Origin of the sequence: Haemophilus sp. HMSC071C11 (assembly GCF_001837655.1) — a bacterium.
Classification (GTDB): Bacteria; Pseudomonadota; Gammaproteobacteria; order Enterobacterales; family Pasteurellaceae; genus Haemophilus; species Haemophilus influenzae.
Map to the genome: position 1 here is coordinate 74109 of NZ_KV833450.1, position 55183 is coordinate 129291.

54 protein-coding genes, 1 pseudogene and 1 other annotated feature are annotated in these 55183 nt (G+C 38.3%); of the genes and pseudogenes, 31 read left to right on the plus strand and 24 right to left on the minus strand.

Features of this window, described 5'->3' with window-relative positions; translation table 11 throughout:
- Positions 1-173: 173 nt before the first annotated feature.
- From tmk to pyrR, 4 genes are all read right to left on the minus strand, one after another.
- Positions 174-806 carry a dTMP kinase gene (tmk, locus tag HMPREF2644_RS08475; protein WP_038441426.1) on the minus strand — a complete coding sequence of 211 codons (633 nt, stop codon included), beginning with the start codon at positions 804-806 and terminating at the stop codon, positions 174-176.
- Between the two features lie 16 nt (positions 807-822).
- Positions 823-1866 carry an endolytic transglycosylase MltG gene (gene mltG, locus HMPREF2644_RS08480; RefSeq protein WP_011272066.1) on the minus strand — a complete coding sequence of 348 codons (1044 nt, stop codon included), beginning with the start codon at positions 1864-1866 and terminating at the stop codon, positions 823-825.
- A gap of 69 nt (positions 1867-1935) precedes the next feature.
- Entirely contained in the window at positions 1936-2871 is a 936-nt protein-coding gene (locus tag HMPREF2644_RS08485) for a peptidylprolyl isomerase (protein WP_038440577.1), read from the minus strand.
- Positions 2872-2946: 75 nt separating this feature from the next.
- Positions 2947-3486: a bifunctional pyr operon transcriptional regulator/uracil phosphoribosyltransferase PyrR gene (gene pyrR / locus HMPREF2644_RS08490; protein ID WP_005626142.1), complete on the minus strand. Its 540-nt coding sequence runs from the start codon at positions 3484-3486 to the stop codon at positions 2947-2949.
- A gap of 131 nt (positions 3487-3617) precedes the next feature.
- Here pyrR and mazG point away from each other — a divergent pair, with 131 nt between their 5' ends.
- Positions 3618-4409 (plus strand): nucleoside triphosphate pyrophosphohydrolase, encoded by a 792-nt coding sequence (gene mazG, locus HMPREF2644_RS08495; RefSeq protein WP_011272068.1) that lies wholly within the window; start codon positions 3618-3620, stop codon positions 4407-4409.
- Positions 4410-4458: 49 nt separating this feature from the next.
- On the opposite strand, the gene HMPREF2644_RS08500 is transcribed toward mazG, so the two are convergent.
- Entirely contained in the window at positions 4459-5334 is an 876-nt protein-coding gene (locus HMPREF2644_RS08500) for a VirK/YbjX family protein (protein WP_011272069.1), read from the minus strand.
- Between the two features lie 192 nt (positions 5335-5526).
- On the opposite strand from HMPREF2644_RS08500, the gene lon reads away from it, so the two are divergent.
- The 4 genes from lon (at position 5527) to serA (ending at position 11261) form a co-directional block, all read left to right on the plus strand.
- A complete protein-coding gene (lon, locus tag HMPREF2644_RS08505) occupies positions 5527-7938 on the plus strand; it encodes an endopeptidase La (RefSeq protein WP_042593312.1) in 2412 nt (803 codons plus the stop codon).
- A 116-nt stretch (positions 7939-8054) separates the two neighbouring features.
- The gene (gene hemW, locus HMPREF2644_RS08510) at positions 8055-9206 is read left to right on the plus strand and encodes a radical SAM family heme chaperone HemW (protein ID WP_011272071.1); all 1152 of its coding nucleotides are present in this window, start codon (positions 8055-8057) and stop codon (positions 9204-9206) included.
- Between the two features lie 133 nt (positions 9207-9339).
- The gene (gene rpiA, locus HMPREF2644_RS08515) at positions 9340-9999 is read left to right on the plus strand and encodes a ribose-5-phosphate isomerase RpiA (protein WP_038440569.1); all 660 of its coding nucleotides are present in this window, start codon (positions 9340-9342) and stop codon (positions 9997-9999) included.
- A gap of 29 nt (positions 10000-10028) precedes the next feature.
- Complete coding sequence (serA, locus tag HMPREF2644_RS08520) at positions 10029-11261, plus strand: phosphoglycerate dehydrogenase (protein ID WP_070828396.1); 1233 nt, start codon at positions 10029-10031, stop codon at positions 11259-11261.
- A gap of 42 nt (positions 11262-11303) precedes the next feature.
- Here serA and HMPREF2644_RS08525 read toward each other — a convergent pair whose 3' ends face one another.
- Together HMPREF2644_RS08525 and HMPREF2644_RS08530 are read right to left on the minus strand one after the other, a co-directional pair.
- Complete coding sequence (locus tag HMPREF2644_RS08525; protein ID WP_011272074.1) at positions 11304-12146, minus strand: CAF17-like 4Fe-4S cluster assembly/insertion protein YgfZ; 843 nt, start codon at positions 12144-12146, stop codon at positions 11304-11306.
- 9 nt (positions 12147-12155) lie between these two features.
- Positions 12156-13019: a YicC/YloC family endoribonuclease gene (locus HMPREF2644_RS08530; RefSeq protein WP_011272075.1), complete on the minus strand. Its 864-nt coding sequence runs from the start codon at positions 13017-13019 to the stop codon at positions 12156-12158.
- Between the two features lie 281 nt (positions 13020-13300).
- Positions 13301-13438: a sequence feature (His leader region), on the plus strand.
- A 29-nt stretch (positions 13439-13467) separates the two neighbouring features.
- Here HMPREF2644_RS08530 and hisG point away from each other — a divergent pair.
- From hisG to HMPREF2644_RS08580, 9 genes are all read left to right on the plus strand, one after another.
- A complete protein-coding gene (hisG, locus tag HMPREF2644_RS08540; RefSeq protein WP_005656529.1) occupies positions 13468-14379 on the plus strand; it encodes an ATP phosphoribosyltransferase in 912 nt (303 codons plus the stop codon).
- Between the two features lie 92 nt (positions 14380-14471).
- Positions 14472-15755, plus strand: a complete 1284-nt coding sequence (hisD, locus tag HMPREF2644_RS08545) for a histidinol dehydrogenase (protein WP_011272076.1) — start codon at positions 14472-14474, stop codon at positions 15753-15755.
- Between the two features lie 113 nt (positions 15756-15868).
- The gene (gene hisC, locus HMPREF2644_RS08550; protein ID WP_005686956.1) at positions 15869-16927 is read left to right on the plus strand and encodes a histidinol-phosphate transaminase; all 1059 of its coding nucleotides are present in this window, start codon (positions 15869-15871) and stop codon (positions 16925-16927) included.
- A 111-nt stretch (positions 16928-17038) separates the two neighbouring features.
- Complete coding sequence (gene hisB, locus HMPREF2644_RS08555) at positions 17039-18127, plus strand: bifunctional histidinol-phosphatase/imidazoleglycerol-phosphate dehydratase HisB (protein ID WP_011272078.1); 1089 nt, start codon at positions 17039-17041, stop codon at positions 18125-18127.
- Positions 18128-18192: 65 nt separating this feature from the next.
- On the plus strand, positions 18193-18792 hold the full coding sequence (hisH, locus tag HMPREF2644_RS08560; RefSeq protein WP_005649382.1) for an imidazole glycerol phosphate synthase subunit HisH: 600 nt from the start codon (positions 18193-18195) through the stop codon (positions 18790-18792).
- Positions 18793-18827: 35 nt separating this feature from the next.
- Positions 18828-19577 carry a 1-(5-phosphoribosyl)-5-[(5-phosphoribosylamino)methylideneamino]imidazole-4-carboxamide isomerase gene (gene hisA, locus HMPREF2644_RS08565; protein WP_005649383.1) on the plus strand — a complete coding sequence of 250 codons (750 nt, stop codon included), beginning with the start codon at positions 18828-18830 and terminating at the stop codon, positions 19575-19577.
- Positions 19559-20335 carry an imidazole glycerol phosphate synthase subunit HisF gene (gene hisF / locus HMPREF2644_RS08570; protein ID WP_005693688.1) on the plus strand — a complete coding sequence of 259 codons (777 nt, stop codon included), beginning with the start codon at positions 19559-19561 and terminating at the stop codon, positions 20333-20335. Before hisA ends, hisF begins: the two co-directional genes overlap by 19 nt.
- The gene (gene hisIE / locus HMPREF2644_RS08575; RefSeq protein ID WP_005649391.1) at positions 20335-21000 is read left to right on the plus strand and encodes a bifunctional phosphoribosyl-AMP cyclohydrolase/phosphoribosyl-ATP diphosphatase HisIE; all 666 of its coding nucleotides are present in this window, start codon (positions 20335-20337) and stop codon (positions 20998-21000) included. The genes hisF and hisIE overlap by 1 nt, the downstream gene beginning before the upstream one ends.
- Positions 21001-21263: 263 nt before the next feature.
- Positions 21264-22466, plus strand: a complete 1203-nt coding sequence (locus HMPREF2644_RS08580; RefSeq protein ID WP_011272079.1) for an aromatic amino acid transporter — start codon at positions 21264-21266, stop codon at positions 22464-22466.
- Between the two features lie 185 nt (positions 22467-22651).
- Here HMPREF2644_RS08580 and HMPREF2644_RS08585 read toward each other — a convergent pair whose 3' ends face one another.
- The 11 genes from HMPREF2644_RS08585 to HMPREF2644_RS08635 all read right to left on the minus strand — a co-directional run bounded on the left by HMPREF2644_RS08585 (position 22652) and on the right by HMPREF2644_RS08635 (position 30768).
- Positions 22652-23080, minus strand: a complete 429-nt coding sequence (locus HMPREF2644_RS08585; RefSeq protein WP_005649396.1) for a F0F1 ATP synthase subunit epsilon — start codon at positions 23078-23080, stop codon at positions 22652-22654.
- 29 nt (positions 23081-23109) lie between these two features.
- Complete coding sequence (gene atpD, locus HMPREF2644_RS08590) at positions 23110-24483, minus strand: F0F1 ATP synthase subunit beta (protein WP_005649402.1); 1374 nt, start codon at positions 24481-24483, stop codon at positions 23110-23112.
- Positions 24484-24499: 16 nt separating this feature from the next.
- The gene (gene atpG, locus HMPREF2644_RS08595; protein WP_032824011.1) at positions 24500-25369 is read right to left on the minus strand and encodes a F0F1 ATP synthase subunit gamma; all 870 of its coding nucleotides are present in this window, start codon (positions 25367-25369) and stop codon (positions 24500-24502) included.
- Between the two features lie 15 nt (positions 25370-25384).
- Complete coding sequence (gene atpA, locus HMPREF2644_RS08600; protein ID WP_038440564.1) at positions 25385-26926, minus strand: F0F1 ATP synthase subunit alpha; 1542 nt, start codon at positions 26924-26926, stop codon at positions 25385-25387.
- A 12-nt stretch (positions 26927-26938) separates the two neighbouring features.
- Positions 26939-27472, minus strand: coding sequence for a F0F1 ATP synthase subunit delta (gene atpH, locus HMPREF2644_RS08605; RefSeq protein WP_005642563.1), 534 nt, complete (start codon positions 27470-27472; stop codon positions 26939-26941).
- 12 nt (positions 27473-27484) lie between these two features.
- Positions 27485-27955, minus strand: a complete 471-nt coding sequence (atpF, locus tag HMPREF2644_RS08610) for a F0F1 ATP synthase subunit B (protein WP_005666460.1) — start codon at positions 27953-27955, stop codon at positions 27485-27487.
- A gap of 49 nt (positions 27956-28004) precedes the next feature.
- The gene (atpE, locus tag HMPREF2644_RS08615) at positions 28005-28259 is read right to left on the minus strand and encodes a F0F1 ATP synthase subunit C (protein ID WP_005652035.1); all 255 of its coding nucleotides are present in this window, start codon (positions 28257-28259) and stop codon (positions 28005-28007) included.
- Between the two features lie 55 nt (positions 28260-28314).
- Positions 28315-29103 carry a F0F1 ATP synthase subunit A gene (gene atpB, locus HMPREF2644_RS08620; protein WP_005629251.1) on the minus strand — a complete coding sequence of 263 codons (789 nt, stop codon included), beginning with the start codon at positions 29101-29103 and terminating at the stop codon, positions 28315-28317.
- A 36-nt stretch (positions 29104-29139) separates the two neighbouring features.
- Positions 29140-29514 (minus strand): ATP synthase subunit I, encoded by a 375-nt coding sequence (locus tag HMPREF2644_RS08625; RefSeq protein ID WP_005659757.1) that lies wholly within the window; start codon positions 29512-29514, stop codon positions 29140-29142.
- A 125-nt stretch (positions 29515-29639) separates the two neighbouring features.
- Complete coding sequence (rsmG, locus tag HMPREF2644_RS08630; protein WP_005652031.1) at positions 29640-30251, minus strand: 16S rRNA (guanine(527)-N(7))-methyltransferase RsmG; 612 nt, start codon at positions 30249-30251, stop codon at positions 29640-29642.
- Between the two features lie 139 nt (positions 30252-30390).
- Complete coding sequence (locus tag HMPREF2644_RS08635) at positions 30391-30768, minus strand: PRD domain-containing protein (RefSeq protein WP_005652029.1); 378 nt, start codon at positions 30766-30768, stop codon at positions 30391-30393.
- Between the two features lie 115 nt (positions 30769-30883).
- Between HMPREF2644_RS08635 and HMPREF2644_RS08640 the strand changes: the two genes are divergently transcribed.
- The 5 genes and pseudogenes from HMPREF2644_RS08640 to HMPREF2644_RS09540 all read left to right on the plus strand — a co-directional run.
- Positions 30884-31486: a beta-phosphoglucomutase family hydrolase gene (locus HMPREF2644_RS08640; RefSeq protein WP_005652027.1), complete on the plus strand. Its 603-nt coding sequence runs from the start codon at positions 30884-30886 to the stop codon at positions 31484-31486.
- Positions 31486-31959 (plus strand): YqaA family protein, encoded by a 474-nt coding sequence (locus HMPREF2644_RS08645; RefSeq protein WP_011272084.1) that lies wholly within the window; start codon positions 31486-31488, stop codon positions 31957-31959. The genes HMPREF2644_RS08640 and HMPREF2644_RS08645 overlap by 1 nt, the downstream gene beginning before the upstream one ends.
- 184 nt (positions 31960-32143) lie before the next feature.
- Complete coding sequence (gene luxS / locus HMPREF2644_RS08650; RefSeq protein WP_011272085.1) at positions 32144-32647, plus strand: S-ribosylhomocysteine lyase; 504 nt, start codon at positions 32144-32146, stop codon at positions 32645-32647.
- Between the two features lie 307 nt (positions 32648-32954).
- The gene (locus HMPREF2644_RS09535) at positions 32955-33149 is read left to right on the plus strand and encodes a helix-turn-helix domain containing protein (protein WP_239498732.1); all 195 of its coding nucleotides are present in this window, start codon (positions 32955-32957) and stop codon (positions 33147-33149) included.
- A gap of 94 nt (positions 33150-33243) precedes the next feature.
- Positions 33244-33544 (plus strand): annotated as a pseudogene (locus HMPREF2644_RS09540) (IS3 family transposase); the annotation flags it as partial.
- A gap of 46 nt (positions 33545-33590) precedes the next feature.
- Here HMPREF2644_RS09540 and aphA read toward each other — a convergent pair.
- Positions 33591-34298, minus strand: coding sequence for an acid phosphatase AphA (gene aphA, locus HMPREF2644_RS08665; RefSeq protein ID WP_005652021.1), 708 nt, complete (start codon positions 34296-34298; stop codon positions 33591-33593).
- A 219-nt stretch (positions 34299-34517) separates the two neighbouring features.
- Here aphA and hslV point away from each other — a divergent pair, with 219 nt between their 5' ends.
- Both hslV and hslU read left to right on the plus strand, forming a co-directional pair.
- Complete coding sequence (gene hslV, locus HMPREF2644_RS08670) at positions 34518-35045, plus strand: ATP-dependent protease subunit HslV (RefSeq protein ID WP_011272086.1); 528 nt, start codon at positions 34518-34520, stop codon at positions 35043-35045.
- A gap of 10 nt (positions 35046-35055) precedes the next feature.
- Positions 35056-36390 carry an HslU--HslV peptidase ATPase subunit gene (hslU, locus tag HMPREF2644_RS08675; protein WP_005666443.1) on the plus strand — a complete coding sequence of 445 codons (1335 nt, stop codon included), beginning with the start codon at positions 35056-35058 and terminating at the stop codon, positions 36388-36390.
- 69 nt (positions 36391-36459) lie between these two features.
- Here hslU and HMPREF2644_RS08680 read toward each other — a convergent pair whose 3' ends face one another.
- Positions 36460-37512 carry an extracellular solute-binding protein gene (locus HMPREF2644_RS08680; protein WP_005691316.1) on the minus strand — a complete coding sequence of 351 codons (1053 nt, stop codon included), beginning with the start codon at positions 37510-37512 and terminating at the stop codon, positions 36460-36462.
- A 139-nt stretch (positions 37513-37651) separates the two neighbouring features.
- On the opposite strand from HMPREF2644_RS08680, the gene HMPREF2644_RS08685 reads away from it, so the two are divergent.
- From HMPREF2644_RS08685 to HMPREF2644_RS08725, 9 genes are all read left to right on the plus strand, one after another.
- Entirely contained in the window at positions 37652-38947 is a 1296-nt protein-coding gene (locus HMPREF2644_RS08685; RefSeq protein ID WP_011272087.1) for an NAD(P)/FAD-dependent oxidoreductase, read from the plus strand.
- A 163-nt stretch (positions 38948-39110) separates the two neighbouring features.
- Entirely contained in the window at positions 39111-40553 is a 1443-nt protein-coding gene (gene rmuC / locus HMPREF2644_RS08690; RefSeq protein WP_038440556.1) for a DNA recombination protein RmuC, read from the plus strand.
- A 163-nt stretch (positions 40554-40716) separates the two neighbouring features.
- The gene (rbsD, locus tag HMPREF2644_RS08695; RefSeq protein ID WP_005664526.1) at positions 40717-41136 is read left to right on the plus strand and encodes a D-ribose pyranase; all 420 of its coding nucleotides are present in this window, start codon (positions 40717-40719) and stop codon (positions 41134-41136) included.
- Positions 41137-41149: 13 nt separating this feature from the next.
- The gene (gene rbsA, locus HMPREF2644_RS08700) at positions 41150-42631 is read left to right on the plus strand and encodes a ribose ABC transporter ATP-binding protein RbsA (protein WP_011272089.1); all 1482 of its coding nucleotides are present in this window, start codon (positions 41150-41152) and stop codon (positions 42629-42631) included.
- A 15-nt stretch (positions 42632-42646) separates the two neighbouring features.
- Entirely contained in the window at positions 42647-43615 is a 969-nt protein-coding gene (rbsC, locus tag HMPREF2644_RS08705) for a ribose ABC transporter permease (RefSeq protein WP_005664522.1), read from the plus strand.
- A gap of 19 nt (positions 43616-43634) precedes the next feature.
- Complete coding sequence (gene rbsB / locus HMPREF2644_RS08710; RefSeq protein ID WP_005639843.1) at positions 43635-44513, plus strand: ribose ABC transporter substrate-binding protein RbsB; 879 nt, start codon at positions 43635-43637, stop codon at positions 44511-44513.
- Positions 44514-44610: 97 nt separating this feature from the next.
- Positions 44611-45531, plus strand: a complete 921-nt coding sequence (gene rbsK / locus HMPREF2644_RS08715) for a ribokinase (protein ID WP_011272090.1) — start codon at positions 44611-44613, stop codon at positions 45529-45531.
- 27 nt (positions 45532-45558) lie between these two features.
- Entirely contained in the window at positions 45559-46557 is a 999-nt protein-coding gene (locus HMPREF2644_RS08720) for a substrate-binding domain-containing protein (protein WP_005659739.1), read from the plus strand.
- A 105-nt stretch (positions 46558-46662) separates the two neighbouring features.
- Complete coding sequence (locus HMPREF2644_RS08725; protein WP_005649445.1) at positions 46663-47214, plus strand: TIGR00645 family protein; 552 nt, start codon at positions 46663-46665, stop codon at positions 47212-47214.
- 139 nt (positions 47215-47353) lie between these two features.
- Here HMPREF2644_RS08725 and rraA read toward each other — a convergent pair whose 3' ends face one another.
- Both rraA and menA read right to left on the minus strand, forming a co-directional pair.
- Positions 47354-47842 (minus strand): ribonuclease E activity regulator RraA, encoded by a 489-nt coding sequence (rraA, locus tag HMPREF2644_RS08730; protein WP_005649446.1) that lies wholly within the window; start codon positions 47840-47842, stop codon positions 47354-47356.
- A gap of 51 nt (positions 47843-47893) precedes the next feature.
- A complete protein-coding gene (gene menA, locus HMPREF2644_RS08735; protein ID WP_032827535.1) occupies positions 47894-48811 on the minus strand; it encodes a 1,4-dihydroxy-2-naphthoate octaprenyltransferase in 918 nt (305 codons plus the stop codon).
- 61 nt (positions 48812-48872) lie between these two features.
- Here menA and tsaA point away from each other — a divergent pair, with 61 nt between their 5' ends.
- Positions 48873-49592 carry a tRNA (N6-threonylcarbamoyladenosine(37)-N6)-methyltransferase TrmO gene (gene tsaA / locus HMPREF2644_RS08740; protein WP_011272092.1) on the plus strand — a complete coding sequence of 240 codons (720 nt, stop codon included), beginning with the start codon at positions 48873-48875 and terminating at the stop codon, positions 49590-49592.
- 52 nt (positions 49593-49644) lie between these two features.
- On the opposite strand, the gene tehA is transcribed toward tsaA, so the two are convergent.
- Together tehA and rpoC are read right to left on the minus strand one after the other, a co-directional pair.
- Entirely contained in the window at positions 49645-50589 is a 945-nt protein-coding gene (tehA, locus tag HMPREF2644_RS08745) for a dicarboxylate transporter/tellurite-resistance protein TehA (RefSeq protein ID WP_005659732.1), read from the minus strand.
- Between the two features lie 193 nt (positions 50590-50782).
- Positions 50783-55033 (minus strand): DNA-directed RNA polymerase subunit beta', encoded by a 4251-nt coding sequence (gene rpoC, locus HMPREF2644_RS08750; protein ID WP_005659731.1) that lies wholly within the window; start codon positions 55031-55033, stop codon positions 50783-50785.
- Positions 55034-55183: the final 150 nt, after the last annotated feature.

Sequence of the window (55183 nt, forward strand, 5' to 3'; positions counted from 1 at the left end):
GGGCTTACGCCCACCCTACGAGCTTAACCTTACAAGCTACATTCAATCGCCAAACAGGCAAACATCATCACGCTAAACAAGGTGCGCTGAATTTACAGTGGACGTTTTAAGTTAAGTTGTAACAAAAAAATCGGCAGGAAATTTTCTGCCGATTTTTTATTTTAAAAGTGCGGTCATTTTTCGTTTGATTTCCACCAATTTTTTACCGCTCTTTCGATATCAGCTTGAACAAGTTCAATACTCTGCTCAGCATTAATTACGACTGCTTTTGGATTCTCTTTTACTAACGCTAAATAGCGTGCTCGAGTGCGATGGAAAAAATCTAAATCCATTTGCTCAATACGATCTAATTCACCACGTCCACGAGCTCGCGCTAAACCGACAATTGGATCTATATCCAAATAAATTGTGAGATCTGGCTCAAAATCACCTAATACGGTTTCTTTCAAAGTAAGCATAAAATGCGGATCTAATTGACGTCCGCCACCTTGATACGCCTGAGATGACATATCGTGACGATCGCCCACCACCCATTTCCCTTGCATTAACGCAGGTTTAATTATGTTATCCACCAACTGAATACGAGCCGCATAAAGCATTAATAACTCTGCTTTATCTGTCACGGGTTCTTCGGTTTCATGTTTGATGAGATGACGTAATTTCTCAGCCAGTGGCGTTCCACCCGGTTCGCGTGTAAACACGACATCTTGAATACCAAGTTCATGCAAGACTTGCACAACAGACTGATGAGCGGAGCTTTTCCCCGCACCTTCTAAGCCCTCAATGACAATAAACTTTCCTTTCATATTTTCTTCCGCACTTTTATTTGGCATTTTTCTGGCTGCGATACCAGCGTAAATATTCTTGCACCGCTTTGTTATGTTCATTCAAATTTCGGGTAAATTTATGCCCACCAGAACCATCTGCCACAAAATAATAGAAATCTGTTTTTTCAGGTTTTGCAACAGCCTGTAACGAACTTTCACTTGGCATAGCAATAGGCGTTGGCGGCAATCCATCAATCACATAAGTATTATAAGGCGTTGGGGTTTCTAAATCTTTTTTACGAATATTACCGCTGTAATTCTCACCCATACCATAAATTACCGTTGGATCCGTTTGTAATTTCATTTTTGCTTTTAAGCGGTTGATAAATACAGAGGCTACTTTTGCCCTCTCATTAGCAATACCCGTTTCTTTTTCCACGATAGAAGCCAAAATCAACATTTCATAAGGGTTCGCCAAAGGTAAATCCTCGTCGCGCTCGTTCCAAGCCTTATTTAACGCCTTTTTCATTCGCTCAGCCGATCGCTTAAGTAGCTCTAAGTCTGTGGATTTAGGCGTATAATTATAAGTATCAGGATAAAGCCAACCTTCCACATTTTTTAGTTCAAGATTTTGACCAATATCAGGCAAGTCAAGTAATGTGAAAATTTCTTCGTTACTCTTATCTTTCAAGGTTTGCACCAAGTGCGGTGCATTTTCAAGATCTTTTCGCCAATCTTTAAAGGTTTTTCCTTCAATCCATTTTACATTGAACTGCACTTCTTTACCGGAATTGAGCAAATCCAGTAAATCTTGCACAGTTTTAACATTCTCAAGAGAATAAGTCCCTGCTTTTATTTTATTTAGCTCAGGTTTCAACTTAAGCAAATAAGGCAATAATTTCCCATCATCAATTAACTTTTCTTGCTCAAAAAGTGCGGCTAATTTTAAACCTGTTGTGCCACGTTCAATAGTTAAAAGTTGATCTGCCTGCACATTTACTGGTGTTTTTACAAATTCAGTCATTTTGTAATAAGCAAAACTCGCCACGCCCGCTAAAATAAAAATTAAAAGTAAAATCGCAATTAAAAATTTCTTCATAAGCTATAAGAAAGAGAAAATAAAAAACAACAAAAGGGGCAATTAAGCCCCTTTATTTTTGATACTTTGTTATTTATTAAAATACTGAATATTCGCTCTTTTACGCAATGCTTTAACCCAATCGTTCGTCGCATCTTGTAATTGAGTATTTACTAAACGTTCATATGCTTTTTGTGTGTAGGCTTCTGCTGTAAGATCGCCATCACGTACGCCAGTTACTTCCAAAATATGCCAACCAAACTCAGTTTTAAATGGTGCAGAAATCACACCTTGTTTACTTTTCATGACGGTTTGCGCAAACTGTGGTGCATAAGTTTCTGGGAACGCATAACCTAAACTACCGCCATTCGCACCCGATAAATAATCTTTAGAATATTTTAAAGCCGCATCAGCAAAAGTTGTTTTACCTGCAATAATATCAGAACGAATTTTAGCTAATTGTTTTTTTGCTTGAGCATCATTTAACAATGGATTAAGTTTTAACAAAATGTGACGCACTTCGTATTCTTTACCTGTAACTTTTTGTGCAGTGCCTTGTGATTTTGCCTCATCCAACATTTTTTGACCAAGTGCAACCACTTCTTCACGCGTTACATCAATACTTTCTTGAATAGCTTTGTTACGTACAGCCCCCATCACCATTTGATTGGCAATTTGCTGACGGAATGTATTTAATGAAATGCCTTGATAATCTAACGCATCCAAAAATTGACCATAAGTTAAGCCATTTCTAGCTGCAGTGTCTTCCACAACACGATCGATTTCACGAGGATCAATTTTCACACCAGATTCTTGAATCGCTTTTTGCACTAAAAGATCATCAATAATTTTATCAAGTGCACTTTGGCGATCGCCTTTTTTACCCATATTGGCACGAACTTGGCTTTCTAAAATAGGAATACCATCTACTGTCGCGACAACACGTTCCTCCGCTTGTGCCATAGAAGTAAAAGCAACACAACCTAAAGTAGCCAATAAAAAAGATTTTAGAATAAATTTTTTCATTTTCATCTCATCAAAAAAGAGTCCATAACGTTGGTTAGAGTAACAATTCTATTGAAGGTTCACAATAGATAAGATTTATTTCCCTAGAATAGCAACTTCGTAACAGCCATCTTGTTTTTCAGTACGAACTTGTACAAGTTCATCACGGCTTGTTGGCACATTTTTACCTACGTAATCAGCACGAATGGGTAATTCACGATGGCCACGATCAACAAAAATCACTAATTCAATTTTTGCAGCACGACCAAAATCAGTAAGCGCATCCATTGCCGCTCGAATGGTTCGACCAGTAAACAACACATCATCAACCAAAATGACGGTTTTATCTTGAATATTCAAATATTGTGATGAACCACTATAAACTGGCATTTTATCTTCCTGATCAACCAAAGTTAAATCATCTCGATAAAAGGTAATATCCAGTTCCATTGAAGGTAAATTTATACCACTTAACTCTTCAACTCGACGTTGTAATAATTCTGCAATTTCCGCGCCACGGCGTTTAATTCCAACAATAACAAGATCATCTAAGGTTTGATGTTTTTCAATAATTTCGTGAGAAATACGCGAAATTGTGCGAAGAAAACGATCATGATCAATAATAATTTTTTCCATTTTTCCCAGCTTTATCAATAGTATTTCAATGCACAAAGTATAAAGAAAATACGCCTAAAAAGCGACGGCATTTGCACCATGTTTCTTGTTCGTTATACTATCCAAAACATTCCATCAAAGGAAATAAAATTATGCACTACTCTATTCAAGATTTTATTCAACTCATCGCCCAACTTCGCAATCCAAATGGCGGATGCCCTTGGGATTTAAAACAAAATTATGAATCCATGATTCCTTGTTTAACGGAAGAAACTTACGAAGTAATCGAAGCCATTGAGAAAAAAGACATACCAAATTTACGTGAAGAATTAGGGGATTTATTGTTGCAAGTCGTTTTCTTCAGCCAGCTTGCAACGGAAGATAAATACTTTACTTTTGACGATGTGTTACAAGATATCGCTGAAAAAATTGTACGCCGTCATCCTCACGTGTTTGGTGATGCAAAAGCGGGGGACGAAACAGAAGCCCTTTCCCGTTGGAACGAAATGAAAGCCAAAGAAAAACAAGGTAAAAGTGAAGAAACCTCTATTTTAGATAATGTGCCTCGTGCTTTGCCTTCTCTTACGCGAGCGGCAAAATTACAAAAACGTTGTTCAAAAGTAGGGTTTGATTGGGAAGAAATTTCACCCGTATTTGACAAAGTGCGGGAAGAATTAGAAGAAGTTCAAGCTGAAATTAACCGCACTTCGATTGAACAAAATAAAGTGGAAGAGGAAATCGGCGATTTATTGTTCGCAACCGTCAATCTTGCTCGCCACTTAAAATGTGATCCTGAAGATGCATTGCGGAAAGCAAATTTAAAATTTGAACGTCGTTTTCGAGCAGTAGAGCAAGCGGTTCAACAACAAGGTAAGCAAGTGAATAATGTGCCACTTATTGAATTAGATTTGTTATGGGATGAAGTGAAAAAACAAGAAAACTAATTGAGAAGTGCGGTAAAAATTTCTCTCATTTTTTACCGCACTTTCTTCGTTAAAGTTGCTGAATATCCAGTGCCATTTGGTCTAGCATTTCATAACGTTTACGATACATAGAACGTTTTTTACTTGCGATATCTTCTAATTGTTTGCGTTCAATATGCAAAGGTAATTGCCAATAGTTATGGCGATATTCTCCTTGGTTTTCTTGCCAAAATTCATCGTAATTAAACAAAATCTTACTGCGAGCAGAAAGACGGTATTTTCCTTGTGCTTTGTGCGGAATGCCCACTAACTCACATTGCCATTTTTCAGCAAGCATTTTGAACGCATTAACCAACATAAACATTGGTCGCATACCGTGTAATGCTTTCGTAGCCTGTTTCACAAGTTCTTGTGCATTGTCGCTTGAGGGGCCTTGAATTGAGGCGATAAGCAATTTATTCGGGCTTAAAAAAGTGAAAGACGCATCATATACTCGTTCGTTATTTTGATTGCGAATATTAATAGAAAAATATCCTTCAAAGGGATCGATATGATTAATACTCAACGATAAACGCAAATCCTCAGTTAATTGGGTTAGCACGATATGTTGTTGATCTAATAATTGTTGGCAAAGCGAACGTCCCATTTTTTCTTCTGCCAAACGTAAATTCTCCGTAATCGCCGTTAAACGTTCTGAAGCAGAAAAACGTTTATCGCAAAAGGTCGTCAGAATTGTATTAGTACGATAATAATCTTGTGTAAATAAAGACTGCCATTGCGTTTCTGTATTAAGGAAATCCACTAATTGATGACATTGCTTTTGATATAACCATTTATAGCCATAATAGCGTAATTTTTCCCGCACTTGTTTAAGAAAAGGGCGATCCTTAGAATAAGGATACATTTGAACGTAAGTGGGGAAAATAAAATGATTTTTCGTGGACATAACTCAATATTTTGTGAAATTTAATAAAATTTTTCGTTATTTTAGCCATTATCACTTCATTTGCCAAAATTCTTTTTTGTTTAAAACCCACTTTATAACTCAGATTTTGTTATAATCTTTTCCTTGAATTCCTTTTTCCCTACCCCAATATTTACCCAAATTATCGGAACGAAATTATAAGAGAGACCAATTATGGCGAAGAATACCCAACGTACAATGCCCGTATTGCCATTACGCGATGTTGTCGTTTTTCCTTATATGGTGATGCCACTTTTTGTAGGGCGCGTAAAATCAATTAATGCCCTTGAAGAAGCGATGAACGATGACAAACAGATTCTTTTGGTATCCCAAAGAGAAGCTGATTTGGAAGAACCTACCCCTGAAGATTTATTTGATGTGGGTACCATTGCTAACATTATTCAGTTATTAAAATTACCTGATGGCACAGTAAAAGTGCTAGTTGAAGGTCAAAATCGCGCGAAAATTAACAGTCTTGAAGACGGCGAAAAGTGCTTTTCCGCCCAAATTACCCCTATCGAAACCACTTATGGCGATGAACAAGAGTTAGTGGTGGCAAAAAGTGCGGTACTTTCTGAGTTTGAAAATTATCTTACCCTCAACAAAAAAGTGCCTACAGATATTCTCAATGCCCTTCAACGTATTGATGATGTTGATCGCTTAGCTGACACAATGGCTGCCCATCTCCCTGTAAGCATTCGCCATAAACAAAATGCGTTAGAACTCGCTAATGTGCAAGAACGTTTAGAATATTTGCTTGGTATGATGGAATCAGAGGCTGATATTCTCCAAGTGGAAAAACGGATTCGCGGTCGTGTAAAAAAACAAATGGAGAAAAGCCAGCGTAACTATTATTTGAACGAGCAAATTAAAGCCATTCGTAAAGAAATGGATGGTGGCGAAAATGAAGATACCATTGATGAAGTTGAACAACTGCATCAAAAGGTGGAAGCGGCAGGCATGCCAGCTGATGTGCGTGACAAAGTAGAAAATGAATTACAAAAACTTAAAATGATGTCTGCCATGTCTTCTGAAGCAACGGTAATACGCAGTTATATTGAATGGATGATCCAAGTGCCTTGGCATCAACGTTCTAAAGTGAAAAAAGACATTGTTAAAGCACAGCAAGTTTTAGATACCGATCACTATGGTTTAGATCGCGTAAAAGAACGCATTCTTGAATATTTAGCAGTACAAGCGCGTTTAAACAAAGTGAAAGGCCCGATTCTTTGTTTAGTTGGCCCTCCAGGTGTAGGTAAAACTTCTCTTGGTCAGTCTATTGCCAATGCTACTGGTCGTAAATATGTACGTATGGCATTAGGCGGCGTGCGTGATGAAGCAGAAATCCGTGGTCACCGTAAAACCTATATTGGTGCATTGCCAGGTAAATTAATTCAAAAGATGGCAAAAGTGGGCGTAAAAAATCCATTATTCTTGCTTGATGAAATCGACAAAATGGCATCCGATATGCGAGGTGATCCTGCATCAGCGTTGCTTGAAGTATTAGATCCCGAGCAAAACACCACGTTTAACGATCACTATTTAGAAGTGGATTATGATCTTTCTGATGTGATGTTTGTGGCAACATCAAACTCTATGAATATTCCAGGCCCATTATTGGATCGTATGGAAGTTATTCGTCTTTCTGGTTATACAGAAGATGAAAAACTTAATATCGCAATGCGCCATTTATTAGCAAAACAAATTGAACGTAATGGTTTGAAGAAAGGCGAACTTACCGTAGAAGAAAGTGCAATTTTAGATATTATCCGCTATTACACACGTGAAGCGGGCGTACGTGGATTAGAACGTGAAATTTCAAAAATCTGCCGTAAAGCCGTGAAAAATTTATTAGTAAATCCAAAACTTAAATCTATCACGGTAAATTCAGATAATCTGCACGATTATCTTGGCGTAAAACGTTTTGAATTTGGTAAAGCTGACACGCAAAACCGTATTGGCGAAGTAACTGGTTTAGCTTGGACAGAAGTGGGCGGCGATTTACTCACTATTGAAACTGCCTCTGTTGTGGGCAAAGGAAAACTTTCTTTCACTGGTTCATTAGGCGATGTGATGAAAGAATCCATTCAAGCGGCAATGACCGTTGTGCGTGCTCGTGCGGATAAACTGGGTATCAATGCTGAATTCCACGAAAAACGTGACATTCACATTCACGTGCCAGATGGTGCAACACCAAAAGATGGCCCAAGTGCAGGTATTGCAATGTGTACTGCATTAATTTCTTGTTTAACAGGTAATCCTGTGCGTGCTGATGTGGCAATGACAGGAGAAATCAGTTTACGTGGTAAAGTATTACCAATCGGTGGATTAAAAGAAAAACTTCTTGCGGCACATCGTGGCGGAATTAAAACCGTATTAATTCCAAAAGAGAACGTTAAAGATCTTGAAGAAATTCCAGAAAACGTAAAACAAAATCTTGCAATTCATGCGGTAGAAACCATTGATGAAGTGCTTGGTTTTGCATTGGAAAATCCACCAGAGGGCATTGAGTTTGTTAAAGTGAAGGCTAAACCTAAAGCACCACGCCGTAAAGTGACGAGTAAATCAGAAAGAGCGGTCAATTAATTGAATGTTTTAGGGCTTGTGAAAACAAGCCCTTTTATTGATTTTAGAGATGATAATTTCATCTTTACACAAGGTTAATTTATACTTTTCCAAATTGAAAACTTGTTAATAACACAATGCTAAAACTTCCCCCACTTTCCCTTTATATACACATTCCTTGGTGCGTTCAAAAATGCCCTTATTGTGATTTTAATTCGCACGCACAAAAAGGCGATATACCAGAACAAGACTATATTTATCATCTTCTGCAAGATTTGCAGGCTGATTTGCAACGCTTTAAAGATTCTATTCAACAACGAAAACTCCATTCAATTTTTATTGGTGGCGGTACACCAAGTTTGTTCTCGGCAGAAAGCATTGCGTATCTCTTAAAAGAAATAAAAAAACAGATTGATTTTGAAGATAATATTGAAATCACATTAGAAGCTAATCCTGGCACGGTAGAAGCTGAACGTTTTAAAGGTTATGTATCCGCAGGCATTATGCGAATTTCTATGGGAATTCAAAGTTTCAATGATGATAAATTACAACGTCTTGGGCGGATTCATAATGCAGCAGAGGCAAAAAGTGCGGTCAATTTAGCGAAAGTTTCTGGGCTAAAAAGTTTCAATTTAGATTTAATGCACGGTTTGCCTAACCAAACGTTGGAAGAAGCCTTAGATGATCTTCGTCAAGCAATTGAGCTATCTCCTCCCCATATTTCTTGGTATCAGCTGACTATTGAACCAAATACGATGTTTGCTTATCGCCCACCTAAATTACCAGATGATGACGCACTTTGGGACATTTTTGAGCAAGGTCACCAACTTTTAACGATGGCAGGCTACCAGCAATATGAAACGTCTGCTTACGCAAAAGCGGGTTTTCAATGTAAACATAATTTGAATTATTGGCGATTTGGGGATTATTTAGCCATTGGCTGTGGCGCACACGGGAAATTGACGTTTCCGACTGGCGAGATTACTCGCTTTTCTAAAACCAAGCACCCGAAAGGTTATTTGCGTGGCGAATATCTTTACGAAGAAAAAAACGTGCCAGAAATTGACCGCCCTTTTGAGTTTTTTATGAATCGCTTTCGTTTGTTAGAAGCGGTTCCCAAACAAGAATTTGAAGATTACACAGGCTTGTCGCAAAGTGCGGTGAAAAATCAAATTGATTTTGCCATTCAACAAAACTATATTGTGGAAAACGCTGATTCTTGGCAAATCACTGAGCACGGCAAGTTATTTCTCAATGAACTATTGGAATTATTTTTAACTGAAGAATAGCCTAATCGTGAAATAGTCTAGTCGTGAAAGAACATTGCTTGAGAAAAACGCCCGCTAAAAAATTATACTTGTTTATTAGATAGGCTCGTAATAAAGTAACGCAATCGTTTACTTATTGAAATAAGGAAAAGAAATGAATCAATTAGAAATGAAAAAACTCGCCGCACAAGCTGCATTAGAATATGTAACAGCTGACACAATTGTTGGCGTGGGCAGTGGCTCCACAGTGAACTGCTTTATTGAAGCTTTGGGTACAATCAAAAATAAAATTCAAGGCGCAGTTGCGGCTTCAAAAGCATCAGAAGAATTATTACGTAAACAAGGGATCGAAGTATTTAATGCAAATGATGTCTCTAGCTTAGATATTTATGTGGATGGTGCAGATGAAATCAATCCACAAAAAATGATGATTAAAGGCGGCGGTGCGGCACTTACTCGTGAAAAAATCGTTGCGGCATTAGCGAAAAAATTTATTTGTATTGTAGATTCTAGTAAACAAGTAGATGTGTTAGGTTCGACTTTCCCATTGCCAGTTGAAGTTATTCCAATGGCTCGTTCACAAGTGGGCAGAAAATTAGTCGCACTTGGTGGCGCACCTGAGTATCGTGAAGGCGTGGTTACAGATAATGGCAATGTGATTTTAGATGTACACAACTTCAGTATTTTAAATCCAGTTGAAATGGAAAAAGAATTAAACAATGTTGCAGGTGTCGTCACTAATGGGATATTCGCATTGCGTGGCGCAGATGTTGTAATCGTCGGCACGCCTGAAGGTGCCAAAATTATTGACTAATTCATAATAAAAATCATAAGGAAGCAAATATGACAAACAAAGTTTCACTCGACAAATCAAAAATTAAATTTGTATTGTTTGAAGGTGTGCATCAAAGCGCACTTGATACGCTCCACGCGGCAGGCTATAGCAATATTGATTACTATAAAAAAGCACTGGATGGTGATGAATTAAAAGAAGCCATTAAAGATGCACATTTTATCGGATTACGTTCTCGCACCCATTTAACCGCAGAAATGATTGAAGCCGCACCCAAATTAATCGCAGTAGGCTGTTTCTGTATTGGCACCAACCAAGTGGATTTAAATGCAGCAAAAGCACGTGGTATTCCTGTATTTAATGCGCCATTCTCAAACACTCGTTCCGTCGCAGAACTTGTATTAGGCGAGATTTTATTACTTATGCGTAATGTGCCACAGGCTAATGCCGAAGTACATCGTGGTGTTTGGAATAAATCCGCGACTGGCTCTTATGAAGTGCGGGGTAAAAAATTAGGCATTATTGGTTACGGCCACATTGGTTCACAATTAAGTATTATTGCCGAATCATTAGGCATGGATGTGTATTTCTATGATATTGAAAATAAACTTCCGCTCGGTAATGCAAAACAGGTTCGTAGCCTTGAAGAATTACTCAGTTCTTGCGATGTGGTTTCATTACATGTGCCAGAACTGCCCTCCACCAAAAACGTAATGAACGCAACGCGTATCGCACAATTAAAACAAGGGGCAATTTTGATCAATGCTGCGCGTGGCACTGTGGTAGATATTGATGCTCTCGCTCAAGCCTTAAAAGACGGGAAACTTCAGGGTGCCGCAATTGATGTATTCCCCGTTGAACCTGCTTCAATTAATGAAGAATTTGTCTCGCCATTACGCGAATTTGATAATGTGATTTTAACGCCACATATTGGCGGCTCAACAGCGGAAGCACAAGAAAATATCGGTTTTGAAGTGGCAGGCAAATTTGTTAAATATTCAGATAATGGCTCAACCCTTTCTTCGGTAAACTTCCCAGAAGTCTCTTTACCAGAGCACGAGGGAACAAAACGCTTATTGCATATTCATGAAAATCGCCCTGGTATATTGAACAAACTGAACCAAATTTTCGTCGAAGCCAACCTCAATATTGCCGCACAATATTTACAAACTGACCCGAAAATTGGTTACGTTGTCGTTGATGTAGAAACGAATGATGCATCACCATTACTGACAAAATTGAAGGAAATTGATGGCACAATTCGTGCTAGAGTACTTTACTAAATAGAAAAAAGATCAGGGTAATGCCTGATCTTTTTTGCTTTCTTATTCAGTAATCGAATAAGGTAACTGCACTCGCTCTAACAGTATTTCATTACTCGGCAATCTAAATTGTTGCTCTGAATCCATGTCATTATTCATCACAACTTGCAACCATAAAATACCGTCTAAATTGACCGCACTTGTAATCGTGCCAGTCTTACGCCAATTGGCTTCAAGCTGCATTTCGATTTCACTGCCAATTTCCACTTCCTGCTGAGTTTGCGCTTTAAAAATAAACATTGCACGTTTGTTTGCCCCACGATATTTCGCACGTGCCACGGTTTCTTGCCCAATATAACAGCCTTTGGTAAAAGAAATTGCTTGCTCAACGGCCTGTAAATTTAGTGCTTGTGGGATAAATTCATTTTGTGTTTGCGGACTTAAATTTGGCAATCCTGCTTGAATATCGGCTACTTCCCAAATTTTTTCATCGCCATTAAAATTCACGGGTAATTCAGTTTCATTTAATAAAATTGAACGCTGTCCATCAATTTCCAATGAAAAGTGCGGTGTAATTTTTCCACATTTTTCACCTATTACGCCGATGATTTGCCAATCACGTAAATCAAAACTAACTTTGGAAAATACCGCATATTTTTTCAAAGCATCCAGAGCGCTTGGCAAAATATCTTTCTTAACGAGCAAAAAGACTTGTTCACTACTTACTTTAAACAAACGGTAAATTGCATTCATTTTACCTTTTGGGTCGCAGTGAGCTGTAAGCGTCGTTGCGCCACTCGCTAATCGCACAACATCAGAAGTTAATTGCCCTTGCAAATATTTTTCTACATCCGCACCCTGTACTTCAATCAGTTGATATTGAGTAAGAGAAATAAATTGAGACATTCTGCTTTCCTATTCTAAATTCTGAATTTGCTCACGCATTTGTTCGATAAGCACTTTTAATTCCACCGCAGAAGCCGTGATATCCGCATTAATGGATTTAGACGCAAGGGTATTGGATTCACGATTCAATTCTTGCATCATAAAATCTAATTTACGACCAACTGCACCGCCTTTTTTCAAAATATTCGTGGTTTCTTTCACGTGCATTTGTAAACGATCGAGTTCTTCCGCCACATCAACACGTTGAGCGAGTAAAATCATTTCTTGTTCCACACGCTGTGGATCAAGATTAAGTTGAGCATCTTCAAAACGTTGCAATAACCGTTCACGCTGCCATTGTAAAACTGCTGGCATTTGTGATCGCACTTTATCCGCTTCTACTGCAATGGCATCTAAGCGTTGTTGAATAATATCGTTCAGTTTTTCCCCTTCACGACCACGCATTGCAATAAAATCGGTCAGTAAATCATCAAAGGCTGTCAATAAATCTTGACTAATCGCATCTAAATCTTGCTCTTGCGCTTCCACCACCCCCGGATAACGCAACACGTCTGTCAAATTAATTTCACCTTCTCCAGCTTGAGTTTTAATCCATTGCAAAGATTGAATGACTTGATTCGCAAGTTCTTTATTTAAATTCAATTCAGCATTTGTTTGTTTTTTTGTTTCAATACGCAAAGAACATTCAATTTTCCCGCGAGTAAGACTTTGACGAAGTTTCTCACGCAACGTGTTTTCTAATCCGCGAAATTGCTCGGGTAAACGGAAAAAGTTTTCTAAATAACGTTGATTGACGGAACGAATTTCCCATACCGCATCGCCCCAATCTTTTTTCACTTCAAGGCGTGCAAAAGCGGTCATACTGTAAATCATAAGCTCTCCTATTTTGTCTTAGCTTTGTCTTAGTTGATTCGCTAAGTATTGTAACGAGATGAACACAGAAAGGGAAAAGAAAATTAACACAATAAAAATCTAGAAAATTATACCTCTTAAGTAAACATTTTTGATAAATTTTAACGATAGTAAAAATGTACTAAAAACACAATTTTTTTCAAAAAAATTGCTTTTTTTAATTTTAAAGTGTATTTTTAAGGCAATATAAAATCTAATAACATTTGAGCGAGCATATACAATATGAATTTTATCTGCACTTACCATCATCACCACACCTGATTATCTTTCAGGCGTGATTGTATGTTTGGAAGATAATAAAATATCTTCCGAGTGTAATAAAAATCAGTGTAAAAGCAATAAATACCCCCTCGGAAGGCAATTTTCGAGGGGTTTTCTTTTATCTCAACTTTAAAATAGGAAAAACATTATGACAAACACAACAATGCAACCAAACCGCCTTCGTATTGCTTTGCAAAAAAAAGGGCGTTTAAGCCAGGATTGTGCCATATTACTTAAACAATGTGGCGTGAAAATTAATTGGAATGAACAACGTTTAATCGCTTATGCGGAAAATTTGCCGATTGAAATTCTTCGCGTACGTGATGATGATATTCCTGGATTGATTTTTGATGGCGTAGTGGATCTTGGGATTATTGGCGAAAATGTGTTAGAAGAGGAAGAGCTTGGTCGCCGTGCAGCAAATGAAACAGTTACATACAAAAAACTTCGCCAACTTGATTTTGGTGATTGTCGTCTATCACTTGCGGTTGATCGCGATTGTCATTATGAGAATGTGAAAGATCTTGCTAATAGGCGTATTGCAACTTCTTACCCGCATTTGCTCAAACGTTATATGAATGAGAATGGGGTGTCGTTTAAAAGTTGTTTATTAAATGGTTCAGTAGAAGTCGCACCTAGTGCGGGTATTGCTTATGCGATTTGCGATTTAGTATCATCAGGGGCAACGCTTGAAGCAAATGGCTTAAAAGAAGTGGACGTGATTTATCGTTCTAAAGCTTGTTTAATTCAGCGTGCTGAACCGCTTGAATCAACTAAACAAGCTCTTGTGGATAAACTACTCACTCGTATTCAAGGTGTACAGCAGGCAGCAGAAAGTAAATATATTATGCTCCACGCTCCGAAAGAAAAACTTGAAAAAATCACTGCGCTTTTACCTGGCGTTGAAAATCCGACCATTTTACCATTAGCCAGTGATACAACTCGGGTAGCAATGCACGTAGTGAGCCAAGAAAATTTATTTTGGGAAACAATGGAACAGTTAAAAGAGGCAGGAGCTAGTTCAATTTTAGTGTTACCAATTGAGAAGATGATGGAGTAAATGTAGTGCGAGCTTTGACTCGCCATTTAAATAATCAATATCTCAAAATGGTGGGTTATCATCCATTTTACGGATACAAAGGAAAATAAACAATGCAAACAATTATTTGGAATCATTTATCAGAAACTGAAAAACGCAAAGTCATTATGCGTCCAGTCCAACAAAATGGGGAAAACATTCAGCAGGCAGTTAATGCCATTCGTGAAAATGTGGCATACAATGGCGATCGGGCGTTATTTGAACTCTGTGAAAAATTTGATGGCGTGAAGTTAGATAAACTCATTGTTTCGGCAGATGAAATTCAAGCGGCAAGCAGTCGGATTTCTGTAAAACTTCGCAATGCGATTGAGCAAGCCAAAACGAACATTGAAGCCTTTCACAAAGCACAGCAAAATCAGGAAATTGACCTAGAGATCCAAGAAGGCGTGCGTTGCCAAGTTGTGACTCGTCCAATTTCTTGTGTAGGGCTTTATATTCCGGGTGGTTCAGCACCGCTGTTTTCCACCGTATTGATGTTAGCTATTCCTGCTAAAATTGCAGGTTGTAAAAAAATCGTGCTTTGTTCACCGCCACCGATCTCAGATGAAATTCTCTACACTGCTCATCTTTGCGGTGTGGAAACTATCTACGCTATAGGTGGTGCTCAAGCAGTTTTTGCGATGGCTCAAGGCACGGAAAGTGTGGCGAAAGTAGATAAAATTTTCGGACCTGGAAACGCATTTGTGACAGAAGCAAAACGTCAGGTAGCACAAAATAGTACGGCGATTGATATGCCAGCGGGACCTTCAGAAGTGTTAGTAATTGCAGATGAATCGGCAGATCCTGAATTTGTGGCAAGCGATTTACTCTCTCAAGCGGAACATGGGGCAGATAGCCAAGTGATTTTGGTGGCGACCTGTGAAACTCTGGCAAAAGAGACCGCACTTGCGATTGAACGCCAACTTGCTCTATTACCTCGTGCTGAAACCGCTCGAAAAGCGTTAAACCACAGCCGTATTTTTATAGCAGAAAGCCTTGAACAAGCGGTAGAAATTAGCAATGAATATGCCCCTGAACATTTAATTGTGCAAACAAAAAACGCCCGTAAATTATTACCATATTTAGATAACGCAGGCTCAATTTTCTTAGGTGCATATTCGCCTGAAAGTATGGGCGATTATGCCAGTGGCACAAACCACGTTTTGCCTACTTATGGTTACACCAAAACTTATTCTAGTCTAGGATTAGCTGATTTTAGTAAGCGAATGACAGTACAAGAACTCACACCAAAAGGTTTTAAAAACCTTGCTGAAACGGTGGAAGTGATGGCAGAAGCTGAGCAATTGGCAGCACATAAAATGGCAGTAAGTGTAAGATTGGCGAAACTCAATATCTAAGATATTAATTGTAGATCTAAGCACGACACGTAAGCAGTCAAATTTTCATACAACAATACGAAATATGTATGAATGATTACAATTCGCACATTTTACAATGGAAGAAAACAATAATGACAATCACAACTTTATCCCGACAAAATATACAAGCCTTAACGCCATATCAATCCGCTCGAAAACTCGGCGGCAATGGTACGATTTGGCTGAATGCAAATGAATATCCAACCTCGCCTGAATTTCAGCTTTCGGGTAAGGATTTAAACCGCTACCCCGAACCTCAGCCTCAAAGAGTGGTACAGGCTTATGCGAATTATGCGGGCGTTTCAACTGAAAATGTACTCGTTACTCGTGGCGGTGATGAAGGCATTGAATTGATAATCCACACTTTTTGCGAACCCAAACAAGATGCCATTTTATTCTGTCCTCCGACTTACGGAATGTATGCAGTGAGTGCTGAAACGGCAGGTGTGCTAAGTAAGACCGTGCCTTTAACTGACGATTTTCAGCTTAATTTGCCAGAAATCAAAAATCATCTTAATGATGTAAAAGTAGTCTTTGTATGCAGCCCAAATAATCCGACAGGTAATTTGCTCAAGCAATCAGATATACTCGATCTTTTGCAAATCACGGCAGGCAAAGCGATTGTGGTGGTGGACGAAGCCTATATTGAGTTCTGTCCTGAAGCAAGCGTTATTAATTTGCTTAAAAATTACCCGCACTTAGCAATTATCCGCACGCTCTCTAAAGCCTTTGCTTTAGCTGGATTGCGTTGTGGTTTTGTGTTAGCAAACCCTGAGCTAATTGACATCTTAAGTAAGGTAATCGCTCCATATCCTATCCCTGTGCCGAGTGCTGATCTTGCGGAACAAGCGTTAAGACCTGCGAACATCGCCACTGTTCAAGCTCTCACACAAGAACTTCTTTCCAATCGTCAATGGCTTGCTAAAGCTCTTTTAGTTTTACATCAAGTGGAAAAAGTGTATGAAAGTGAAGCTAATTATCTGTTGATCAAATGTCAAAACGGGCAAGCTGTGTTTAAGGCATTGTGGGAACAAGGAATTATTTTAAGAGACCAGAATAAGACATTGCATTTACAAAATTGTATTCGCATTACTGTGGGAACAAGGAATGAGTGTGAGAAAGTTGTTGAAGCAATTAAGGAGGTAAAATGAACCACCTCCTATTTAAGTCACAGAGCGATTCGAGATTATTTAGTTTTATACTGTTTGTATAAAGCAAATGATAAACCTCATACCATTCATATAACATACACGGAGAAAAATATGCAACCTACTCTTTTTATCGACCGAGACGGCACATTAATTGATGAACCAAAAACTGATTTCCAAATTGACAGTTTAGAGAAACTAAAATTAGAACCGAAAGTGATTCCCGCACTCCTCAGACTGAAAGCGAAATACCGTTTTGTGATAGTTTCTAATCAAGATGGGCTTGGTACGGATGCTTTTCCGCAAACAAATTTTGATAAGCCCCACAATGTAATGATGGCATTATTTGAATCTCAGGGCATTACCTTTGATGAAGTACTCATTTGCCCGCATAAGCCCGAAGAAAATTGTCTATGTCGCAAACCAAAAATTAAGTTGCTTGATCACTATATTCGTAAAAATTTATTCGATATTGACCGCTCTTTTGTCATTGGTGACCGAGAGACCGATGTGCAATTAGCAGAAAATCTAGGTATTCGAGCTATTCAATACGATCCACAGAAAATGAATTGGGATCTGATTGCAGAAAAATTGTTGGGGGAAACGGTCACAAACTGTGGCAAACGTCCGCCACGTTTTGCAGAAGTAATTCGTCAAACTAAAGAGACCGATATTAAAGTGCAGATTTGGCTAGATGAAGCTGGTGTAAATGAAATCAAAACTGGCGTTGGTTTTTTTGACCATATGCTCGATCAAATCGCCACACACGGTGGGTTTAGAATGAACGTGCAGTGTAAAGGCGATTTATGGATTGACGAACATCACACGGTGGAGGACACCGCTCTCGCCCTTGGACAAGCACTGAAACAAGCCATTGGTGACAAACGTGGTATTGCCCGTTTCGGCTTTGTGCTTCCAATGGACGAATGTAAAGCAGAATGTGCTTTAGATTTATCGGGCAGACCTTGGATCAAATTCAATGCCTGCTTTAAACGCGATAAAGTGGGCGATTTTAGTACGGAACTCACTGAACATTTCTTTCAATCTTTGGCATTTTCAATGCTTGCCACGATTCATTTAAATGTCACGGGTAATAACGATCATCATAAAATAGAGAGCTTATTTAAAGCCTTTGGGAGAACATTAAGACAGGCGATTCGGATTGAAGGAAATGAAATGCCAAGTTCAAAAGGAGTTTTATAGTTGAAAGAGCGGTTAATTTTTGTCGTATTTTTGCAAAATTCGACCGATTGTAAAAGGATAAAAAAATGACAAACATCACGATTATAGACACAGGTTGTGCCAACCTTTCTTCTGTAAAATTCGCCTTTGACCGATTAGGTTACAATACCGAGATCACTTTTGATCTCAATAAAATCAAATCTGCCGATAAGCTGATTTTACCTGGCGTAGGCACTGCAAATGCAGCAATGTATAATTTACAAGAACGTCAATTGATCGAAACCATTCAAAATCTAACTCAACCAGTGCTAGGAATTTGTTTGGGTATGCAGTTAATGACCGAATTTTCCGAAGAGGGTAATGTGCCGACCTTAAACCTAATAAGCGGAAAAACTAATCGAATTCCCGATACGGGTTTACCGTTACCTCAAATGGGATGGAATCGCGTGCAATTTGTAAAAAACTGTCCGTTATTTGATGGTATTGTGCAAAATAGTCACTTCTATTTTGTGCATAGTTATGCAGTTAGCCCGAATGAACATTCGGTGGCAATAAGCAATTATGGTGTGAATTTTTCTGCTGCGATAGCGAAAGAGAATTTTTACGGTGTACAATTTCATCCCGAACGTTCGGGTAAAAATGGTGCGTTGTTGCTAAAAAATTTTGTGGAAAAAGTACCGTTTTAATCACTAGATCATATAGTCATACAGGATCAAACACAATGAAACAATCTATTATTATCCCTGCTCTTGATCTTATCAATGGTCAAGTTGTGCGGTTACACCAAGGCGATTATGCCAAGCAAACTACCTATTCTGACAATCCAATTAAGCAATTTGATAATTATGTACGTCAAGGAGCAAAACAACTACATCTAGTCGATTTAACGGGAGCGAAAAATCCCCAGTCAAGACAAACCGCACTTATTGGAAAAATCGTTGAAGCAACACAATGTAAAGTACAAGTGGGAGGAGGCATTCGTACAGAGCAAGATGTGGCAGATTTATTGGCTGTGGGTGCGAATCGCGTGGTGATTGGTTCAACCGCCGTAACTCATCGTTCAATGGTGAAAAACTGGTTCATCAAATATGGTGCGGAAAAATTTGTTCTAGCATTAGACGTGAATATTAATGCAAGCGGTCAGAAAATCGTTGCGATTAGCGGTTGGCAGGAAGAAAGTGGTGTACTATTAGAAACGTTGATCGAAGATTTCCAAACCGTTGGCTTACAACAAGTTTTATGTACCGATATTTCACGCGATGGCACCTTGACAGGTTCAAATATTGGACTTTATCAAGAAATTTGTGAGAAATATCCACCTATTCAGTTTCAATCTTCTGGAGGGATTGGTTCACTGGCTGATATTGAGGCTCTAAAAGGCACAGGTGTGTCAGGTGTAATTGTAGGTCGCGCTTTATTAGAAGGAAAATTTACGCTTTCGGAGGCAATCAAATGTTGGCAAAACGGATAATTCCTTGTTTGGATGTACGTGATGGACAGGTGGTAAAAGGGGTACAATTCCGTAACCACGAAATTATTGGCGATATTGTGCCACTTGCTCAACGCTATGCGCAAGAAGGAGCTGATGAATTGGTATTTTATGATATTACGGCTTCATCAGACGGTCGTACCGTGGATAAAAGTTGGGTAGAACGAATCGCTCAGGTAATTGATATTCCGTTTTGCGTAGCAGGTGGGATTAAAACCATTGAAGATGCGGAAAAATTGTTTGCATTTGGGGCGGATAAAATTTCGATTAATTCCCCTGCTCTCGCTGATCCAACGCTCATTTCTCGCTTAGCAGATCGTTTTGGCGTACAAGCGATTGTAGTAGGTATTGATAGTTGGTTTGAACAGGAAACAGGTAAGTATTGGGTAAACCAATATACAGGCGATGAAACACGTACCCGACAAACTCATTGGCAGTTGTTAGATTGGGTAAAAGAAGTACAACAATGCGGTGCAGGAGAAATCGTGCTAAATATGATGAATCAAGATGGTTTACGAAACGGGTACGATTTAGCCCAGCTCAAGCTGGTGCGAGGAGTATGTAGAGTACCTCTAATTGCATCTGGCGGTGCGGGTAAAATGGTACATTTTCGTGATGCTTTTATTGAAGCAAAAGTAGATGGGGCATTAGCTGCCAGCGTATTCCATAAACAGATTATTGAAATTGGCGAGTTAAAATCCTACCTTGTGCAATCAGCCATCGAGATTCGGAGTGAATAATGAATATTACTAAAATAGACTGGCAAAAAGTTAATGGTCTTCTTCCTGTTATTATTCAAAATATAAGTACTCGTGAGGTACTAATGCTTGGCTATATGAATGAAGAAGCCCTTACAAAAACCATCAAAGAACGTAAAGTAACTTTCTTCTCTCGTACCAAACAACGATTATGGACAAAAGGAGAAATCTCGGGCAATTTTTTAAATGTGGAAGAAATGAGCTTAGATTGCGATAACGACACTTTGCTCATTTTAGTTGATCCCATTGGGGCAACTTGCCACACAGGTGAATACAGCTGCTTCCATCAATTTACCTCTCCACAATCAGAGAACAAGAAGCAACAATTTGCAAATTGGGCGTGGTTTATAAAATTAGAACAACATTTAAAAGAAAAGAAAAATGCAGATCCTTCTAATTCTTATACTGCAACATTACACGCAAAAGGTACCAAAAAAATCGCCCAAAAAGTGGGGGAAGAAGGTGTGGAAACTGCCTTGGCTGCGGTCGCACAAGATAAAGCGGAAGTCATTTCTGAAGCTACAGATTTGGTCTATCACTTAACCGTATTATTACACAATCAAGATCTTCAGTGGTACGAAATTATCGCAAAACTACAAGAACGCCATCAAGGGATTGGATTACATCCAGAAGGAGGAAATAAATAAGAAAATTGTCAGGCAATATTAAGTGAGCAATTAGAAGATTTGTTTGGGCAATTCAATATCATCGTAAAATACAGTGAAACTATGGTAATTAAATGTATTGATAAACAACAAAATTTAGGAAATATCATTTTATTCCTTCTTCTTAAGCAACAATATAGCAAGGAAGATAGTAAAAAATTCACAATTTATAAATTTTATTTACAGACTGTAAATTATACAATACAATTATCGTAAATTTTTTATTACATCATAAGGAAACAAAAATGAACAAAACTGTAGGCAGCACACTTCTTGTTGCTGGTACGATGATTGGCGCGGGAATGTTGGCTATGCCACTCACTTCCGCTGGCATTGGCTTCGGCTTTACTTTAGTCTTGTTATTGGGGCTTTGGGCATTATTAACTTTTAGCGCACTTTTATTCGTTGAACTCTATCAAACTGCGGAAAGTGATGCAGGTATCGGCACACTTGCAGAACAATATTTTGGTAAAACAGGACGCATTATTGCCACAGCCGTGCTAATTATTTTCTTATACGCATTAATTGCCGCTTATATCAGCGGTGGCGGTTCACTACTAAAAGATTTATTACCAGAAAGTTTTGGCGATAAAGTTAGCGTCTTATTATTTACCGTGATTTTCGGTTCATTTATTGTCATCGGCACACATAGCGTAGATAAAATTAATCGCGTGTTATTTTTCGTTATGCTTGCTGCCTTTGCCGTGGTGTTAAGCTTAATGTTGCCAGAAATCAAATTTGATAACTTAATGGCGACGCCAATTGATAAGGCTTTAATTATCTCTGCAAGCCCTGTATTTTTCACGGCGTTTGGTTTCCACGGTTCCATTCCAAGTTTAAATAAATACTTAGATGGCAATGTAAAAGCATTGCGCTTCTCTATTTTGGTCGGCTCTGCCATAACACTTTGTGCTTATATTCTATGGCAACTATCCACGCACGGCTTGCTTACACAAAATGAATTTTTACAAATCTTAAAAGAAGATGCGACTTTAAATGGCTTAGTAAAAGCAACCTTCGCCATCACTGGAAGCAATGTGATCGCAAGTGCGGTAAAATTATTTTCTACATTAGCACTTATCACTTCTTTCTTAGGTGTGGGATTAGGATTGTTAGAATGTATTGAAGATTTACTAAAACGTTCATTTAACGTTACAGCAGGCAGAATTTCACTTGGTTTACTGACTTTTATTCCACCACTTGTTTTTGCATTATTTTACCCAGAAGGTTTTATTTTAGCACTAGGCTACGCAGGTCAAATGTTTGCATTCTACGCCGTAGTATTGCCAGTTAGCCTTGTTTGGAAAGCTCGTCGTGCCCACGCTAATTTGCCATACAAAGTGTGGGGAGGAAATCTGACTTTAATTATCGTATTGGTATTAGGCGTGATCATTACATCCATTCCATTTGCGATTCGTGCGGGTTATTTACCCTTTGTTGTAGGTTAAAAACAAACTAAAAATTTACCGCACTTTTTATCTAAAAAAGAGTAAATATTATCCTAATTAATTTAGATAAAAATTTCAGACAAAACTTATCATTAATCTCATACAACAAAAAGGCTAAGTTCTAAAATTATAGAACTTAGCCCTTAAACTAAATGAAGTTCACTTCATCTATATTATACTTTCAATTATCGTCTTGTTTTCAATAGTTTTTCAGTGAGTTCATAAGCTCGAAGTTTTGCTAACTCTTTAGAAAGTTTTGCAACAAGTAAGTCGTGATCTGCATCAGATCCGCGAGATACTATATTTTCTTCTGCTTTACGTTTTGCTTCGTGAATACGATCTGCATCTAATTCACTACCTCGAATAGCAATATCTGCTAATACTGTCACAATATTTGGTTGAACTTCTAAAAAACCACCAGAAACATAGATAACTTCTTCATTCCCATCTTTAAGAGTAAATTTAACAATCCCAGGCTTAATTGCTGTTAGCAATGGCGTATGTCCGGGCAAAATACCAAGCTCCCCTTCCACACCAGTTACCTGAATTTGTTTTACTTCACCTTCAAAGATTTTCTGCTCTGCGCTTACTATTGTTAAATTAAATGTCGCCATTTTGTTCTCCTTCAAATGACTTGAAGTGATTACATATTTTTGGCTTTTTCTAACACTTCATCGATTGAACCAACCATATAGAACGCTTGTTCAGGAATATGGTCATATTCGCCATCTAAGATACCTTTGAAGCCACGGATGGTGTCTTTTAATGTCACGTATTTACCTGGTGAACCTGTGAAGACTTCTGCAACAAAGAATGGTTGTGATAAGAAACGTTCAATTTTACGTGCACGTGCTACCACTAGTTTATCTTCTTCAGATAATTCATCCATACCAAGAATTGCGATAATATCTTTCAATTCTTTATAACGTTGTAAAATACCTTGTACACCACGAGCAACATCATAATGTTCTTGACCAACAACAAGCGGGTCTAACTGACGTGAAGTTGAATCTAATGGATCAACTGCAGGGTAAATACCTAAAGATGCGATTTGACGACTTAATACAACAGTTGAGTCTAAATGTGCGAAAGTTGTTGCTGGAGATGGGTCAGTTAAGTCATCCGCTGGTACGTACACCGCTTGCACAGAAGTGATAGAACCTGTTTTGGTTGAAGTGATACGTTCTTGTAACACACCCATTTCTTCTGCCAATGTCGGTTGGTAACCTACCGCGGATGGCATACGACCTAATAACGCAGATACTTCCGTACCAGCAAGGGTATAACGATAGATATTATCCACAAAGAATAATACATCTCGACCTTCATCACGGAATTTTTCAGCCATAGTTAAACCAGTCAATGCAACACGTAAACGGTTACCTGGTGGCTCGTTCATTTGACCATAAACCAAAGATACTTTATCTAATACGTTAGAATCTTTCATTTCATGATAGAAGTCATTACCTTCACGAGTACGTTCGCCTACACCCGCAAATACAGAGTAACCTGAATGCTCAATCGCAATATTACGAATCAACTCCATCATATTTACGGTTTTACCTACACCTGCACCGCCGAATAAACCAACTTTACCACCTTTTGCGAATGGACAAATTAAGTCGATCACTTTGATACCAGTTTCTAATAATTCCGTACTGTTTGATTGTTCTTCATAGCTCGGTGCCGAACGGTGGATAGCCCAACGCTCTTCTTCACCAATTGCTCCTTGTTCGTCAATTGGTTCGCCCAACACATTCATAATACGACCAAGTGTTTTTGTGCCTACTGGTACTTGAATTGGGTTATTTGTGTTTTCTACTTTTAAGCCACGTTTTAAACCATCAGATGTACCCAATGCAATACAACGAACTACTCCGCCACCTAATTGTTGTTGCACCTCAAGTGTTAAACCTGATTCAACTTTTAATGCATCGTAAACTTTTGGCACCGCATCTTGTGGAAATTCAACATCAATCACCGCACCGATGATTTGTACAATTTTTCCTGCTGACATTACCGTTCCTCTTTTCTTAAATCGCCGCCGCACCGGCTACGATTTCATTCAATTCATTTGTGATACTTGCTTGACGAGCTTTGTTGTACACCAACCGCAGATCATTAATTAAATTACCTGCATTATCCGTTGCTGCTTTCATTGCTACCATTCGAGCCGCTTGTTCTGAAGCTAAATTATCTACAACCGCTTGATAAATTTGGGACTCTAAATAACGAACTAAAAGGCTATCTAAAAGTGCCTTTGGTTCTGGCTCATAAAGATAATCCCAAGTCTGTTGTCTTTCATTTAAATGATCGTCTTTAGATTCTGGTAAAGGAACTAACTGTTGCACAACAGGTTTTTGCGACATCGTATTAACAAATTTATTGTATGCAATATAAACTGCATCAATTTCACCATTACGATAAGCATCAAACATTGTATTTGCCACACCAATTAACTCTTCTAGAGCGGGCGTATCGCCTAAACCAGAAAGCTGACCTTTGATATTAAATCCAAAGGAACGGAAAAAACTAATCCCTTTTGAACCTATTAAGCCCAAATCTGTAGAAATATTTTGTTCTTTCCAATTTTTTATTTGGTTAAGTGTGGTTTTGAATAAATTAACATTTAACCCACCACACATCCCACGATCTGTTGAAATAACCAAGATACCGATTTTCTTCACTTCGCGCTCAACTAAGAACGGATGTTTATAACCGATACTTGCCTTAGACACATGACTAATAACGTTACGGATAGTTTCAGAATACGGACGAGATGCAGCCATACGATCCTGCGTTTTACGCATTTTCGAGGTTGCCACCATTTCCATTGCCTTAGTGATTTTTTGTGTACTTTGTACACTGGCAATTTTGGTTTTTATCTCTTTTGCACCTGCCATCTTATCTCTCCGTTACTACCAAGCACTATTCGCTTTAAAACCATCTAAAATACTTTTTAACGTATCTTTGATTTCATCATTATAGTTACCGGTTTTATTAAGCTCTTGCATAAATTCAGCGTGATTACGGTTAGAATAATCTAAAAGTGCGGTCTCAAAACTTGCAATTTTTGATAATTCCACGTCATCCAAATAACCAAATTCAACAGCAAACAATATAACCGCTTGTTCTGCAACAGATAATGGCGCGAATTGTTTTTGTTTTAATAATTCAGTTACTTTTTCACCGTGAGAAAGTTGCTTACGAGTCGCATCATCTAGATCTGATGCAAACTGTGCAAACGCTGCTAATTCACGATATTGAGCTAGTGCAGTACGAATACCACCCGCTAATTTCTTAATAACTTTAGTTTGCGCTGAACCACCAACACGAGATACCGAAATACCTGGGTTTACCGCAGGACGAATACCTGAGTTAAACAAGTTAGATTCTAAGAAAATCTGACCATCGGTAATAGAAATTACGTTGGTTGGAACAAACGCAGATACGTCACCAGCTTGGGTTTCAATAATCGGAAGTGCGGTTAAAGAACCTGTTTTCCCTTTTACTTCGCCTTTAGTGAATTTTTCTACATAATCTTCATTTACACGAGAAGCACGTTCTAGTAAACGAGAATGTAAATAGAACACATCACCTGGATAGGCTTCACGACCTGGTGGACGACGTAATAATAATGAAATTTGACGATAAGCTACGGCTTGTTTTGATAAATCATCATAAACAATTAACGCATCTTCGCCGCGATCACGGAAATATTCCCCCATCGCACAACCAGCATAAGGGGCTAAATATTGTAACGCTGCTGATTCAGATGCAGATGCAGCTACCACGATAGTATTTGCAAGCGCACCATGTTCTTCTAATTTACGCACGACGTTTGCAATAGTAGAGGCTTTTTGACCAATCGCAACATAGATACATTTAATACCTGAATTACGTTGATTAATAATAGCGTCAATTGCTAACGCAGTTTTACCCGTTTGACGGTCACCGATGATTAACTCACGCTGACCACGACCAATCGGTACCATGGAATCGACAGCTTTATAACCAGTTTGAACAGGTTGATCAACAGAACGACGATCGATAACACCTGGCGCAATCACTTCTACTGGTGAGAAATCATCATTTTCAATTTCGCCTTTACCATCGATTGGCTGACCAAGCGTATTAACTACACGACCTAATAAACCACGACCAACTGGTACTTCAAGAATACGACCTGTACATTGAACTTCCATACCTTCCGCTAAATCTGCGTAAGGCCCCATAACTACAGCACCAACAGAATCGCGTTCAAGGTTAAGTGCCATCGCATAACGATTACCTGGTAAGGCGATCATTTCACCTTGCATCACATCGCTTAAACCGTGGATGCGAATAATACCATCGCTTACAGAAACAATTGTCCCTGTATTACGCGCTTCACTGACCACGTCGAATTGAGCGATGCGTTTTTTAATCAATTCACTAATTTCAGTTGAATTTAGTTGCATCTTGTATTCCTCTTATAATTGCAACTCGTTTGCGAGACGAGTAAGTTGCCCACGGCTACTTCCGTCAATCACAAAGTCTTCAGTACGAACAATCACACCAGCAATAAGTGCGTTATCCACGTTGCAATTTAATTTCACTTTGCGAGCTAATCTTTTTTCCATTGCAGCTGCAATTTTTTCGATTTGTGTTGCATTCAATGGTTGCGCAGATGTTACTTCAACTTCTGCAATAGCTTGGTGTTCCTCTACGTGATGTTTAAATTCTTCAAACACCGCAGGAATAGCACTCAAACGCTTATTTTCAGCCATTAACCGAATAAGATTTTGCCCATATTGATCCAATTGTTCGCCACAAATAGAAATTACTGTATCAGCTAATTTCTGTGCAGAAAGAGAACTACTTAAGTAAGCTTTTACCGTTTCATCTTCAGCTACGGCAGCAGCAAAACCTAACATTTCAGTCCATTTTTCGACCGCACTTTGTTCAATGGCAAAGTCGAATGCAGCTTTTGCATAAGGGCGAGCTATTGTAGTTAATTCTGACATAAGCTAAGCCTCTTATAACTCTGCAACTAATTTATCAATAATGTCATTGTTTGCCGCTTCATCAATAGAACGACCCACAATTTTCTCAGCACCAGCCACAGCCAATGAAGCCACTTTAAGACGTAATTCTTCTTGAACACGTTTACGTTCTGATTCTACTTCTGCATAACCTTGAGCAATAATTTTTGCTTTTAGTTCTTCGGCTTCTGCCTTCACTTCGTCTAATACTTCATTGCGACGTTTATTCGCAGCATCTAAAATGTCTTGAGCTTGTAATTTTGCAGCTGAAAGTTCTTGTTCAACAAGATTTTTCGTATCTGCTTGCTCTTTTTTAGCTGCTTCAGCTGACGCTAAAGCGTTCGCAATTTGGCTTTGACGCGTTTCAATCGCATTAATAATTGGTGGCCAAACAAACTTCATGCAAAACCACACGAAAAGTGCGAATGCGATAAGTTGACCAATCAATGTTGCATTTAAATTCACAACGTCCTCCTTACTATGCTTGTTTTACGTTGATAAGCAAATAAGGTGATTAGTTTAATAAACCGATGAATGGGTTTGCGAAAATGAAAAGTAATGAAATACCAACAGCAATCATTGCAATCGCATCTAAAAGACCAGCTACGATAAACATTTTAGTTTGTAAGCTAGATGCTAATTCTGGTTGGCGAGCTGATGATTCTAAGAATTTACCACCTAGAATAGCAAAGCCAATTGCAGTACCTAATGCAGCAAATGCAAGAAGAATTGATGCACCGATGATTGTCGCTGTAATTACAGTTTCCATAATTTTCTCCAATAGAAGTTAAGTTTTAGCCCTAGAGCCGGTTAATAAAAAACGATTAATGATCTGCTTTGTTATAAGCAATACTTAAATAAACAACCGTCAACATCATAAAGATGAAAGCCTGCAAGGTAATAACCAAAATATGGAAAATAGCCCAAGCAAGATGTAACGGAATCCCTAATGCTGCAATGGCCATATTAGCGGAATACATTACAGCGATAAGAATAAAGATCAACTCCCCTGCATACATGTTACCGAACAAACGGAAAGCAAGTGAAATTGGTTTAGCCAATAAAGTCACCGTTTCAAGAATAAAATTAACAGGAATAAACGCCCAATGATTGAATGGATGAAGCGTATATTCTTTAACTAAACCTTTGAATCCTTTAGATTTTATTGTATAAAAAAGAATTAAAAAGAAAACACAAATGGACATACCCAAAGTTGCGCTAATATCTGCTGTCGGCACTGCACGAAGATAATGAATACCGAACAAACCTGCAAATTGAGGTAAGAAATCAACAGGAATTAAGTCGATAGCATTCATGATGAATACCCAACAGAAAATTGTTAATGCAAGTGGCGCAACTACGTTACGTGGACCATGAAAATTTTCTTTCACGATTCCATTAACCCATTCCACAACAATTTCAACTAAGCATTGCATTTTTCCTGGAACGCCAGTTGTTGCTTTTTTCCCTACTCGAGAAAAAACAAATAGGAAAATAACCGCAGCAAGAATAGAAAAGAACAACGTATCTATATGAACATTCCAAAATCCATCCCCTGTTTTGAGAAAGGATAAATGGTGGCTAATGTATTCCGATGTTGTTTGTCCAGACATAATCGATCCTTTGTTCTGAAGAAGAATAACCCAAAGTTAAATTTTATTGAGAATAAGTGGAATAATATTATTCAGCACTAATGCCAATAAAAAACCAACAAAAAACGCAATAAAATTGATAACGAATAACCATTTGATGGCAATAATGATAAAAACCATCGTTAAAATAAACTTTATTGCTTCAGCACGATAAAGTGCGGTCAGTTTTGTTGAAAAATTTTGTTTTCTGTAAAAAATGATAAATATAAATGTACAAAAAGGCAAAAAGGCACTTAAAAAACCGTAGCTAAAATCTACCGCACTTTGGCGTTGCCATCCATAAATAAGCAAATAAAAAACTACAAGCAAAAGACTCTCAATAACAATAGCTTTTCTGTAGTTTTTTTTAGCGTGAGATAAAATGCGCGACATCACTTTTACAAAATAATTTTAGCCCGCCGATTATACCTTTGCTGGCTTTAGATTCAACTTAAAAACACATAAAAAGTGTTATATAAATCACACTTTTAGAAAATAATTTATCTATTTGTTACTTTTTAACGTAAAACGATTAAATGTCGTTCGCCTATAAGTTCAGGAACAGATAATTCAATCACTTTTTGAATAGTATATTTTTTATTCAATTCATTAATTTCATCTTCCTGATAAATCCCTTTTAATGCATAAAAATATCCATTTTCTTTTGGTAAATGATGACACCAATCTGTCATATCTTTTAACGAAGCAAAAGCACGGCTTAATACACCATCAAATTTATCTTCAGGTTGATATTCTTCTACTCGACTTAAAACGGGGGTTACATTAGTTAGTCTAAGCTCACGTATAGCATTTCGAATAAAACTAATACGCTTACCTAAGCTATCAAGGAGGACAAATTGTTTGGAAGGATTAATAATTGCCAAAGGTAAACCAGGCAAACCAGGCCCTGTACCGACATCAATAAAACGATCACCTTGTAAATAAGGACTTACAACAAGACTATCTAAAATATGTTTAACTAACATTTCTTGTGGATCACGAACTGACGTCAAATTATAAGCTTTATTCCATTTATTGAGTAAATTGACCAGATTAATCAACTGCTGAATTTGTTGATCACTTATTTTTATATTTGCTTGCGCAAGTAAACTGACTAATTTGGCTTTCATATTTATTATCTCTTTGAAAAATTACGCTATTTTACTTAAAAGTGCGGTAAATTTCCTTAATGTTTTTAGTAATTTGATGAATTATTTACCGAATCAATGTCCAGTTTTACACCATAAATTGAATGCACCTCCGCATAATTCATTTCAAAGGCTTTAATTGCTTCTGTTCAAGAACCAAAGAATGAATGTTCGCTAAAAAATAAGTTTGTTCTGCTTCAGGAATGGAAAATGGCATTAACTTGAGTAAATCTTGATGAATAGCTAAAACTTGTGGAAAAATGACCGCACTTTGCATTTCTTCGAGCATTTCTGAATAAAGCGGAGAAACACAACCTCCTCGTTCTATTCGACCTAAGCTGCAAGCAATGTGTAGCAGCATAAAATCCACTTGAGGCGTATTCACATCAGCTTGCCAGTAATGAGCTAATCGATTTCGTAAACGAAATATCACATCAATAATAGATTGATTTATTTGCTTGCGAATTTTCCAACGTTCTAGTTGCTTAAATAACCGCATTTGTTTTTGTTAGTTCAAAATTTGTTCGCTAATTTACCGCACTTTACTGAAATAAAACAGTGCATAGATCACAGTTTTGTAGGAAAATGGTAAAAAAATTTGTAAGGATGTAAAAATGTTAGATTACGAGATCTTCAATCCATATGAAGGATTGATTTTTGATATGGATGGAACTTTAATTGATACCATGCCCGTGCATGCGCAGGCTTGGACAATGGTGGGAAAGAAATTTGGCTATGAATTTGATTTTCAAATTATGTATAACTTCGGCGGGGCGACGGTTCGAACTATCGCGGGGGAAATGATGAAAGCGGCGAATATGCCACTAGATCGAATTGAGGATGTGCTGGCTGCAAAACGTGAGTTGTCTTATCAACTTATTCCGACTCAATCAAAGTTATTGCCAACCTTTGAAATTGTTAAATCCTTCCATCAGAAAAAGCCGATTGCTTTAGGTTCTGGCTCACACCGTAAAATTATTGATATGTTGATGGATAAACTGGCTATCGCACCTTACTTTAATGCCATTGTCAGTGCAGATGATGTAAAAGAACATAAACCACATCCAGAAACTTTTTTACGCTGTGCGGAGTTAATTCAAGCAAATCCAAGTCGTTGTATCGTATTTGAAGATGCGGATTTAGGCGTGCAAGCAGGATTAAGTGCGGGAATGGATGTGTTTGATGTTCGCACACGAGAAATTATTTCGCCAAGATAATGGATATTTTTTCATTTTTTAGTGCTGATTTTTGGCAGGCTAATAGCTTATGCTTTATGTTTATCAGCGCGTTTTTGAGTGCAACAGTATTACCAGGTAATTCAGAAGTTATATTTGTTGCGCTTGCTGTACCTAAATTAATGTTAGGTTCTTTATTTAACGCAGATATATTAGCTCTAATATTGATTGCAACCGCTGGAAATAGCTTAGGAAGTTTAACCACTTACGGAATTGGACGATGGATGCCAAAATTCGATCCCAAAAATTACCGCACTTTATGGGCAATAAATCAGCTACGGCGTTATGGGGCGATTGTTTTACTTTTGAGCTGGCTGCCTGTAGTTGGCGATTTATTTTGTGCCATAGCTGGTTGGTTAAGATTAAATTTTGTAACGAGTAGTCTCTTTATCTTTCTGGGAAAAATGGTTCGTTATGTTGCGTTATTGTTTTTGAGTACACCATTCTTATTATAAAATGAGCAAGAAAAAACCCCACAATAAATGTGGGGCAAATAACCTAAGGAACCAATTTTATTAAAACAACTGCAAGTTGCTTGTTCTATAAGACAATGAACCTTACTATAAAGTTCATTAAAATTTGTAAAAAATAAATATTTATTCAATTATTTCTTAACCAACTGATTTATAAGGAAAATTTATGCCATTACTTGATAGTTTTAAAGTGGATCACACAAAAATGAACGCACCTGCAGTACGCATTGCAAAAACGATGTGCACGCCAAAAGGCGATAATATTACTGTTTTTGATTTACGTTTTTGTATTCCAAACAAAGAAATTCTTTCCCCAAAAGGCATTCATACACTTGAACATTTATTTGCTGGATTTATGCGCGATCATTTAAATGGCGATAGCATAGAAATTATTGATATTTCTCCGATGGGATGTCGCACGGGATTTTATATGTCTTTGATTGGCACACCAAATGAACAGGAAGTGTCTGAGGCTTGGTTAGCTTCAATGCAAGATGTTTTAGGTGTACAAGATCAAGCTTCTATTCCCGAATTAAATATCTATCAATGCGGAAGCTATACGGAACATTCCTTAGAAGATGCACACGAAATTGCCAAAAATGTTATCGCACGCGGTATAGGTGTAAATAAAAATGAAGATTTGTCACTCGATAATTCCTTATTAAAATAGGAAGACGCTTGATTAACCTAAAAAAGTTAGTAGTAAAAAACGCATTTTATGATCTACACCCCAAAAATTGACTAAATAACCAACTAAGGTGTAGATTTTTTATGACCAAATACAACACTCTTTTCAAACAACAAGTCATCGAATTTGATCTTCAAAATGGTAAAAATCGTTCACTTACCCGCAGGTATTTTCAACTTGCCTAAATAACACTAAAACGTTGGATTAACCAATTAATCATAGTTAAATCAATAGATTATCCGTACTTAGTAAGAAGCAAAATTACTTACCTGAATTTAAACTTAACATAATACAAGCGGTTAAAAATGGGCAATTTTCTGCAGAAGCCGCATATTTACATTTTGGCATTACCAATTCAGGCGTTGTTAATCAATGGCTGCAAGCCTTTGAAAAACAAGGTATAAACGGCTTAATCCTCAAACCTAAAAGTCGTCCAATCATGAAACCGAAATACCCTAAGATGCCACCTAAACCGAAAACATGAGGGGAAGAACTAGAATTGGAAAATTTACTACGTGCGGAGAACGCAATTCTAAAAAAGTTGCAAGAACTCAACCAACAAAAAAGACTTGAAGACGCAAAACCCAATTTTACATTCCGACCAAGGTTGGCTGTATCAAATGGTCGGTTATCAGGCGATTTTACGAGAGAATAGCATTCAGCAGAATATGTCAAGGAAAGGAAATTATTTAGATAACAATGCGATGGAAAACTTCTTTGGACGATTAAAAACTGAATGTTATTACGACAAACGATTTGAGACGTTCAAACAACTGAAAAAACAACTCATGAGTATATTCATTATTACAACCATGATCACATTCAGGGAAACTAAAAGGGCTGAGCCCTGTGAATGACAGAACTCAGTCCTTGAACTAAATCAATCTAACTTTTTGGGGGAAGATAAATCCCAACTTGCGGTCAATTAATAGCTTGAATTGATTAACACTTCTTCGCCATAGCCGCCTAAAGTTGGCATTGGTTGATAAGTAGAGTTTGCGGCACGCATTAAACGAATACCACGAACACCTGCTTCTTTAGCTGCTAGTACATCATCATCGCTGTCGCCATAGTGAATACTCACTTTATGTGAAATGATTGCAGGCGTTTTGTTATATTTTGTTGTACGTTCACGGCTGCCCATAAATTCAACTGGGTGCATATTCTTAATATTGAACGTTTTTTCTAAAATTGGGGTTACACCATCCACTTTGCCAGCAGTACGGCCAGTGAAAAAGTAAACTTGGTCGCCACGTGCTTGGTGCATATTAATTAAATCTATGGCAATTTGTTTAGGAATAGAATATTTATCGCAACCTGCATTTACTTCATTCCAGAAATCTTGGTTTTTCAAATAATCGTGTTTACCTGGTGAGAATTTTTGTTGTCCGTGGTAAAAGCAAGGGCTACTGAAAAGCACGGTATCATCAATATCAAAGCTTACATTAATTGGTGCTTTACCTTCTAAACTTTGTTTGATTTGATCAACACTAATCCAATGAATTGCTTGCTCTTGTAACATTTCACGAGCATTAGTGCCAGATTGAGTATAAGGTTCTGTTTTGCCTGCCATCGCTGGAACTGCAGCTGCAGTTAAAAGTGCGATGACAGATAATTTTATGCCGTTTTTCATTGCCTTTCCTCACAAACGTTGATTTAAAAACCGCTCAGATCATACATTTTTTTAGCTTATATTCAATAATTGGCAATCGTTTGCCATCTCAAAATATGATCAACTTCACATTTTTTATTTATGAGTGAAGAATAAATCTACAATATAAATTTCCCTCTTGAATTTAATCAATTTGTCGCCATATAACGAACAACTTTTCACTTTATAAAGGACAGAACAATGACAACGATTGTAAGCGTACGTCGCAATGGGCAAGTCGTCGTAGGCGGTGATGGACAAGTTTCTTTAGGCAATACCGTAATGAAAGGTAATGCTCGTAAAGTACGCCGTTTATATAATGGTAAGGTACTTGCTGGTTTTGCGGGTGGAACGGCAGATGCATTTACACTTTTTGAATTATTTGAACGTAAACTTGAAATGCATCAAGGGCATTTGCTAAAAAGTGCGGTGGAATTAGCGAAAGATTGGCGTACAGATCGTGCACTTCGTAAGTTAGAAGCGATGTTAATTGTGGCGGATGAAAAAGAAAGTTTAATCATCACGGGTATTGGCGATGTGGTTCAGCCCGAAGAAGATCAAATTTTAGCAATCGGATCGGGTGGTAACTATGCGTTGTCTGCAGCACGTGCGTTGGTGGAAAACACCGAACTTTCTGCTCGTGAAATTGTTGAAAAATCTTTGAAAATTGCGGGTGATGTTTGCGTGTTCACAAATACCAATTTCACTATTGAAGAATTACCGAATTAAGGAAAAAGCTATGTCTGAAATGACTCCTCGCGAAATAGTTTCTGAATTAGATCAACATATTATTGGTCAAGCCGATGCAAAACGTGCTGTGGCGATTGCGTTGCGTAACCGTTGGCGTCGTATGCAGCTTCAAGAACCTCTGCGTCACGAAGTAACCCCAAAAAATATCCTGATGATTGGCCCAACTGGTGTGGGTAAAACTGAAATTGCGCGCCGTTTAGCAAAATTAGCTAATGCGCCATTTATCAAAGTGGAAGCAACGAAATTTACCGAAGTGGGTTACGTGGGGAAAGAGGTGGATTCCATTATTCGTGATTTAACGGATAGTGCGATGAAACTTGTTCGCCAACAAGAAATTGCGAAGAACAGAGCAAGAGCTGAAGACGCGGCTGAAGAGCGTATTTTGGATGCTTTACTTCCTCCAGCAAAAAATCAGTGGGGCGAAGTTGAAAACCATGATAGTCACAGCAGTACTCGCCAAGCGTTCCGTAAAAAATTACGTGAAGGTCAATTAGATGATAAAGAAATCGAAATTGATGTGTCTGCTGGCGTGTCTATGGGGGTTGAAATTATGGCTCCTCCAGGCATGGAAGAAATGACAAATCAACTGCAATCATTGTTCCAAAATTTGGGTTCAGACAAAACGAAAAAACGCAAAATGAAAATTAAAGATGCGTTGAAAACGTTGATTGATGATGAAGCAGCGAAATTAATTAACCCTGAAGAACTTAAACAAAAAGCCATTGATGCTGTGGAACAAAATGGTATCGTCTTTATCGATGAAATCGACAAAATTTGTAAGAAAGGTGAATACAGTGGTGCTGATGTATCGCGTGAAGGTGTGCAACGTGATTTACTTCCGTTAGTGGAAGGCTCGACAGTTAGCACCAAGCACGGAATGGTTAAAACTGATCATATCTTATTTATTGCATCTGGTGCATTCCAAGTTGCTCGTCCTTCAGATTTAATCCCTGAACTACAAGGGCGTTTGCCGATTCGTGTTGAACTTACCGCATTAAGTGCGGCGGATTTCGAGCGCATTTTAACAGAACCTCACGCCTCTTTAACCGAACAATATAAAGCCTTGATGGCAACAGAAGGGGTGAATATTGAATTTACAACAGAGGCGGTTAAGAAAATTGCTGAGGCTGCATTCCGAGTGAATGAAAAAACGGAAAATATCGGTGCACGTCGTTTACATACGGTAATGGAACGTTTGATGGATAAAATTTCTTTCAGCGCAAGCGATATGAATGGTCAAACGGTCAATATTGATGCGGCTTATGTTGCGGATGCACTTGGCGAAGTGGTTGAAAATGAAGATTTGAGCCGTTTTATTCTTTAAAGATAAAAATTTTACATATAAAAGTGCGGTAAATTTTTACCGCACTTTTTTGTTTTCTAAATTGAGAAACTAATTAGTTTTTAATTTACTCCAATATTTTTCATAAATATCAACAGCTTCTCCTACATCGCCTTGCATAATTCCTTTTTCTACTTCTTCCGCTGGTGGAAATAATTTTGGATCATTAGCAACTTCCGCGCTTAGCAATGTTTTCGCCCCATTATTTGGCATAGAAAAGCCCATGCGTTCGATAACAATTTTTGCATTTTCAGGGCGAAGTAAAAAGTCGATGAACTTATACGCCCCTTCCACGTTTTGAGCGGAATTCGGAATAGCATAATTATCCATCCAGAAAATTGCGCCTTCTTTTGGATACACAAATTGAAGAGATTGATTTTCTTTCTGCGCTAAATAAGCTGAACCATTCCAAATCATACCAATTGCAACTTCGCCTTGTACGTAAGGGACTTCAGGAGAATCAGAGTTAAAAGTCGCTACATTTGGTAACAGTTTTTCTAAACGCTCATAAGCTGTTTTGATGTCTTCTTCATTGGTGGTATTTGGCGATTTACCATCCAGTAATAATGCTACGTGGAACACTTCACGCGCATCACTGGTCATGAGAACTTTGCCTTTAAATTCAGGTTTCCATAAATCCGCCCAGCTAGTGATGGTTTTAGGATCAATCTCATCCGCATTAACTTCAATACCAGTTAAGCCGTAAACGTAAGGTAATGAATATTTATTTTCTGGGTCGAATTCTTTATTTAATAAATGTTTAGGGATTTGATGAATATTGGTCAATTTACTTTGATCAATCGGTTGAAGCATCTTTTCCTTAATCATTTTATTTATGTAGTAACTTGATGGAAACACCAAATCATAGCTAGAACCAGTATTCTGAGTAAGTTTAAGTTTCGCATACATTTCTTCGTTACTTTCAAAGGTAGAATAAATTACCTCGATGCCAGTTTCTTTAGAGAACTGTGCGACTAAATCAGAAGGCACATAGTCTGTCCAGTTATAGACGTAAAGTTTGTTATTGGCAAAAGCGGAAGCCGCAAAAAGTGCGGTGGTGGAAAGGAAAAGATTTTTGAGTGAGTGAGCAAAGAATTTTTTCAATTTATTGACCTCCGAGGGTTATCGTTCATCATAAAACACGCAAATTTTGCGTGCGCGCAGTATAGCATTTTTTCTAAAAGGTTTGACATATTTCCCTTTCGGGGTAAGATTTTGCCAGTTTTTTCCTAAGGGATTTTTTATGCTTAATTTTGCCTATCAAGAACACGTTCGCTCTTATTATTTCGACTCTCGTAACCAAGATTTTCAATTCCCGCCGCTCACTCAAATTGAACATGCTGATGTATGTGTGATCGGGGCTGGATTTTTTGGTTTATCTGCAGCATTAGAACTGGCGGAGAAAGGAAAAAAAGTCATTGTCTTAGAGGGTGCAAGAGTAGGCTTTGGTGCTTCTGGTCGCAGTGGTGGGCAGGCAATTAATGGCTTTGAAGAAGGCATTGATGAATACGTTAAACAAGTTGGCGAAGATAAAGCACATAAACTTTGGAATATGTCATTAGAGACCATTGATATTATTGATGAACGTATTGAAAAATATAGCATTCAATGCGACTGGAAAAAAGGCTATGCCACATTAGCATTAAATGAACGCCGAATGGATGACTTAATTGAAATGGAAAAAGAAAGTCATAAAAATTTTGGCTATCAGAATATGCAACTTTGGGATAAAACTAAATTAAAACAGCACTTAGGCAGTGATATTTATGTGGGGGGGCTATTTGATAGTAATTCAGGGCATTTGCATCCACTTAATTATTGCTTAGGTTTAGCGAAAGCTTGTGTCGATCTGGGTGTTCAGATTTTTGAACAATCTCCTGTCGTGGATATGGTTGAGAAAAATGGTTGCATTGAGGTTAAAACAGCTAAAAGTGCGGTTATTTCTCAAGACGTTATTTTAGCCACCAATGCTTATATTGATGCGCTCCCGAAATCTATTCATCACGGCATTAATCGTAAAATATTACCTGTGGAAAGTTTTATTATCGCCACAGAGCCGTTAAGCCAAGCGGTTGCTGATTCTGTCATTAATAATGGCATGTCGGTGTGTGATAACAATTTATTATTAGACTATTATCGTTTAAGTGCTGACAATCGCTTGCTTTTTGGTAGTGATTCTAGCTCAGAAAAAGATATGGTCGCGATTATGCGGAAAAATATGTTGTGTGTATTCCCGCAACTTGAAAATGTAAAAATCGATTATGGCTGGGCTGGCCCGATTGATATGACCTTAAACTCAACGCCACATTTTGGTCGTATTTCTCCGCATATTTATTTTGCTCATGGTTATTCTGGTCACGGTGTTGCTTTGACTGGTCTTGCGGGGCGAATTGTAGCGGAGGCGATTTTGGGTGACGATGAACGTTTATCTATTTTTGAAGGACTGAAAGTCCCTTCTGTTTATGGTGGTCGAATTATCAAAGATCTTGCGACAAAGATTGGTGTGCGGTATTACAAGTTTTTAGATAAATACCGTTAAAATACAACAATGTTTTTCTAAAGCATTGCCATCAAAATTGACTAAAATAATTAAATTTTGTATGGATATAAATTCTAAATCAGTTAAAAAATTTACCGCACTTTAAAGCAGAATTAAAATAATATTTTTTGCTACAATTTGTGTTTTCCATTAAGAGAGAAATATGTCAGAAAATTTGTTACTTTTCAGCTTGTTAGCTGTTGTTATTATATTGATTTTATTACTTATTCTACGCCAGCAAAAATATACACATCTTCATCAAGAATTATCGAAAACGACTCAAGATTATAATCAGCTTGCCAGTAAATTTGATGAACTGAGTAGCATTAAAAACCAGTTTGAACAACAAACAATTAAAGTACAGACTGAAAATCAAGGACTGCAATATCGTTTAACTGAACGTGATGAACAAATACATCATCTCACACAAGAACGACAAAATTTGACTGAAAAATTGACCGCACTTTCTCAAGAATTAACGGGGTTACAAACAACCTTAACAGAGAAAGAAAAATATTTTTCCGCACAACAACAGAACTTTGAACAATCTAAGCTGCAGTTGAGTGTGGAATTTCAAAACCTAGCAAATCGTATTTTGGATGAAAAAAGTCGATCATTTAGTCAATCAAATCAAACGGCATTGGAAACCTTGCTCAAGCCTTTCCGTGAGCAAATTGAAGGTTTCCAAAAACGGGTCAATGAAATTCACTCCGAATCCGTGAAAGGCAATGCTGGATTGGAAGCGGAAATTAAAAAAGTGCTGGAAATTGGTCTGAATATGTCGCAAGAGGCGAGTAATTTAACTTCTGCGCTGAAAGGCGAAAAGAAAACGTTAGGCAACTGGGGCGAAGTGCAATTAGAACGAGCATTGCAACTGGCAGGACTTGAAGAAAATGTACATTACCGTGCTCAAGCTCATTTTAAAGATGAACAAGGCGGGCGTAATTACCCTGATTTTGTGTTGAATTTACCTGATGAAAAACACTTAATTATCGACAGCAAAATGTCGCTCGTGGCTTACGAAAGTGCGGTGAATTCTGAGGATGATTTTGAACGAGAGCGTTTACTCAAAGAGCATATTTCCGCATTAAAAACCCATATTAACGATCTGCATAAAAAAGATTACAGCAATCTGATTGGCATGCGTAGTCCGAATTTTGTTCTTATGTTTATTGCGGTGGAACCTGCGTATATTGAGGCTTTAAAAGCTGATCCTGCCTTATTTAATTACGGTTATGAACGCAATGTAATTATGGTTTCTCACACTACGCTAATGCCGATTTTACGCACCGTGGCAAACCTCTGGCGTATCGAACGTGGTAATGCTGAAGCCAAAGAAATTGCTGAAAAAGCGGGCGAAATCTATAACCAAATTTGTTTGGTGGCAGAGCGTTTAAACAAACTCGGCAATACGCTTTCCACTGTCAGCAACCAATACAACAGCACCGTCACCGCACTTGTTGGCCAACAAGGGTTAGTAGGCAAAGTAGAACGATTTAAAACCCTTTCCGCAAAAGCTAATAAAACGATGCCCGATGTGGACTTATTGAATAATCAGCTGGATTTGGCTAGATTGAATGTCTTAAATCAAGAAAATCTTCAATAATTTATTCTCCGATTGAATGTAAATTTGATCGGAGAATTTTTTATCCTATCTAGAAATTTTGTGATCAATATCCCAAATTTGAAATTTCTTAGTTGTTTTTCTATTTTTGTTCTTTATATTTATCTTATCGAAACGTTTCGATAAAGGTGGAAAGAGGAAATATATGAAAAAAACAATGTTATTAAATGCACAACTTTCTCGTTGTATCGCTTCTGTTGGTCACACAGAAAGTTTGACGATTTGCGATGCGGGACTTCCAATTCCGTTAAGTGTGGAACGTATCGATCTCGCATTAACTGCGGGTGTACCAAGTTTTCTACAAACGTTGAATGTAGTAACGAATGAAATGTATGTTGAACGCGTTGTTATTGCAGAAGAAATTAAAGAAAAAAATCCAGAAATATTGACCGCACTTTTAACACAACTTCAACAACTTGAAAGCCATCAGGGTAATCAAATACAAGTGGAATTTGTATCGCACGAAACTTTTAAAAAATTCACCCTCGAAAGTAAAGCTATTGTTCGTACTGGCGAATGTTCACCTTATGCCAATGTGATTTTATATTCTGGCGTGCCATTTTAATCAGGGTGAAATTATGGAAACTTTACTCAAAATTAGTGGTGTTGATAAGTCATTTCCAGGTGTGAAAGCCTTGAATAATGCCTGTTTATCTGTTTACGCTGGACGCGTAATGGCATTGATGGGGGAAAATGGGGCGGGTAAATCGACTTTGATGAAGGTGCTTACTGGTATTTATTCTAAAGATGCAGGCACAATTGAGTATCTTAATCGATCAGTTAATTTCAATGGACCTAAAGCCTCACAGGAAGCTGGCATTAGTATTATTCACCAAGAACTGAATTTGGTCGGTAATCTCACGATTGCAGAAAACATTTTCCTTGGTCGTGAATTTAAAACCTCGTGGGGAGCGATTAACTGGCAGAAAATGCACCAAGAAGCAGACAAGCTACTTGCGCGTTTGGGGGTAACTCACAGCAGTAAACAGCTTTGCGCTGAACTTTCTATTGGTGAGCAACAAATGGTGGAGATAGCCAAAGCCTTAAGTTTTGAATCCAAAGTTATCATTATGGATGAACCAACCGATGCGCTCACAGATACGGAGACCGAAGCCCTATTCAATGTGATTCGTGAACTCAAAGCAGAAAATCGTGGCATTGTTTATATCTCTCATCGTTTAAAAGAAATTTTCCAAATTTGTGATGATGTGACGGTTTTACGCGATGGTCAATTTATCGGTGAACGCATTGTGGCAGAAATTACAGAAGATGATTTAATTGAAATGATGGTTGGTCGTCGTCTTGATGAACAATATCCGCATTTATCACAAGAAAAAGGCGAATGTGTATTGGATGTGAAAAATGTGAGCGGAAGCGGTATTGATGATGTTTCCTTCAAATTGCATGCCGGTGAAATTGTTGGTGTCTCGGGCTTAATGGGTGCGGGTAGAACGGAACTCGGCAAGCTACTTTACGGTGCTTTGCCAAAAACGGCGGGAAAAGTGCGGTTAAAAAATCAAGAGATTGAGAATCTCAGTCCGCAAGATGGTTTGGATAATGGTATTGTATATATTTCTGAAGATCGTAAAGGTGATGGCTTGGTTTTAGGAATGTCAGTAAAAGAAAATATGTCGCTCACATCGCTCGATCATTTTTCACAAAAAGGCAGTATTCGTCATCAAGCGGAAAAAATGACAGTAGATGACTTTATTCTGATGTTTAACATTAAAACACCTAATCGTGATCAACAAGTAGGTTTGCTATCTGGTGGAAATCAACAAAAAGTGGCAATTGCTCGTGGATTAATGACTCGCCCAAATGTGTTGATTTTAGATGAACCAACTCGTGGCGTAGATGTTGGCGCGAAGAAAGAAATTTATCAGTTGATTAACGAATTTAAGAAAGAGGGCTTGAGTATTTTAATGATCTCATCTGATATGCCAGAAGTGCTTGGTATGAGCGATAGAGTGTTGGTAATGCGTGAAGGTAAAATTAGTGCAGAATTTTCTCGCAAAGACGCAACTCAAGAAAAATTATTAGCAGCAGCTATTGGTAAATAAGAGTAGGTAAGTATGATGAAAAATGAAACATCTAATTTTCAAATAGGAAGATTTTTGATTGAACAGCGTTCTTTTATTGCGTTGATTATTCTTATCGCGATTGTATCAATGATTAATCCTGATTTTTTTAGCGTAGATAATATTTTGAATATTTTACGCCAAACTTCGGTTAATGCGATTATTGCAGTGGGTATGACTTTCGTTATTTTAATTGCAGGTATAGATCTTTCTGTTGGATCTGTATTGGCATTGACAGGTGCAATCGCCGCTTCAATGGTGAGTATCGAATTGCCTATTTTTTTAGTCATTCCTGTGGTTTTATTGATTGGAACACTTCTTGGTGGCATAAGTGGTGTAATTGTGGCAAAAGGGAAAGTTCAGGCTTTTATTGCTACCTTGGTTACCATGACCTTACTGCGTGGTATAACAATGGTTTATACAGATGGTCGTCCTATTACGACAGGTTTTTCGGATAATGCTGATCTATTTGCTAGCATTGGTACAGGCTATGTTTTAGGTATCCCAGTACCAATTTGGATTATGAGTATCGTGTTTGCGGTTGCTTGGTATATTTTAAAACACACACCAATCGGTCGCTATATTTATGCTTTAGGTGGAAATGAGGCAGCGACCCAACTTTCTGGTATTAACGTCAATAAAATCAAAGTATTTGTTTTTGCGGTGAGTGGATTTCTTTCTGCGCTGGCGGGTTTAATTGTAACTTCACGTTTATCTTCCGCTCAACCCACTGCTGGCGTATCTTATGAATTAGATGCAATTGCCGCCGTGGTAGTCGGTGGAACCAGTTTGATGGGGGGGAAAGGTCGTGTAATGGGAACTCTCATCGGTGCATTAATCATCGGATTTTTAAACAATGCATTAAATTTATTAGATATTTCATCTTACTATCAAATGATAGCAAAAGCGTTGGTTATTTTGGTTGCTGTTTTAGCCGATAACTATCTTGGTACAAAAAAACTGTAACTCACTTTAAGGAGAAACTATGAAAAAACTAACCGCACTTACTTCTGCTGTATTATTAGGTTTGGCTGTTTCTGGCTCTGCTTCTGCACAAGACACAATCGCTTTGGCAGTATCTACATTAGATAACCCATTTTTTGTAACGTTAAAAGATGGCGCACAGAAAAAAGCGGATGAATTAGGTTATAAGTTAGTGGTGCTTGATTCACAAAATGACCCTGCTAAAGAATTAGCTAATGTCGAAGATTTAACTGTGCGTGGTGCAAAAATATTATTGATCAATCCAACTGATTCTGAAGCAGTTGGCAACGCAGTGGCGATTGCAAACCGTAAGCATATTCCAGTAATTACATTAGATCGTGGCGCAGCTAAAGGAAACGTAGTGAGCCATATTGCATCTGACAATATCGCAGGTGGTAAAATGGCAGGTGATTTTATCGCACAGAAATTAGGCGATAATGCCAAGGTGATTCAACTTGAAGGTATTGCAGGAACATCTGCGGCACGCGAACGAGGTGAGGGTTTCAAACAAGCTATTGATGCTCATAAATTCAATGTGCTTGCCAGTCAGCCAGCAGATTTTGATCGAACAAAAGGTTTGAATGTAACGGAAAATTTGTTGGCATCTAAAGGTGATGTTCAAGCAATTTTTGCGCAAAATGATGAAATGGCATTAGGTGCATTACGTGCGGTGAAAGCCGCAAATAAAAAAGTCCTTATCGTAGGTTTTGATGGTACCGATGATGGTGTTAAAGCGGTAAAAAGTGGCAAAATGGCAGCAACTATCGCACAACAACCCGAGCTTATTGGTTCATTAGGTGTTGTTACCGCTGATAAAATCTTAAAGGGCGAAAAAGTTGAAGCGAAAATTCCAGTAGATTTGAAAGTAATAAGTGAATAATCTATCTACTAAATAAGCTCGTTATATCACATTATGGGGCAAATTATATTTGTCCCATTGTGTAGAAAGAAAAAATATAACAATACAGGATAAAATAATGAAAAAAACCCTCACGGTTCTCGGTAGTATCAATGCTGATCACGTTATTTCTGTGCCTTACTTTGCTAAACCCGGTGAAACGCTAACAGGTCAAAATTATCAAATTGCCTATGGTGGCAAAGGTGCCAATCAAGCAGTGGCAGCCGCTCGTTTAGGTGCAAAGGTAGCGTTCATTAGTTGCATTGGATCAGATAGCATAGGCAAAACAATGAAAAATGCGTTTGAGCAAGAAGGAATTGATACAACCCATATTAATACCGTTTCACAGGAAATGACAGGAATGGCATTTATTCAAGTCGCCAAGTCTAGTGAGAACAGTATTGTGTTGGCTAGCGGTGCAAATGCACATTTGGGTGAGATGGTCGTTCGTCAAAGTGAGGCGCAAATTGCACAATCGGATTGCTTGTTAATGCAATTAGAAACCCCACTTTCTGGTGTGGAGCTGGCTGCTCAAATCGCTAAGAAAAATGGTGTTAAGGTTGTGCTAAATCCTGCTCCAGCGCAGATTTTATCGGACGAATTATTGAGTTTGATTGATATTATTACACCAAATGAAACAGAAGCTGAAATCCTGACGGGGGTAGCGGTAGCCGACGAGCAAAGTGCGGTGAAAGCTGCGAGTGTTTTTCACGATAAAGGCATTGAAACCGTAATGATTACCCTTGGCGCGAAAGGTGTGTTTGTCAGTCGAAAAGGTAAAAGCCGCATCATTAAGGGCTTTTGTGTGCAAGCAATAGATACTACCGCAGCTGGTGATACATTTAATGGCGGTTTTGTTACGGCTTTATTGGAAGAAAAATCCTTTGATGAAGCCATTCGTTTTGGTCAAGCTGCCGCTGCGATTAGTGTGACGAAAAAAGGGGCTCAATCCTCTATTCCAACGCGTCAAGAAACTTTGGAATTTCTTGAACACGCTTAAAGTGCGGTGAATTTTTAGGGTGTTTTTATGGCGACAATGAAAGATATTGCACGACTGGCGCAAGTTTCGACTTCTACAGTTTCACATGTCATTAATGGATCGCGTTTTGTTAGCGATGAAATTCGTGAGAAAGTGATGCGTATTGTCGCTGAACTGAATTACACCCCTTCAGCTGTTGCACGAAGCCTTAAGGTGCGCGAAACCAAAACTATCGGGCTACTTGTCACCGCAACAAATAATCCCTTCTTTGCGGAAGTGATGGCTGGCGTGGAGCAATATTGTCAGAAAAATCAATATAATCTTATTATTGCTACAACGGGTGGAGATGCCAAACGCCTACAACAAAATCTGCAAACTCTAATGCACAAACAAGTGGATGGTTTGCTTTTGATGTGTGGTGATAGCCGTTTTCAGGCTGATATAGAGTTAGCCATTTCGCTGCCACTGGTTGTGATGGACTGGTGGTTTACTGAGTTAAATGCAGATAAAATACTCGAAAATTCAGCACTTGGTGGCTATTTGGCGACAAAAGCATTAATTGATGCAGGACATCGTAAAATTGGCATTATTACGGGAAATCTCAAAAAATCTGTCGCACAAAATCGTTTGCAAGGTTATAAAAATGCGCTGTCGGAAGCAAAAATTGCGTTAAATCCTCATTGGATTGTCGAAAGTCATTTTGACTTTGAAGGCGGTGTACTTGGCATACAATCTTTACTTACTCAATCTTCACGTCCAACAGCAGTTTTTTGTTGTAGTGACACCATTGCTGTCGGTGCATACCAAGCTATTCAGCAACAAGGCTTACGTATTCCGCAAGATCTTTCAATTATGGGCTATGATGACATTGAATTGGCTCGTTATCTCTCGCCTCCTCTCTCCACCATTTGCCAACCGAAAGCTGAACTTGGCAAACTCGCTGTTGAAACACTATTGCAACGAATTAAAAATCCTAATGAAAATTACCTCACTTTGGTGTTAGAACCGACTTGTGTGTTAAGAGAGTCTATTTACAGTTTCAAATAAAATTAGAATAACTCAATTTCCTTATTGCTATTTTCAAAAAAACTGCTATTTTCTTGCGGTTTTTTTGTTTATTTAACCCACTGTTTAATTTAGGAATAAAATCTTATGAAAGAAAACAAACCTGTTGATCCTTATGCGAAATATAACGAACAATCGAATATTATCGCGAAAATAATTTTTGCTAGTCGCTGGTTGCAAGTGCCGATTTATTTGGGCTTGATTGTCACCCTTGCAATCTACTCTTATAAATTTATCAAAGGATTATGGGAGTTAGTGATTAATGTAAATGATATGGATTCCAACACAATTATGTTAGGCGTGTTGAATTTGATTGATGTCGTGATGATCGCCAACTTACTTGTGATGGTGACTATCGGTGGCTATGAAATCTTTGTATCTAAATTGCGTACACGTAATCACCCCGATCAACCTGAATGGATGAGCCACGTAAATGCCACCGTGTTGAAAGTTAAACTTTCTATGTCTATTATCGGCATTTCATCTATCCATATGTTGCAAACTTTTGTGAATGCAAGCAATATGCCAGAAAAAACGATGATGTGGCAATTATTGTTGCACTTGGGCTTTTTAGTGTCGGCAATTGCTTTAGCTTATACGGACAAAATTTTGTATAGCACAAGCCATAAAACACATTAAAAATTTACCGCACTTTTAACCCCGTTCAAATTGAACGGGGTTTTATATATCATATAGTTACAATTTAATTTTTTAGTATGATACGCCGTTTAGAATAGGAAAGCTTAAATAAAATACTAAGATGTTAATCAAGTAGAAATTAATCTTCTAAATCTAGAGGCTCTTGCGAAAGTATAATTCCTGTCAGATCTGCGTAAATATAATCTTCTGGGAAAAAGGTTACGCCACCAAAATTCACTGGAATATCACTCTCGCCAGCACTGCTTTCATCTGCACTGACTGGAATTGGCGCAAGGGCATGAATACCAATATCGAGGTTTTCTAATTGCTGAATTTGGCGTACTGCACCATATACAATAATGCCTTCCCAACCATTATCAACGGCAAGTTGAGCCAATTCTGCATCAATCAAACCACGGCGTACCGCACCACCGCCATCAATGACAAGCACTCGACCTTCGCCGTTTTCTTCTAATACTTCAGCAATTAATCCATTACTTTCAAAGCATTTTACTGTAGTGACTTTACCGTAAAAATGACTTACGCCACCAAAGCTTGAAAAAATTGGCTCCACGACATCCACTTGTTCTGCATAAAGATCGCAAAGTTCTGAAGTATCAATAAACATAACTTTCCCCTATCGATTGTTGAAATTTTGTTTGCTTTAGTATATGCCGATTTAGCCGATAAGCAAGCCTAAACTAAACAAGATATTGATTAATAACGAAATCATAGACATTTGAGCCAACATTGGACGCAATTCACTTGGCTGCTGACTACGATAAACAAAGATCGCGTGTTTAGCTAACAATGGCATTGCTAATACAAATAAATAATTTGTCCAAGAAGTGGCCGTGGCCGTTGCCACCGCAAATGCCAAATAACATAGAGCCGCCACACTTAATAAAATACAATGATAAACACGCCCTTTATATGCACCTAAACGAACGGCTAGGGTATTTTTGCTAGCTTTCGCATCCTGTTCAATATCACGTAAATTATTGATATTTAATACCGCACTTGCCAATAAGCCAGAACCAATAGCAGGCAAAATAATGTGGCTAGCAATACTGTGAGTTTGCAAATAATAAGTGCCGCCAACGCCAAGCAAACCAAAAAATACTAATACAGAAATATCGCCTAATCCCATATAGCCATAAGGTTTTGCCCCAACAGTGTAAGTAATGGCAGCAACAATAGCTAAAATTCCAAGCCCAGCGAAAGCGAATAAATCTGAGAGATTTTCATAAGCGATTCCAATCAAGAAACTTCCTGAAAGAAAACTTGCCATCACCATTAGAATTAATCCCCATTTCAGTTCTTTTGCTGAAATTGCGCCTTTTTGAATGCCACGTAATGGCCCAATACGTTCTTCAGTATCTGAACCTTTTTGATGATCCCCATAATCATTGGCAAAATTAGAAAGCACCTGCAATAAAATTGTCGTGAGTAAACAAAGCACCATTACAAGCCCATTAAAACCTTGTGGATTCGCCCAATAACCTAATGCCGAACCCGTGAAAATCGATGCCAACGCTAAGGGCAAAGTTTTCGGTCGAGCCGTTTCCCACCACATTTTCAATTTTTCATTTATCATTTTTTTTGACCGCACTTTTGATTACAATAAGCCGCGTATTCTACACTAAGACACCCAATTTATGAATGATTTAACCTTATCGCCTATCGCCATTATCCACACGCCTTATAAAGAAAAATTCTCCGTACCACGCCAACCTAAGTTAGTTGAAGACGGAGTAGGCATTGTAGAACTCTTACCGCCTTATAATTCGCCTGAAGCCGTGAGAGGATTAGAACAATTCAGTCATCTTTGGTTAATTTTTCAATTCGACCAAATCCAACAAGGGAAATGGCAACCCACCGTACGCCCTCCTCGGTTAGGCGGTAATCAACGAATTGGAGTGTTTGCTTCACGCGCAACGCACCGCCCAAATCCTCTTGGTTTATCCAAAGTCGAATTACGTCAAGTAGAATGCATCAACGGTAACATTTTTCTCCATTTAGGTGCGGTGGATTTAGTGGATGGCACGCCCATTTTCGATATCAAACCCTATATTGCCTATGCGGATAGTGAGCCAAATGCACAATCGAGCTTTGCTCAAGAAAAACCACCAGTAAAACTGACTGTTGAATTTACCGAGCAAGCCAAAAGTGCGGTAAAAAAACGAGAAGAAAAACGACCGCACTTAAGTCGTTTTATTCGCCAAGTGCTAGAGCAAGATCCTCGCCCAGCCTATCAACAAGGTAAACCGAGTGATCGTATTTATGGAACAAGTTTGTACGAATTTAATGTGAAATGGCGAATTAAAGCGGGTACGGTAAATTGTGTAGAAGTGATTGAAATAGAAAAAGACAAATAGATGTAATATGTAAATAAGGCAGGGAATCCCTGCCTTAGTTAATTTAAATGCCTTATTTTAGGAAAAACTGCCCTTTAGTTAATTTATATATTGTCATTAAAACCAATAAGCCAATCATTACATTTGAGAAAACAAAGGCAAAAATAGACACGCCTTGTAAAACATTGCCATGATAGAAAGCGGTAGCACTGTTTGCCATAGACGCTAATCCGAATGAGAATGTCCATAAGCCAATGTTAAGTCCTTTTTCCACAATCCAAGGGAATAATCGCAATAAGAAAAATAATTGCAAAAATCCATATCCCCAAAGGATTTTAGCTAACGTATCCACCTCGCAGTGATTGATCGATAAATAAGCAGATACACACACAAACGCAGGTGCTAAAACAATCCCTATTGTGGCTCTAAATTGTGGCTCAAGAGATGAAATACGTAAATGTTGTAATAATACAGGTTCAAAAATAATCCAAGCAATCATTCCTGCGCCAAAGAATAAGTAGGCTAAATCATGGTAGCCAAGTAATGCTAATGAACTTGCGCTGGTAAAATTAGCAGCTACCGCAGGCAAATAAAACGGAGGATGAGTAGATTTTTGCTCAAATACACCACCTTGCCATAATTCACTGACACGTAATGTTGAGAAAAGTAATTGACCAATCGTTCCAATCCAAATTAAAACTTCAGCAATTAAAGGATTCCAACGATAAAGAATATCGCCTACCAACATAGTTGTAATAGGAATCAATGCAATAAAGGAAAAACGAACTGGGCTATGATACTCTGCACGAACTTCCTCAAAGTAATAACGAAGTTTATACGCATACATTAAAATAAATAAAATCCAGACCACACTTGCTACAATGCCAAGAACATCACTTACCATTCGCGCAGCAGGAAATAAGTTTTCTAAATGAAACCAAGCTAAAGATAAGGCTGCTAAACCAAGAGGAATACCGAAATATCCTGTTGGAAGAGGAAAAGGCTTTGTTATATTCATAGTATGATCCTTATTTTGAAAAATATGAGCAAAGTGTAACATAACTATCAACAACAGACTTTTCTAAAAGTCTCAAATTTTTGTGAATTTCTATGAAGAAACATACTTGTTGTTCTGGCATAAAACCTCTACCCATTTTCATAAAAATAAAAAACCCGAACTTTCATTCGGGTTTTCTCATACAGGGAATTAATTATTCCGCATCATCTGCCATGTTAAGCATTTCAGCTAAGTTCGCACTTGCATCATCTGCAGTCATAACAAATTCATCAGCGATAGCAGCTTCATCTTCTTCAGATAATTTCGCTACGACATCATCAACTAAACGATGTTTGTGACGATTTTGATGATACGCAAAACCTGTACCCGCAGGAATTAATCGACCTACTATTACGTTCTCTTTCAAGCCACGTAATTCATCACGTTTACCTGCCACTGCTGCTTCGGTAAGAACACGAGTAGTTTCTTGGAACGATGCGGCAGAGATGAAGGATTCAGTCGCAAGAGACGCTTTGGTGATACCCAATAATTCACGTTCAAATTCAACTGGTGGTTTACCTTCTGCTTCACGTTGGCGATTAACAATTTTCACGCGAGCCACTTCGACTTGTTCTCCCTCAAGGAATTCTGAGTCGTAAGCTTTAGTAATTACCGCTTTACGTAACATTTGACGAACGATAACTTCGATATGTTTATCGTTGATTTTTACCCCTTGTAAGCGGTAAACATCTTGCACTTCGTTCACGATGTATTCAGTTACTGCACGCACGCCACGTAAACGTAAAATGTCGTGTGGTGTTTCAGCACCATCAGAAATTACATCGCCACGTTGTACCATTTCGCCTTCAAATACGTTGAGCTGACGCCATTTTGGAATCATTTCTTCGTAAGTTTCGCCTTCCGCAGGAGTAATTAATAAACGGCGTTTACCTTTGGTTTCTTTACCGAAAGACACGATACCAGAAATTTCAGCCAAGATAGCTGGTTCTTTTGGTTTACGTGCTTCAAATAAATCTGCAACGCGCGGTAGACCACCAGTAATATCTTTAGTACCCACAGATTCTTGTGGAATACGTGCTAATGGTTCCCCTACTTTCACTGCTGCGCCATCGTCTAAACTTACAATTGCTTTACCAGGTAAGAAGTATTGTGCAAGAACATCAGTTTCAGGTAAGAAAATATCGTTGCCATTTGCATCAACTAATTTAATAGTTGGACGTAAATCTTTACCCGCAGTTGCACGTTCACCCACATCTTGAACCACGATTGATGATAAACCTGTTAATTCATCTGTTTGACGCGTCACAGTTAAACCATCAATAATGTCTACAAATTTCACAAAACCAGATACTTCAGAGACAACTGGCATTGTATGTGGATCCCAATTTGCGATAGTTTCGCCTGCAGTGACTTCTTGACCGTCACCTTTGCTTAATACCGCACCATAAGGCACTTTATAATGTTCTTTAGTACGACCAAATGCATCAGTAATAGTTAATTCCGTGTTACGAGAAGTTAATACTAGTTTGCTTTCATCGTTAGTCACGAATTTTGCATTCATTAAATGCACTGTACCAGTGTTTTTAACTTGCACACTAGATTCTTTCGCTGCCGCAGATGCCGCACCACCAATATGGAACGTACGCATTGTTAGCTGTGTACCCGGCTCACCGATAGATTGAGCGGCAATAACCCCCACCGCTTCGCCTTGGTTGATTAAATGACCACGCGCAAGATCACGACCATAACATTTCGCACACACGCCAAAGTCAGTATCACAAGTTACAACAGAACGTACTTTTACGCTATCTACAGAGTTTGCATCCAACACATCACAGAGTTTTTCATCTAATAAGGTGTTACGCGGAATTAATACTTCTTCTGCACCCGGTTTTAAAATATCTTCTGCAGCAACACGACCTAATACTAATTCACGAAGTGGCACTTTTTCATCTCCACCTTCAATTAATGGGGTCATGACTAAGCCTTCGTGCGTACCACAGTCATCTTCTACAATCACTAAGTCTTGTGCCACATCAACTAAACGACGAGTTAAGTAACCTGAGTTCGCTGTTTTTAATGCGGTATCCGCCAAACCTTTACGAGCACCGTGGGTTGAAATAAAGTACTGTAATACGTTCAAACCTTCACGGAAGTTTGCTGTAATTGGGGTTTCAATGATCGAGCCATCTGGACGAGCCATCAAACCACGCATACCTGCTAACTGACGAATCTGCGCTGCAGAACCACGCGCACCAGAATCAGCCATCATAAAGATACTGTTAAAGGACGCTTGTTTTTCAGGATTACCTTCACGATTGATGACTTCTTCTTGAGATAAGTTTTCCATCATCGCTTTCGCTACGCGCTCATTCGCGGCAGCCCAAATATCGATTACTTTATTATAGCGTTCGCCTGCCGTCACAAGACCTGATTGGAATTGTTCTTGGATCTCAGCTACTTCTTCTTCCGCTGCAGAAATAATTTCGTATTTCTTCGCTGGAATTTCCATATCATCAATACCAACTGATGAACCAGAACGTGCCGCATACGCAAAACCGGTATACATAATTTGGTCAGCAAACATTACCGCTTCTTTTAAACCTAAACGACGATATGCTTCGTTAATCAGTTTAGAAATGGCTTTTTTACCTAATGTTTGGTTGAACAATGAATAAGGCATGCCTTTCGGCGCGATCATCCATAAGATTGCACGACCGATAGTTGTATCAGTCAGCGTGGTTTTCGCATCAAATTCGCCCGCTTCATTTTTCACATATTCAGTAATACGTACTTTCACACGAGAATGTAATTCTGCTTCGCCTGTACGATATGCTTTTTCAGCTTCGCGAGGATCTTGCAATAACATACCTTCGCCTTTACCGTTCACTTTTTCGCGGGTCATATAGTAAAGACCTAATACCACGTCTTGTGATGGAACGATAATAGGATCACCGTTTGCTGGAGAAAGCACGTTATTGGTGGACATCATCAACGCACGAGCTTCTAATTGCGCTTCAAGGGTTAATGGAACATGTACCGCCATTTGGTCACCATCGAAGTCTGCGTTAAACGCCGCACAAACGAGTGGGTGTAATTGAATCGCTTTACCTTCGATTAAGATCGGTTCAAACGCTTGGATACCCAAACGGTGAAGTGTTGGCGCACGGTTCAATAGAATTGGGTGTTCACGAATAACTTCTGCAAGAATATCCCAAACGATCGCCTCTTCACGCTCAACCATTTTCTTAGCCGCTTTGATTGTCGTAGCATAACCACGGCTTTCTAATTTCGCATAGATAAACGGACGGAATAATTCCAATGCCATTTTCTTCGGTAAACCACATTGGTGTAAGTGCAAGTATGGGCCAACAGTGATTACAGAACGACCAGAGTAATCAACACGTTTACCTAATAAATTTTGACGGAAACGACCTTGTTTACCTTTGATCATATCCGCTAATGATTTTAATGGACGACGGTTAGAACCCGTAATTGCACGACCGCGACGACCATTATCTAATAAGGCATCAACAGATTCTTGTAACATACGTTTTTCGTTGCGCACAATAATATCTGGCGCAATTAAATCTAATAAACGTTTTAAACGATTGTTACGGTTGATTACACGACGATATAAATCGTTCAGATCTGAAGTCGCAAAACGACCGCCATCAAGTGGTACTAATGGGCGTAAATCTGGTGGAAGAACTGGCAATACCGTCATCACCATCCATTCTGGTTTATTACCAGATTGAACAAATGCTTCTAATAATTTTAAGCGTTTAGTGATTTTTTTACGTTTAGTTTCAGAGTTAGTTTCTTGTAATTCTTCACGTAATTTTTCACATTCAGCTTCAAGATCCATACCTTTTAAGAGATCTTGAATCGCTTCGGCACCCATTTTCGCTTCAAATTCATCTTGCCAGCGATCTTCAGCGTCAAGGTATTGTTCTTCTGTTAATAATTGACCGCGCTCTAAGTCCGTCATACCTGGTTCGGTCACGATGTACATTTCAAAATAAAGTACACGTTCGATGTCGCGCAATGGCATATCTAAAAGTAAACCGATACGAGACGGCAATGATTTTAAGAACCAAATATGTGCAACTGGCGATGCAAGTTCAATATGACCCATACGTTCACGACGAACTTTAGTTTGAGTGACTTCAACACCACATTTTTCACAAATCACACCACGGTGTTTTAAACGTTTATATTTACCACATAAACATTCGTAATCTTTTACAGGCCCGAAGATACGCGCACAGAAAAGACCATCACGTTCAGGTTTGAACGTACGGTAGTTAATGGTTTCAGGTTTCTTCACTTCACCAAATGACCAAGAACGGATCATATCTGGGGAAGCTAACCCAATTTTAATCACATCAAAATCTTCACTGGTTTTTGATTGTGCTTTTAAAAACTTAACTAAGTCTTTCACAAATGTTCTCCTGTCGGAGTTAAAGGTTTAAAGTGCGGTTAAAAATTTCGGAGAATTTTGACCGCACTTCGGCGATTTATTGTTTCGTCATTTTTTCTCTTCGCTCCCCCTGTTTACGGGGGGAGCTGCCGCAGGCTGAGGGGGGAATTT

Coding starts and splice junctions, on each gene's coding strand:
- tmk (WP_038441426.1), bottom strand. CDS start 806: ATGAAAGGAAAGTTTATTGTCATTGAGGGCTTAGAAGGTGCGGGGAAA.
- mltG (WP_011272066.1), bottom strand. CDS start 1,866: ATGAAGAAATTTTTAATTGCGATTTTACTTTTAATTTTTATTTTAGCG.
- HMPREF2644_RS08485 (WP_038440577.1), bottom strand. CDS start 2,871: ATGAAAAAATTTATTCTAAAATCTTTTTTATTGGCTACTTTAGGTTGT.
- pyrR (WP_005626142.1), bottom strand. CDS start 3,486: ATGGAAAAAATTATTATTGATCATGATCGTTTTCTTCGCACAATTTCG.
- mazG (WP_011272068.1), top strand. CDS start 3,618: ATGCACTACTCTATTCAAGATTTTATTCAACTCATCGCCCAACTTCGC.
- HMPREF2644_RS08500 (WP_011272069.1), bottom strand. CDS start 5,334: ATGTCCACGAAAAATCATTTTATTTTCCCCACTTACGTTCAAATGTAT.
- lon (WP_042593312.1), top strand. CDS start 5,527: ATGGCGAAGAATACCCAACGTACAATGCCCGTATTGCCATTACGCGAT.
- hemW (WP_011272071.1), top strand. CDS start 8,055: ATGCTAAAACTTCCCCCACTTTCCCTTTATATACACATTCCTTGGTGC.
- rpiA (WP_038440569.1), top strand. CDS start 9,340: ATGAATCAATTAGAAATGAAAAAACTCGCCGCACAAGCTGCATTAGAA.
- serA (WP_070828396.1), top strand. CDS start 10,029: ATGACAAACAAAGTTTCACTCGACAAATCAAAAATTAAATTTGTATTG.
- HMPREF2644_RS08525 (WP_011272074.1), bottom strand. CDS start 12,146: ATGTCTCAATTTATTTCTCTTACTCAATATCAACTGATTGAAGTACAG.
- HMPREF2644_RS08530 (WP_011272075.1), bottom strand. CDS start 13,019: ATGATTTACAGTATGACCGCTTTTGCACGCCTTGAAGTGAAAAAAGAT.
- hisG (WP_005656529.1), top strand. CDS start 13,468: ATGACAAACACAACAATGCAACCAAACCGCCTTCGTATTGCTTTGCAA.
- hisD (WP_011272076.1), top strand. CDS start 14,472: ATGCAAACAATTATTTGGAATCATTTATCAGAAACTGAAAAACGCAAA.
- hisC (WP_005686956.1), top strand. CDS start 15,869: ATGACAATCACAACTTTATCCCGACAAAATATACAAGCCTTAACGCCA.
- hisB (WP_011272078.1), top strand. CDS start 17,039: ATGCAACCTACTCTTTTTATCGACCGAGACGGCACATTAATTGATGAA.
- hisH (WP_005649382.1), top strand. CDS start 18,193: ATGACAAACATCACGATTATAGACACAGGTTGTGCCAACCTTTCTTCT.
- hisA (WP_005649383.1), top strand. CDS start 18,828: ATGAAACAATCTATTATTATCCCTGCTCTTGATCTTATCAATGGTCAA.
- hisF (WP_005693688.1), top strand. CDS start 19,559: ATGTTGGCAAAACGGATAATTCCTTGTTTGGATGTACGTGATGGACAG.
- hisIE (WP_005649391.1), top strand. CDS start 20,335: ATGAATATTACTAAAATAGACTGGCAAAAAGTTAATGGTCTTCTTCCT.
- HMPREF2644_RS08580 (WP_011272079.1), top strand. CDS start 21,264: ATGAACAAAACTGTAGGCAGCACACTTCTTGTTGCTGGTACGATGATT.
- HMPREF2644_RS08585 (WP_005649396.1), bottom strand. CDS start 23,080: ATGGCGACATTTAATTTAACAATAGTAAGCGCAGAGCAGAAAATCTTT.
- atpD (WP_005649402.1), bottom strand. CDS start 24,483: ATGTCAGCAGGAAAAATTGTACAAATCATCGGTGCGGTGATTGATGTT.
- atpG (WP_032824011.1), bottom strand. CDS start 25,369: ATGGCAGGTGCAAAAGAGATAAAAACCAAAATTGCCAGTGTACAAAGT.
- atpA (WP_038440564.1), bottom strand. CDS start 26,926: ATGCAACTAAATTCAACTGAAATTAGTGAATTGATTAAAAAACGCATC.
- atpH (WP_005642563.1), bottom strand. CDS start 27,472: ATGTCAGAATTAACTACAATAGCTCGCCCTTATGCAAAAGCTGCATTC.
- atpE (WP_005652035.1), bottom strand. CDS start 28,259: ATGGAAACTGTAATTACAGCGACAATCATCGGTGCATCAATTCTTCTT.
- atpB (WP_005629251.1), bottom strand. CDS start 29,103: ATGTCTGGACAAACAACATCGGAATACATTAGCCACCATTTATCCTTT.
- HMPREF2644_RS08625 (WP_005659757.1), bottom strand. CDS start 29,514: ATGTCGCGCATTTTATCTCACGCTAAAAAAAACTACAGAAAAGCTATT.
- rsmG (WP_005652031.1), bottom strand. CDS start 30,251: ATGAAAGCCAAATTAGTCAGTTTACTTGCGCAAGCAAATATAAAAATA.
- HMPREF2644_RS08635 (WP_005652029.1), bottom strand. CDS start 30,768: ATGCGGTTATTTAAGCAACTAGAACGTTGGAAAATTCGCAAGCAAATA.
- HMPREF2644_RS08640 (WP_005652027.1), top strand. CDS start 30,884: ATGTTAGATTACGAGATCTTCAATCCATATGAAGGATTGATTTTTGAT.
- HMPREF2644_RS08645 (WP_011272084.1), top strand. CDS start 31,486: ATGGATATTTTTTCATTTTTTAGTGCTGATTTTTGGCAGGCTAATAGC.
- luxS (WP_011272085.1), top strand. CDS start 32,144: ATGCCATTACTTGATAGTTTTAAAGTGGATCACACAAAAATGAACGCA.
- aphA (WP_005652021.1), bottom strand. CDS start 34,298: ATGAAAAACGGCATAAAATTATCTGTCATCGCACTTTTAACTGCAGCT.
- hslV (WP_011272086.1), top strand. CDS start 34,518: ATGACAACGATTGTAAGCGTACGTCGCAATGGGCAAGTCGTCGTAGGC.
- hslU (WP_005666443.1), top strand. CDS start 35,056: ATGTCTGAAATGACTCCTCGCGAAATAGTTTCTGAATTAGATCAACAT.
- HMPREF2644_RS08685 (WP_011272087.1), top strand. CDS start 37,652: ATGCTTAATTTTGCCTATCAAGAACACGTTCGCTCTTATTATTTCGAC.
- rmuC (WP_038440556.1), top strand. CDS start 39,111: ATGTCAGAAAATTTGTTACTTTTCAGCTTGTTAGCTGTTGTTATTATA.
- rbsD (WP_005664526.1), top strand. CDS start 40,717: ATGAAAAAAACAATGTTATTAAATGCACAACTTTCTCGTTGTATCGCT.
- rbsA (WP_011272089.1), top strand. CDS start 41,150: ATGGAAACTTTACTCAAAATTAGTGGTGTTGATAAGTCATTTCCAGGT.
- rbsC (WP_005664522.1), top strand. CDS start 42,647: ATGAAAAATGAAACATCTAATTTTCAAATAGGAAGATTTTTGATTGAA.
- rbsB (WP_005639843.1), top strand. CDS start 43,635: ATGAAAAAACTAACCGCACTTACTTCTGCTGTATTATTAGGTTTGGCT.
- rbsK (WP_011272090.1), top strand. CDS start 44,611: ATGAAAAAAACCCTCACGGTTCTCGGTAGTATCAATGCTGATCACGTT.
- HMPREF2644_RS08720 (WP_005659739.1), top strand. CDS start 45,559: ATGGCGACAATGAAAGATATTGCACGACTGGCGCAAGTTTCGACTTCT.
- HMPREF2644_RS08725 (WP_005649445.1), top strand. CDS start 46,663: ATGAAAGAAAACAAACCTGTTGATCCTTATGCGAAATATAACGAACAA.
- rraA (WP_005649446.1), bottom strand. CDS start 47,842: ATGTTTATTGATACTTCAGAACTTTGCGATCTTTATGCAGAACAAGTG.
- menA (WP_032827535.1), bottom strand. CDS start 48,811: ATGATAAATGAAAAATTGAAAATGTGGTGGGAAACGGCTCGACCGAAA.
- tsaA (WP_011272092.1), top strand. CDS start 48,873: ATGAATGATTTAACCTTATCGCCTATCGCCATTATCCACACGCCTTAT.
- tehA (WP_005659732.1), bottom strand. CDS start 50,589: ATGAATATAACAAAGCCTTTTCCTCTTCCAACAGGATATTTCGGTATT.